The following is a 57,671-nucleotide window of genomic DNA, read 5'->3' as shown; positions in this document are numbered from 1 at the left end:
CTTTTCGACAAATTGTTCTAATTAATAGTGCTGTTTTATGTGTGGAAATACATCTGGATCGGCAAATATGGAATTGTCGAAATATTGGCATGAATATTGCATAGATCATAAGTATATCCAAGTAGAACAAATAATATCAAACTAAACCAAATTAAAAAATTGTCGCTAATGACAAGAGAAAAAGAAATGGAGGTTTGGAAATTCGACAAGACAATAACTCGATAGACTTAATGAAGTAACCAGAACAGAGAGTAAATGTGATTCAGAAAAGGAGAGAAAAAGATTGATTAAAAAACATGTCATTATTAACGGTGTCCCTCAGACATTGATAGTAGATGGTGAAGTTACCCTAGCCAATGTGTTGCGTGGGCAACTGCACATGACCGGAACGAAAATTGGATGCGGAAAAGCTCAATGCGGTGCCTGTTCTGTCATTGTGGATGGAAAAGTCATTCGGTCTTGTGTTACAAAAATGAAAAGAGTAGCTGATGATGCTCAGATTACTACGATTGAAGGCGTAGGTACCAAGAAGAACTTACATCCCGTACAGCTGGCCTGGATGGTCCATGGGGCTGCTCAATGCGGTTTCTGCAGTCCCGGATTTATTGTTTCTGCTAAACAACTCTTAGATGATAATAGCAATCCTACAAGAGAAGACGTCCGCGACTGGTTCCAAAAACACAGAAATGCCTGCCGTTGCACAGGCTACAAACCCCTGGTTGATGCGGTTATGACTGCAGCCAAGTTGATTCGCGGCGAGATGAAGACCGAAGACCTATGGGAAAAACTGCCGCCCAGTGGCTCCATCTGGGGAAGCAATTACATTCGTCCATCCGCTTTGGCCAAGGTTACCGGTACTTGTGACTTTGGCGCAGATTTAGGGGTTAAAATGCCTTGTGGTACTTTGCAGTTAAAACTGGTTCAGGCCAAGGTTTCTCATGCCAATATTATATCTATCGATACCTCTGAAGCTGAAAAAATGCCTGGTGTATATAAAGTTATCACCCATAAAGATGTCAAAGGCAAAAACCGGATTACCGGCTTAATCACCTTCCCGAATAACAAAGGGGATGGTTGGGACAGGCCGATCCTTTGCGACGAAAAAGTGTTCCAATTTGGTGACGCCATCGCCATTGTAGCAGCCGATACCGCTGAGCATGCTCAAGCTGCAGTTGACAAAGTTAAGGTAGAGTTGGAAATTCTCCCTGCCTACATGAGTGCCCCGGCAGCCATGGCAGACGATGCTATCGAGATTCATCCCGGAACTCCTAACGTTTATTGGGAAACCAAGGTGATTAAAGGCGAGGAAACAGCTCCTCTGATGGAAAAAGCAGATATAGTTGTTCAAGACGACTTTTATGTAGGACGCCAGCCCCACCTGCCCATCGAGCCTGACGTTGGTTTTGCCTTTATTGATGAAGAGGACCGCGTAGTGATTCATTCCAAAAGCATCGGCATTCATCTCCATCAGGCTATGATTGCCCCGGGGCTCGGACTGGAACTAGACAAATTGGTTATCGTACAAAATCCCTCTGGCGGAACCTTTGGTTATAAGTTCAGCCCAACCATAGAAGCCTTACTTGGAGTAGCTGCGATAGCTACAGGTAAACCTGTATTCCTGGAGTTTGACTACTATCAACAAATTACTTACACAGGGAAACGTTCACCGTTCTTTATCAATCTTAAATACGGGGCTACTAAAGAAGGTAAACTGGTTGCCATGGAAGCCGATTGGAGCTGCGATCATGGTCCTTATTCCGAGTTTGGCGATCTGGTTACCCTGAGGGGCAGCCAATTCATTGGTGCCGGTTATATGATTCCCAATATTCGCAGCAATGGCCGCACAGTCTGCACAAACCATGCTTGGGGTTCGGCTTTCCGGGGTTACGGATCTCCGCAGAGCCTGTTTGCAACCGAGGTATTGATGGATGAACTGGCGGAAAAACTAGGGATGGATCCCTTTGAGCTGCGTTACAAAAACGTATACAGACCCGGAGATACTACTCCTACCGGCAGTGAGCCTGACGTACACAGTATGGTGGAGATAATGGATAAACTTAAGCCTCTCTATGATGCAGCTAAGAAAAAGGCCGAAGCTGAATCCACTGCCGACAAGAAACGCGGCGCCGGCATCTCTCTCGGCGTCTACGGTGCCGGTCTGGATAACCCCGACGGTTCAGAGGCTTGGGCTGATTATACGGAAACCGGTGTCACAATTTTCAACGGTTGGGAAGATCACGGCCAAGGTGCGGACATGGGGACACTGGCTACTTCCCATGAGGCGTTGCTTCCCTTGGGAATTAAACCTGAACAAATCAAATTGGTCATGAATGACACCTCTAAAGTTCCAGCCAGCGGACCTGCCGGTGGCAGCCGCTCGCAAGTAATGACCGGCAATGCCATCAAAATTGCTTGCGAAGAACTGTTAAAAGCAATTCAAAAACCCGATGGAACTTACCGTACCTATGCAGAACAGGTTGCAGCAGGGTTACCAACCCACTTTGTAGGCAAATATAGCACTCCAGCCGGGTATAATGGTTGTGACCTCGAAACCGGACAAGGAGTCCCTTTCACCACTTATATGTATGCAGCGTTCCTCTCTGAAGTGGAAGTGGATGTCAAGACAGGTAAAACCAAGGTTCTTGGCATGAACGGAATATTTGATGTTGGCACCCTTGCTAATAAGCTAGTCGTTGACGGGCAAATGTTTGGCGGAATGGTACAAGGTATTGGCTTGGCCCTCAGCGAAGATTTCGAAGATCTTAAAAAGCATATCGATCTGGTTAGTTGCGGTCTGCCCTTCATTAAAGACGCACCTGACAAACTTGTCGTCGATTATGTGATGACTCCAAGAGAACATGGTCCCTTCGGAGCTTCTGGTGCTGGTGAAGCACCGCTGACCTCTCCTCATGCTTCCATCATTAATGCAATTACAAATGCCTGCGGGGTAAGGATTACCAAGTTACCAGCCCTGCCAGAAAAAGTACTTGCCGGACTAAAGGCTCAGTAATAATTAGTTTTACCACAGGGGACCAAAAAATGTTTACACAAGTTTAGGTTCCCTGTGGTTACCCACAGAGCAAATATTTATAAAGAAGTTGGTGCTGCTATGGATCAGGTTGAACTGAGAAGGCTAGAAAGTAAGTGCAGCCAAGAAAATCCTCCCGCTTGTACAGCTGGGTGTCCAATCCATGTAGATGTTCGTAAGCTGATGCTGGCCATTCAAAATCAAGACTGGAAAAGCGCCGCATCAATACTACAGCAGAAACAGCCTTTTCCGGGAATCATTAGCAGGATTTGTGACCATCCCTGTGAGGATGTGTGTAAACGTAAAGATGTTGGAGCAACCGTAGCTATTTCTAACTTAGAAAGATTCTGTCTGGAAAACCATGCTCCCAAAATTGCCACTGTCGGAGCTGTTCCCCCTAAAAGCCAGACCGTTGCGGTGGTTGGCAGTGGGTTAAGAGGCCTGACTACAGCCTATGACCTAGCACGAAAAGGGTACATCGTTACTTTGTTTGAAAAATCAGATCGCTTGGGCGGAAACTTGTGGAAACATCCGGAGCAACAACTTCCAGCTCAGGTAATTGCGAACGAACTTTCAGTTTTGAATCGTCCAAATGTGACAATTGAGAGTAATACAGTAATAACCCGACAGGATTTGTCTCAACTAAAAGAACGGTTTGATGCTTTATATATTGGCTTTGCTGCACAATCTGAAGACGCCTTGGAACTGTTGGGTGAGAATAGCACAGTTGACCCGATAAGCTGCACTACGCCAATAGCAGGTGTATTTGCTGGTGGACAGCTTGGCAATAATTCTCCAATCAATGCTGTTGCTGATGGCCGGAGAGGTGCAGTATCTATCGACAGGTACCTGCAAGGAGCCTCTCTAACTGCCTCCCGCGATCGCGAAGGGGCCTTCGAATCGAAACTATTCGTCAACGTGAACAAAATCCCATCCCTGCCTGCTGTACCCATGAGTCATGAATCCGGGGGTTACACTGGCGAAGAAGCTGTCCGGGAAGCCGGTAGGTGCTTAAATTGTCAATGCCTTGAATGTGTAAAAGCCTGCAAATATTTGGAGTCCTATGGTGGTTATCCCAAAAAATATTTGCGGGAAATATACAATAACGAATCTATTGTCATGGGCACACGCCACGCCAACAAGATGATTAATTCCTGCACGCAGTGTGGGTTGTGCGCTGAAGTATGTCCGAATGATCTAGACATGGGACAGGTTTGTCTTGCATCCCGGGAAAGTATGGTTAGGAGAGGGAAAATGCCTCCCTCAGCCCATGATTTTGCCCTGCGGGATATGGCTTTTAGTAACAGCGAACAATTTGCTTTGACTAGACATCAACCAGGGTTCAATTCCAGCAAATACGTTTTCTTTCCAGGCTGTCAATTGAGCGGCTCATCTCCGGAACATGTGGAAAAAGTATATGCCTATTTAACAGAACAGCTTGCCGGAGGAGTAGGGCTGATGTTGCGCTGCTGCGGCGCTCCTGCGCATTGGGGTGGTAATCAGGGACAGTTTCAAACCAGCTTCGAGGAGATGGTTGCGGAATGGGAGAGCTTGGGTAAACCGCAGCTGATCGTAGCCTGTTCTACCTGTCACAGTATGTTTCGAGAAAAATTACCCGGAGTTGTCTCTCTTTGGGAACTAATAAAAGATATGGATTTACCCATTCAAGGGGCCGGTGCTAATTACGGTAAAGTAGCTGTACAGGATCCCTGTACTACCAGATACGAACAAGGAATACATGAAGCAGTTCGCCATATCTTACTCAGGCTAGGTTGTGAAATTGAAGAATTGCCTTATAGTAAAGAACTAACCAAGTGTTGCGGCTTTGGCGGCCTAACAGCCTTCGCCAATCCGGGACTTGCGCAGCAGATCGTTGAAAATAGGATAAAAGAAAGCACAGCGGACTATGTAGCCTACTGTGCCATGTGTAGAGATAGATTTGCTGCTCATGGTAAGCGTACACTACATTTATTAGATCTCATTTTTGCTGATGATCTGCAAAATGCTGCCACCAGACCTGATTCGGGATTTTCTCAACGGCATGAGCATCGGGCAAGACTCAAAAGAACGTTACTGCATAAGTTCTGGCAAACGCCGCAGGAAAGGGAAAGGGGTTATAGGACTATAAAAATAATATGCAATGAAGAAATAAGTAAGCTTATGGAAGAAAGACTAATTTTGATCGAAGATGTTCAGCAGGTAATAGAACATGCGGAAGGCACGGGAAGCAAATTTATCAATCCGGATAACGGCAACTATTTAGCCTATTTTCGCCCGGCCAGAGTGACATATTGGGTTGAATACCAACCTCAAGAGGATGGTTTTGTAGTCTTGAACGCCTATAGCCACCGGATGGAAATTGTTGAGGAAGTGAAGCCATGAATAAGACAGCAAATCTGCCGCCCAAACCTGTATGGAAGTGCGGAAAATGTGGTGGTGAACTAAAGCATGGTACGGTAAAAATAACCTATCTAGGAAATGATCTTAGAGTTGAAGAATTAAAATGCCTTAATTGCGGCTTGGTGTTGATCACTGAAGAGCTGGCTTTAGGCAAAATGTTTGAAGTAGAACAAAGCCTTGAGGATAAGTAGAGGGGGAGCAAGATGGCGGTCGATGCCTTTCGCCTTTTTCAATTGGCCACTCAGGGATTCTGCTGCAGTCAGATAATGTTAATTCTCGGTTTAGATGAACAAGGAAAGGAAAACCCCGACTTAATTAAAGCAATGCAAGGATTATGCGGTGGTATAGGCAGGTCGGGGAAAACCTGTGGTGCACTAACCGGGGGGGCATGTTTAATAGGTTTGAACGCAGGGAAGGGTAGTGCCAGCGAATTCAGCCACGCCAAAATTCACCGTATGATTAATGTCTTACTGGAGTGGTTTGAAGAAACCCATGGGAGTATCGAATGCTCAGGAATTTTAGATCACTCTCTGGATGAGGGCAATGAGTATCCTGTACAATGCGGCAATATTGTTTCAACCACCTTTAGTAAGGTATATGAAATTTTAGCGGTCTATGCCGAAGACCCTGAGTCGATGGACGAGGATTAAAGACTATGAAAAATGATACGTTTAAATTGTATGAGAGTGACCTGCTGAGTCAGACCACAGGGGATACTTTGAGACCGGGCGGGTTTGCTTTAACCGACCTGGGAATCGGAAAATGTGACTTGCTCCCGGGAGCACGGGTCCTGGATGTAGGGTGCGGCAGCGGTGCAACGGTAGAACGTTTAGTTTCTCAGTATCAGCTCCAAGCCATAGGGTTGGATTCTTCAGAGGTATTGCTAGAGAGCGGAAAGAAGAGGAATCCGGACTTAAACCTGATACGAGGGCTGGGGGAAGACCTGCCCTTTCCAGTGAACCACATGGATGGGGTGCTGGCTGAGTGTGCCTTGTCTGTGATGGAGGACCTGGATCAAGTTCTCAACGAAATTTTTAGGGTGCTTAAACCGAGGGGATGGTTGCTCGTAAATGATGTATATGCACGCAATCCTGAGGGTCTCCAAGGGCTTCGGGAGCTCAAGATTGACTCTTGTATCCGAAGAGCGTTACCCAAGGAGCAATTCGTTAATAAGCTTGTCGAACAAGGGTTTAAGATCGTTGATTGGACGGATCATACTAACCTATTGACCCAGCTGACGGTTGATCTAATCATGGCCCATGGCTCAATGACCCAGTTTTGGCTTAAGACCTCTTCATGCTCATGCTCTGGCGCAGACTCGGTTGAGCCCAGCCTGGTTCAGGTTGCGTTAAAGCAGGCGAAGATGGGATATTTTCAACTAATTGCCCAAAAGGATGATCACTGCAGTTAGAGAGGGATAGCATATGGACATAATGGATAAATGTTTGATTACCACGGCCGAGAGTTCGTGTACCGAGAGTTTGTGTCCTGAATGTTTGCAGAGGATTCCAGCGCAAAGAGTGGTTCAGGGAGAAAAGGTTTATATGGTGAAACAATGCCCTGAACACGGGGAGTATCGAACTCTGCTTTGGCGGGGGAACCCTCAATGGGATTTATGGGTCAGACCAACGATTCCAACCCCTCCCAAGGAGTGTTTTACCAAGGTTGAAAAAGGTTGTCCTTTTGATTGCGGCTTATGTGAAGATCATTACAAGACGACTTGTACAGCTTTAATAGAAGTTACCCAGCGTTGTAATTTAAACTGCCGATTTTGTTTTGCTAATGCAGGAACTGAGCTCGACGAACCTTCCTTGGCGGTCATAGAAGGGTGGTACAAAAACGTCCTTGCTGCCAGCGGCCCTGTCAATATTCAGTTATCCGGCGGTGAGCCAACCCTCAGAAATGACTTGCCGGCAATACTGGAGATGGGAAGGACATTGGGTTTTAACTTCATCCAGCTTAACACCAATGGCTTGCGACTGGCGGAAGATCCTGGCTTTGTGGGCCGCTTGAAGGAAGCTGGTCTTAGTTCCGTGTTTTTGCAATTTGACGGTACAGAGGATTCGATTTATCAGGCAATCAGGGGTCGCAGGCTCTTTGAGGTTAAAGCCAAAGCGATAGAGAACTGTGCCCAACATGGGATTGGGGTTGTGTTAGTACCTACCCTGATACCGGGGATAAACACTCATAATATCGGAGGAATCATCAAGTTTGCCCTGGAAAATCTTCCTGCAGTCCGAGGGGTGCACTTTCAACCTGTCAGTTATTTTGGGAGAATTCCTAAAGAACCCCTGGATCAAGACCGGATCACACTCCCCGAAGTCATTCAAGCCATCGAGGAACAGACGGATGGACTCATCAAAGCAGCCAACCTGAAACCTCACAATGGACGCTGTTCTTTTAGCGGCAACTTCACGAGACAACAGGATGGCAGCTTGAAAGCAATTATCAATAATTCGTGCTGTGCCGGACCGGAGCGAGCGGATGAATTAGCCAGAAAAACACGAACCTTTGTGGCCAGGCAGTGGTCAGGAGCAGAAAAGCTAACAATTGAGTCTCCCGTTAATAACTCATGGGATAATCTAATCCAACAGCTAAAAACCTATGCTTTTTCCATCAGCGGTATGGCCTTTCAAGACGTGTGGAATCTGGATATTGACAGATTAAAGAATTGCTGTATTCATGTGGTAAGCCCTGAAGGCAAGTTAATTCCTTTTTGCGCCTATAACCTCACGGATAAGTTTGGGCACTCAATTTATCGAAGGGAGAGATAGGCTTGGGCATTAAAACCACCTCCCTGGAGGGTTGGATAAAGCACAAGATTACCGGAGAAAGTTCAGGCGTCTTAACCCGAAAGTTGATTGAGGACTATCAGTTGGGCAAACTTCAAGAAACATTCAACTTGGTAAGCAGTAAAAGTCGATTTTATCAACGTTTGTACTCTGGAGTAGATTGTAAGCTGTCAAGTTTACAAGACATCTCAAAACTGCCCTTTACTTCAGCCGAAGATTTAAAGGATAATCCTCACGATTTCTTGTGTGTTCCTCAAAATGAGATCGACAGGATTGTCACTTTGCAGAGTTCCGGTACCACGGGTAAACCTAAACGTCTGTTCTTTACTGAGGCGGATCAGGAATTGACTATCGATTTTTTTCACCATGGCATGTTAACCCTGGTAAAGCCCGAGGACAGGGTTTTGATAATGTTACCCGGAGATACACCGGGAAGTGTCGGGGATTTATTGCGTATAGGTTTAGAAAGAGCAGGAGCAACAGGATTTGCTCATGGTCTGGTTACGAATCCAGAGTCCACCCTGGCACAAATTAAACGGGACAATATCAACGTATTAGTAGGGATACCTACTCAAGTATTGAGTTTAGCGAGGTATAAAGACTCCCAGGGCAACGCTCCCTCTTTGAGTTTGAGAAATGTTTTATTAAGTACAGACCATGTACCTTGGGCTATTGTGCAAGAACTCGAAAGGGCATGGGGGTGTAAGGTGTTTAATCACTATGGCATGACTGAGATGGGGTTGGGAGGCGGACTGGAATGTGAGGGCTTCTGTGGTTACCACCTCAGGGAAGCAGATCTCTTTATCGAAATTATCGATCCCAGTTCAGGGCTGCCGGTTGTGGATGGGCAACTGGGCGAGATAGTCTTTAGCACTTTAACCAGGTCAGCTATGCCTTTAATTCGTTATCGTACGGGTGATATTTCTAGGTTTCTGATAGGCCCTTGTACCTGCCACACGGTACTAAAGCGACTGGAACGAATAAAGTCCAGAGAAAAGGTTTATCTGACTTCAGCCGATTTCTTAACCATGGCAGACTTTGATGAGGTTTTGTTTGCCCTTGATAACGTTCTTGATTTTGAGGTGTCCCTAACAGAGAGCCTGCTAGAAAAAGCAAACTACTTACAACTCGATATTCAGCTAAAGGGACCTGTTTCCTTTGAAGCGAAAAGAAATGTTCAACTGGCTTTAGATAAAATCCCTGTACTAAGAGGTGCCAAAGAGAGTGGCAGTTTGAGGGTGCTCTTTTATCTATTCTCAAGCTCTGAAGTGACAGTTAGAAAAAGTACAGCTAAACGACAGATTCAAGACAAGAGAGGGAGTGCCTAAATTGCTGGCTGAACCAGAGAGCAAACCAGGTGAGGATTTCTTAGCAGCGATCATAGTTGCCGCAGGATACTCTTTTCGAATGAAACGCTTTAAACCACTTTTATCCTTGGGGGGAGACACAGTCTTAGAGAAAGCTGTCAATAGTTTTCTGAAAAGCAGGATTAAGGATATCCGAGTGGTGGTTGGGCATCGGGCCAATGAATTGTGTCCGGTTTTAGATAGATTAGGAGTACAGACCATTGTTAACCCCAATTTTTCGGAAGGAATGTTCTCTTCAGTAATTGCGGGCGTTAAAAGTTTATTACCAAAAGTTAAAGGATTTTTCCTATTACCCGTCGATAATCCCATCGTGAACAGGGAGACTTTGGAAAAGCTTCAGAGCACGTTCTTCACAACGGAGTTAGGCATTATCTATCCAACTTATCAGGGAACGAGGGGACATCCCCCCTTAATTTCCAGCCGCTATGTGAACAAGGTAATGTCTTGGGATAAACCGGGGGGAATGAGAGCTTTATTGGAACAGTATGAACATGATGCCATCAATGTTGAGGTTGATGATCCGGGTATTTTGCTCGACATGGATACACCGGAGGATTACAGGCAGATGCTGAAGTACTGTGGTTATACCGATACCCGGGTCCCCACAGAAGAAGAGTGTTATTCAATCTTGAAAAATGCTGATACGCCTGTAAAGGTCTTTAATCATTGCAAGCAGGTAGCTGAGTTAAGCAGTGCCATGGGAAGCCATTTAATAAGGTACGGAAGTAATCTGGACCTCGAATTAATCAGGGCAGCTGCCCTGTTACATGACTTGGCCAAGGGTGAGCCTCACCATGCCCAAGTTGGAGCCAAAATGCTTGTCAATTATCCAAAGGTAGCAGAAATTGTTGCAGAACATACGGATATTTGTCTGAACCCAGGTGACTCCTCCATAACAGAAAAAGAAATCGTCTATTTGGCCGATAAGCTTGTCATAGATGACAGGATTAGTTCACTCCAGGCTAGATTCTCCGGCCCCATAGAGCAGTATAAGAACGATCAAGAGGTAACGGAGAAAATTAGGCAACGTTTGATTAACGCCGAAAGAATTCAGACAAGAATAGAACAAATTATTAAGATACCTTTACATGAAATAAGGAAGGTTGATCTGGGGGGACAAGGCTAATGGAAAAGGAAATGTACCAAGGACTTAAAAAAGCGAGTGACAAAAATTTGGATGTGGCTCTAATTACAATTATAAGTGTGCTGGGGTCAACTCCCCGTAAGCCTGGCGCTAAAATGTTAGTGTTTGCTGACGGAACCACTGTGGGAACCATCGGCGGAGGATGTGGAGAAGCAGAGGGGCGGCGGGAGGCTCTTAATGTTTTAACATCTCACGCTCCGAAAGTTCATTATTTGAATATGACCGCAGACATTGCTCAGGAGGAGGGAATGGTTTGTGGAGGAATCATGGGATTGTTCATTGAATATTTAGGTTCTCAGAGCCCGGCGGAACAGATCAGTCTCATGAAGGATTATCTGTCAGCTGTCAATGAAGCTGCAAATCCTGTTCTTGTAACGGTGATTGAGGCAACTGAAGGGCGATTAGCAGGCAGAAAAATGTTCGTTAAGAATAACGGGGAGGTAACAGGTGATCTGGGTTTAGAAGAACTCACGAGAGTGGGACTGGAGAGCATTAAATTAGGGGGTAAACGGTGTCAGCCGCTCCTAGTTAGTTTAGATTCTGAGTTTGAGCCGTGTGATACCACCGTAAACAAAGCAACATTCCGGTTTTTGGTGGAGACCCCAACTACGGTTGTCCAATTGTTGATTTTAGGAGCAGGCCATATTGCACTTCCCCTCGCCACCATGGCCAAAATCGTTGGCTATGAGGTTACGGTGGTTGATGATCGTCGCTCCTTTGCCAATTCGAATCGTTTTCCTACAGCTGATAGGATCATATGTGATGATTTTGAACGTGCCTTAGATGAAATAACGATTAATCCGCAAACTTTTGTCGTCATTATTACTCGTGGGCATCGTTATGACAAAATGTGTCTGTGCAAAGTAATTAATCAGTCAGCCTCCTATATCGGCATGATCGGCAGCCGAAAGAGGGTTAAAGCCTTGCTCACAGAATTAGAGGAAGAAGGAATTCCCAGTGAAGCCTTGCAAAGGCTGCATTCACCAATCGGTCTAAAGATAGGGGCAGAAACTCCTGAGGAATTAGCCGTAAGCATTCTTAGTGAGCTGATTAAGGTTCAGCGGGAGTCGAATCAGAACGGTAAACTAAAATGAGCATAAAAAAGCATGGTTAGAAAGCTTATTTATTTAGTCAGACACGGGGATATCGGACTAGAAAAAGAGAAACGCTATATTGGACAGTCTGATCTGTCGTTAAGTGCCCTTGGTCGTGAACAAGCCGTCCTATTGAAGAAAATATTTAGCCGAGTACCTATAGATAACATATATTGCAGTGATTTATTAAGAGCCCAACAAACTGCGGAGATCATTGCCTCTGCCCACCCTATTATTCCTACTGCTTGTGCGGAGTTGCGGGAATTGCATATGGGCACTTGGGAGGGAAAATCCTTCTTTGAAATTAAAGCTAAGTATCCTAAAAAATTCAAAGAACGTGGTGAGGATATCGTGAATTACAGTCCTCCCAAGGGAGAAAGCTTTGCTGACTGCCATAAAAGAGTAATACCAGCCTTTGAAAGACTTACCCAATCAAATGAAAGGACAATTTTAATTGTTGGGCATGCAGGGGTAAATAGAGTGATTTTATGCCATATACTAGGGATACCTTTAGAAAATGTCTTTCGACTTGAACAAAATTATGGTTGTGTTAATTTAATCACCAAGGAGGGTTCACAGAACCGATTGAAATATTTTAACTATGATAATAAATCGGGATCTATACAGAATGGATTAAATTGTTCATAAACAATTTAATCCATTCTTAGTTTAAACATCGATTTGTTAATCTGTATTCGACTATCAAAAAGTGTTCCAAAATTTAACTGTGTTCCGAACAAAGTGAGTTAAATTAGAACAGTAAATAGTTTTAATTTAGGATAAAATTAGGACTATTTTTAATAATACTCTTAAATACTCTTAAGAATCAATGCCTAGGTCCCGCCAAAATTAAATATTCAGATTATTGGCATGGGTCTTGCAATACTCTAAAGACAAGCGTAGCAAACGCAAGAAGAAGGAGGCAAACGAATATGTCAATTGTTCATCAAGTTTATGGGTATTTCATGCCTACAGTTAACCTTATGGGTGCTGGAGCAGCACAAGAAACAGGAAAGCAAGCAAAATTACTGGGTGGAAAAAAAGTTCTGCTAGTGACCGATGCCTATCTCGAAAAAATGGGTATGGCTCAGGAAATTGCTGACATAATTGAAAAAGAAGGCGTCAAAGTTATAATTTATGGTGGTGCTGAACCAAATCCAACCGATAAAAACGTACATGATGGGTTTGACATCTATACTAAAGAAGGATGTGACCTGATCGTTTCAGTTGGCGGGGGATCTTCCCATGACTGCGCCAAGGGGATTGGCCTTGTTGCAGGTAATGGCGGAAAGATTAATGACTATGAAGGCGTAGATAAATCTCCGTTGCCTATGGCTCCAATGATTGCGATTAATACCACTGCTGGTACGGCAGCTGAAATGACGAGATTCTGTATTATCACGGATGCGGCACGACATATTAAAATGGCTATCGTTGATTGGCACGTAACTCCTAATGTTTCGATTAATGATCCCTTATTAATGATGAAACAACCTCCTAGTTTGACAGCTGCTACCGGAATGGATGCGCTCACTCATGCGGTTGAGGCATATGTATCTACAGCCGCCACACCACTGACCGATTCGGCCGCCTTAATGGCATTTAAACTAATCCCCAGATATCTGCGTCGTGCTGTAGCAAATGGTGATGATTTTGAGGCTCGCGACAAAATGGCTTATGCCCAATTATTAGCTGGAATGGCCTTCAATAATGCTAGTTTAGGTTATGTTCATGCAATGGCCCATCAATTAGGTGGATTCTATAATTTACCTCATGGGGTATGTAATGCAATTCTTCTTCCCCACGTCTCACGCTTTAATATGATCGGAAATCTCGATCGTTTTGCAGAAATCGCTGAGGCAATGGGAGAAAATATTGATGGACTTTCTGTCAGGGATGCAGCAGAAAAATGCTTAACTGCAATTGCTACATTGTCTGCTGATGTTGGAATTCCTTCCGGGTTGAAAGAACTGAATGTCAAAGAAGAAGACTTTAAACTAATGGCTGGCAATGCCAAATTAGACGCTTGTCAATTCACCAATCCTCGTACTGCGACACTTGAACAAGTAATTCAAATCTATAAAAATGCTCTGTAAATGGCGTTCAGTCTAGAATAAAATAAATATGGATTTATTAACTAAAACAAAAAGCTCGCTGGGGAATTTTCCCAACGAGCTTTTTGTTATTAATCATTTAATATTCTTTTAGAATACTCAACTTTCGCTGAACGATATTCACTGATTATTTTCCAAAGGAACAATGGGGATAGGTGCAGACCGGGCAGTCGAGACAAAGTCCGCCACTTCCAAGTTTGACAATGTCATGGCGTGTCAATCTCTCTCCCGTGAGCAATCTTGGAGCGACTAAATCAAAGGCCGTTGTCTTAGAATACATGACGCATCCAGGTAATCCCATAATGGGGACATCTCCCATATAGGCAAGCAGAAACATAGCACCAGGTAAAACAGGCGCACCATAAGTGATCAGTTCCGCTCCCATCTCTTTAATGGCTGTCGGGGTGACATCATCAGGATCGACAGACATACCGCCGCTAACTAGGATCATTTCTGCTCCCTTAGCGAGTTGATCACGAATGCTGCCTTGTATCAGGGATACATCATCACTGGCATAGGTTTGCTCTAAGACGGTTGAACCCCAATTTTCGACTTTTGAGCGCAGTACTGGACCGAATTTATCCTGAATTCGTCCGTGAAAAACTTCGCTGCCGGTTATCGTAATGCCGACCTTTGCAGGCTTTAGCGGCTTAACTTCCAAAATAGGAGTTGTAAATGTCTGGACGATTTCCTCTGCTTCGAGAATTACCTTCTCATCAATCATTAGAGGAACAACACGGGTTCCCGCGACTTTGGCACCTTTTTTCACAGGGTAATGATTGTGAAGTGTAGAGAGAATGACCCCTTCTATGGTATTCAACGCTAAAATACCGTCCACTGAAGAGTATAGAAGCCCATCGTGGGCAGCCATTAGGGTGATTTTTCCTTCTTTGGGCTCGTCAAGGGTTAATCCGGAACCAGATACTGCGTGGGCTAATCGCTCCGCGGCTTCATTCTCATGTATAAGGCCGGGCTTTTGATCCCAGACGTAAATATGTTCTTTGCCCATACTTAAGAGAACAGGGATATCCTCTTCACTTATAACATGTCCTTTGCGAAATCGAGGGCCTTTAATAACACCTGGGATAATTTGCGTCATGTCATGAATAAGAATGGCACCAACAGAATCACGCACTTTAATTTTTTCCATAGGGGCAGCCTCCAATACATCATAAAGGTAAGTTTGTATGATACATATTTCAGTCAGCTGAAAAGGCCAAAGAGTAAGGCGTGACGTGACACAAATGACCTGTTCTTACTAAATGGTATCGCATTCTCAGCAGGAGGTCAAGTAATGGGTCGGTTCTAATCTCTGGAATTGGTAAAAGGTTCTTATACTATTCCCAACAACTGTGCTAAACTGATATAATAAAAATGCCTTTGAAGTGAAGACGGTTCCAGAGGGAGAGAACTTATGGATAAACAATTGTATCTTGGTCTAAAAAAAGTATTTGAACAAAACTTAGACGCTGTCCTTATTACCGTAACCAGTGTACTGGGGTCTACACCTCGCAAGCCCGGGGCGAAAATGCTAGTTTTTGCGGATGGTATGACAGTTGGTACCATCGGTGGCGGATGTGGAGAAGCCGAGGCGAAACGGGAGGCTCTCAATGTTTTATCAACATACGACTCTAAAACGTATAGTTTGAATATGACTGCAGATATAGCCCAGGAGGAGGGGATGGTCTGCGGGGGAATTATGGAATTATTCATGGAGTATATGGGTACTCATACCCCCGTGGAAAAGGCGGATCTTAATAAGGATTATCTTGCAGTTTTGGAGAGTCATAATAATCCGGTACTTGTAACTGTGATCGAAGCGGCAGAAGAGTCATGGCTGGGAAATAAGCTTGTCATTAAGACTAATGGAGACGTTGCGGGCGATCTAGGTAAAAAGGAACTAAATAATATAGCGTTTGAGAAAGGCAAAATAGGTAGTAGAAAATGTCAGCCATTCTTAATCTGTTTAGATTTTGAGTTCAATCCGTGTGAAAGCTCAACCCCAAAAGCAGCTTACCGCTTACTGGTTGAGCCACCGACAACGGTTGTACAATTGTTGATTTTAGGCGCAGGACATATTGCTGTCCCGCTTGCAACAATGGCTAAAATCTTAGGGTATGAAGTAACTGTCGTCGATGACCGTCCATCCTTTGCCAATGTCAACCGATTTAGCACTGCTAATAAAGTTTTATGCGCTGACTTTGAAAGAGCCTTAGAGACTATTGATATAAATCCTCAAACATTTGTCGTGATTATTACCAGAGGGCATCGTTATGACAAGGTTTGTCTGAAGAAAGTAATTAATTACCCTGCCGCTTATATCGGTATGATTGGCAGTCGAAAACGGGTTAAATCATTACTCGCTGACTTGGAAGAGGAGGGAGTAGCCAAAGAAGCCTTGCAAAAGCTGTATTCTCCTATAGGTCTAAAAATTGGTGCGGAAACTCCGGAAGAAATAGCTGTCAGCATTCTCAGTGAGTTGATTAAAGTTCAAAGGGGAATTGGAGAATAAGCTGCTAAGGGAAAAGCAAATATAAACGATATGTTTTTATCTTTAGTTGAACGAGTTCGCTAAAAAGTTTTATAAAGGATAGGCTGTAACAAACTGAAAAATATTTGTACAGCCTATTCTTTATGGTAATTGGATAATGGGTAATGAACGTTGGATCGGTTCGTGGGATGAGTTCACTAACTTGAGAAATGCGCAAGGAAACGGTCAACCTCTTCTTTATGGCTATTCTTTAGGAGTTCAGAAGGTGGACCTTGGGCCACCACTTCACCATTAAGGAGAATCAAGGCTCTATTTGTTAAATGGGCAATGTCTTTAAAATCATGACTAACTAAGACAGTTGTCGCTTGAGTGGATTTAAAAACCTTAGCTAGGTCGATACGTAGTCCTTCTTTGGTGGGAGCATCCAGGGCTGAGAATGGTTCGTCAAGAAATAAAACATCAGGCTCTATAGCAAAAGCTCTTGCTAGGCTAACACGTTGAGCTTCCCCGCCGGAAAGGGAGCGTGCAGATTGTTTAGAAAGATGGATCACTCCAAACTGTTCCAACCAATAGTCCACCTTTTCTCGAATCCTTTCTTTGGGCAGGCCACGAATTTTGAGTCCCATGGCAACATTGTTAAAAACGCCAGTGTTTAATAAGAGAGATTCCTGAAAGACTATCGCAATTTTACGCCTAATCGTAAGTGGAACCGACTTAGGAACTGCTTGCCCCTGGAAATAGAGCTGTCCAGAAGTTGGAGGTTCCAAAAAGGCTAGAATTTTCAACAAGCTGCTTTTGCCAGAACCATTGGGACCGATTAGCCCAACACATTCTCCTGGCAATAAATGAAAATCAATATTTTTTAAAATAGTTTTATGGTTCTGTATCCAAATTATCTCCTGTGCTTCGAGCACACTAAGGTCCTCCTTGCTGTTTCTGTTGGAGTAGGGTTAAGCCCAAGGTAGCTCCATAGGCTAGTAAACATAAGATAATACTTAGGGCTATAGCGATGTCAAAGTTTCCCTTGGAGACTTCCAAGACCGTTGCTGTCGTTAAAACACGGGTATATCCTTGAATGTTCCCCCCTACTGCCAGAGACGCTCCAATTTCTGAAACAACGGCCCCAAAGCCGGCAATGATGGCTGCAAGTAAGGAATAACGAACTTCTTTTAGAAGTAGCCAAATATACTGGAGGCGTGTGGCCCCAAGTGCTTTAATTTGCAGCCGTAGTTTTGGATTGGTTTGTTGAAGAGCGGCACAGGTTAGGGCGGCGACAATGGGAGAGGCAATGATTGCCTGAGCGATAATTATGGCCGTTGGGGTATATATGATGTTCAAAAAGCCAAACGGACCTGAGCGCCAAAGGAATATTGAAACCCAAAGTCCTACGACCACCGGTGGTAAGCCCATTCCTGTATTCACGACACTTAAGATAAACCGACGGCCTGGAAAGGGTTTAAGAGCTAGGAGTGTACCGAATGGAATACCGATAAGCAGGCTGATAAAAGTTCCGGTACCAGATATTTTCAGGGTGAGGAGCGTGATTTCAATCACCTCAGGATCCTTGGTTAGGAGGAGGTGAAGGGCAGCTGAAATTCCTTGCCAAATCATTTCCATACGTTACATTTCCCTTTCGATGCAAGGATTAAATAATATGTAAGCTCGAAATCTGACTTAGCCCGCAAACCGCGGATTTAAGCAGATCTCGAGCCTTAGGTTTATGGCGGCTAGTTAACGGATAAAGAAAGTACTTATCTTAGATCCTTCAATTATTTACCTGCATCTGCGAAGAAGAGGGCTTGACCATATTTATCTTTGCCAAAGGATCCAATGGTTGATTGAGTATCTGCATTAATCATATAGTCGACAAAGGCTTTAGCACCATCAGCATTGACTTTAGGGAATTTTTCCGGGTTAACTTGCATGACATGATAAATATTTAAGAGAGAAGCGTCGCCCTCGAGGACAATATCAAGTTGTAAATTTTTCTTGGTAGCCAAATAAGTTGCACGATCGGTTAGAGTATACCCTGCTTTTTCCGAGGTGATTGTGAGAGTTTGTCCCATGCCTTGACCAGTGGACTGGTACTTATCTGCCGCTGGTTTGATATTAAGCTTTGTCCATAATCCTTTTTCCATTTTATCGGTTCCGGAATCGTCCCCACGGGTAACGAAGATTGAGGAACTATCAACAATCCGTTTAAAGGCATCTGCGATAGTTTTAGTTTCTTTTACTTTAGCAGGGTCCGCTGCCGGTCCAACGATGATAAAATCGTTATGCATTACAAGTTGATAGTTAATAGCCGATTTATTATCTACCAATTTTTTTTCTGAGGCGGGAGCATGGACTAACAAAACGTCAGCATCTCCTTTTTCCCCCATGGCTAAAGCAGCACCTGTGCCAACAGCAATAGTTTTAACTTTGTAGCCGGTTTTCTTCTCAAAATCGGGAACAAGCACATCAAGTAAACCGCTGTCTTGTGTACTGGTAGTAGTCGCTAAGATAATATCAGGTCTTTCAGGCTTTGGAGTCTCAGCTTGAGGTGCAGGTGTTGTTGGAGTTGGTGTCGTGGTTGTTCCACATCCGACGAGGGTCACCATGATGGCAATCATAAGTAGCACAAAACTAAAATTTAAACGGATTCGCAAGTTCTTTTTCATTTAAATATTTCCTCCCCTAAATAAATAGTTGTTTATATGAATGTAACTTATGCAGAAACGTAAGAGCTTCAGCCTTTAACGAGCCCCATATTCACAAGACCACAAGGGCTACAAATAGGCACAAAAACCGTCCCCCTGTCTTGCAATAGCTACAGCATCCATCGAGCCAGGCGGAACGCGTGTGAACGTGCAATGTCCCCCCATTACTATCAAGCCCCCAACAGCATGTTATATATTCAGAAGGATTTTCCCTGTTAAAGAAGTATCATACCCATTTTGTTGATGAACAGCTTGAATAAATCCTGGTGATTTTAGAATGTTAATCAGTTGTTGCCAGACCGGAGTTCTGGCGGTCTTTCCCAAGCAAACCAGATCATAACGTTCTTGAAATAATGGGATAAAATCGAGGCCCAGGCGTTGGGCGGCTGCTTTTACTCCGACTCCGACATCAGCTTGTCCGTTGGCAACGTGGCAGGCGACGCCAGAATGTGTGTTTTCTTCATTTTCATAGCCCAGTATTCGGCCAGGAGAAATCTTTGCCGCTCGAAGGTAGGCGTCAAGACGAAGGCGGGTTCCTGATCCTTTCTGGCGATTAATAAAGTTTAGACCTTCAACAGTGATATCATCCCAACTTTGGAGATTCAAGGGATTGCCTGGAGCTACAATAAAACCTTGTTCACGTTGAACCAGATTAACAATACATACAGATTCACCGGGGATAACATGTTTGACGAAGGAAATATTATAGTCCTTTGAGACATCGTCCCAGAGATGTATCCCCGAGATATCAGCCTCCTGCCGATAAAGTGCCATAAGTCCATCCATGCTTCCCTTAAAGGAAAGCGAGGATTCTACAGGGAAGGGAGCATGTTTAAGAAACTCAAACAGAAGTTCAACGACCGGATCGTGGCTTCCTATGAAGCGAATCGTTGGCGATACAGGAGGGGGTGCAGATATAGTAGCAGGCGGAGTATTGCCGGCACCATAGGTTCCTCTTAGGTATTGGTCTAAGACGGCAGGGTCAATTCGAAGCTGCCGACCAATGTGGTGCGCTGGTAGCTCTCCCCGTTTTACAAGCTCATAAAGAGTATACTTGGAAACCTTTAGAATTTTAGCTGCTTCAGCAGCCGTTAAGGTTAGGCTCAAATAATTTCACCTCTCTTTATACCTCGTCATTTTAAGTTTAGAATAACTGGTGCTTGCAAGTCAATAGAGATGATAGGATAAAGTGGATTTAATTTGCTTAAGCTGGTTATCCTAAAGTTTAGTTAGCTTCATCAAACGGATTCAGTTAAGGTTTTTGTCAAAATAATATGTGTCTTTAAGTCTGGTTTTAATTGTAAAGAATTTTAACGACACATATTGAAGTGAAGCTGAGTAGAATGATTTGATATGAAATAAAATTTTATTGACAAGACCGTACTTTATGCTAAAATTTAACGTGATGGAAATTTGGGGATGATCTGAAGAAAATGAAGATCGGGCCCAGATCTTTCCTGTTTTTTAGTAGAAAAGGGGGCAAAGATCACAATTGGCAAATTCTCTTGGACGTCATGTGTTGGCTGAAATTTATGGGTGTAGCTTCGACATTTTAAATGATCGTGAGAAGGTCGAAGCACTAATGGTCAACGCAGCTTTGGAAGCTGGTGCCGAGGTTCGTGAGGTTGTATTTCACAAGTTTAGTCCTCAAGGGGTGAGTGGTGTGGTAGTTATTTCTGAATCACACTTAGCCATCCATACGTGGCCAGAACTCGGATACGCGGCGGTAGACGTCTTCACGTGCGGGGACAGTGTCAATCCCTGGGATGCCTGTAACTATCTAACCGACCATTTCGAAGCAGGGCATATGACAGCAACAGAAATGAAGCGTGGTATTGTTGAGGATCCAAAGGAAGCGGTAAATATTTAGGAGGGATATTTATTTTACTCCGGACTAAGTTGAGTACGGATGAAGAAGACAGGTTATTCTTTATTACGGGTACTAGATAGACCTTGTAACTTACGAATATAAAGTTGCAGGGTCTATTTATATTTTAGGAAAAGGTACATATTCTTTCGATAATAATGTCATATTATCAGAGTATATTGCATAAATAGGGCAGGAGATTGAATAAATATATCGAATACATAATAGGTTAATGTCTGAGTGGGAAGGCAAGGAGCGATAAGATGGTTCCGGTAGATTTCAGCTTCCGTGGGGAACTGAACACAGTTCAGGCGCATTTGCGCGAAGAAATTAATTTTAAGCCAGCTGGTTTTGAGGAATTAGTACACCTAGAAATGAATGAGCTGGATCAAACGGTTAATCCCGCTATAGTATTAGCTGTCAGTGGGTCGTGTGCAGATAATAACCGTAAATCAGAAGCGTTGGCTGGTATTATTCAGTTTATATTTATGGCTAATAAGGTTCATAGGCTCATGAAGGATGATGATGATCTTGCTGAAGAGCTGAGACAATTTCCAGTGCTCGTCGGAGACTTGTTATATGGAAAGTTTTTTCTGGAACTTTGTCGAGAGAAGCTATTGATCTTCTTAGAACCCCTAGCTCAAGTGATGGGAACAATGAGCCAAGGGGGTATTTCGCGATGGCTTTCTCGAGATAAGAAGTTAAGCGGGGATGAGTTGCTTCAAATTATTGAATTAGAGAGTGCCTCCTTGGCCGGGACGGCTGCTCGACTCAGTGCTGAACTTGCGGGGGTCTCACTTCCTTTGCAAGAAAAATTGGAGGCTTTCGGCTGGGAAATAGGATTAGCATGGGGAGCTTGGAAGGAAAGCATGGAGGTTACCGTTGTCCAGTCAATTCTACAGCGGGCGAATGATATCTTAGAGGATATTTCGGCGGAATCACAACTTGAACTCTATCCTCTCCGTGAAGTTCATCAATATTTGGCCATGCAATTGAGTGGAGATTTATAAACCTCTTGAGATAGGATCGTAACGAACGGGGTGGAGTATGCATAAACTAAAAGTTTTCTTCGAAATGATTAAATTTGAACATACAATTTTTGCGCTGCCCTTTGCTTACTTAGGGGCCTTTTTGGCAGCGGAAGGTATTCCTTCTGCTATGAAGCTTTTGTGGATAACGCTGGCTATGGTGGGTGCTAGAACAGCCGCAATGTCTTTGAATCGGTTGGTTGATCGGCATATTGATGCGCGTAATCCTCGGACTGCCCAGAGAGCACTGCCCGCAGGCCAGCTTAGAGTGGATGAGGTTTACCTATATGTTGTATTCTCGTTTCTGCTTCTGGGCATTTCTGCGTATCAACTTAATTTACTGGCACTGTACTTGATGCCGATCGCTGTCTTTTTTCTAGTTTTATATTCTTATACTAAACGGTTTACTTGGGCCTGCCATTTAGTATTAGGAATTTCACTGGGCTTAGCGCCGGCAGGAGCTTGGATCGGGATAACCGGTCATTGGGCTCTGGCGCCTGTTCTCTTAGGGTTGGGAGTTATGACCTGGGTGGCAGGTTTTGACGTGGTTTATGCCTGTCAAGATGTGGAGTTTGACCGCAAGGAAGGACTGCACTCTATTCCGGCAGTTTTTGGATTACAGAGAGGGTTAGAGATTTCAGCATTTCTGCATACCATCGCACCGCTGCTTTTTATCGCTGTCGGAGTGGTCATGTCATTGAGCTGGCTCTACTATGCGGGGGTCGCCATCGCTATCGTATTACTTTTTCGTCAGCATCGTCTTGTCTCGGCAGACGATTTCTCAAAGATTGGAGTTGCTTTTTTCGACCTTAACGGTTACTTAAGCATCTTGCTATTTGTTTTCTCCGTTTTGGATATAATCTTATTGAGCTGAAATAAAGGAGGGGTAGGCTATGCCCTCGCTGTACGCGCAAAGCGAACTTTGGGACCTGATCGTCAAGGTTGAAGAGGGTCAACGATTGAACTTTGATGAAGGCTTACGCCTGATCAACAGTCAAGAGATTTTAACACTTGGATATATGGCCAATCTCATACGCGAACGTAAAAATGGCAACCAAACCTATTTCATTGTCAATCGTCCGATTGATTATATGGATATCTGTGCTTCCTTTGAAAAAAATGAAAACCGCTCTAACGCAATGATGGTCTACGGGGAAAAAACCCAAGAGGAATTGATTAAGCGTTTATTAGAACTGCGAACACTTCAAGACCAGACTAAAGAATTTCAAAGCTTTAGCCCAATTCCTTTTTACTCGAAAACTGCGAAATTGGAAGGAACTATGGGTGTCGGAAATACAACAGGGTATGAAGATCTGAAGATGCTAACGATTTCGAGGATTCTGCTAGAAAATTTTGATCATATTAAAGCTTTTTGGTTGATGTTAGGTACCAAATTGGCACAAGTTTCATTGGCTTTTGGAGTAGATGATTTAGACGGTACCGTTATTGAAGACCGAAGTACTTCTACGGCCGGGGAAGGGTCAGAGCACAGTATGAGCAAGCGTGTCTTGATCCAACTCATTCAAAAGGCAGGGAGAGATGCCGTGGAGCGGGATACTCTCTATCGGGTCTGCAAGACCGGCTAAGCTGGGAAGGAGGAGAAGTGCATGCAAACGGAACCCTTAAAAATTATTGAAAAACGTTTGGCTGGTGAACGGTTGTCCATAGCAGATGGAATTGAACTGTTGCAAAATGCGGATCTTCTTTCTTTGGGACAAGGAGCAAATCTCGTCCGAGGTCAGATGCATCCCCAAAAAGTGGTGACATTTGTTATTGACCGAAACATTAACTATACAAATATTTGTTCCTGTCAATGTAAATTTTGTGCTTTCTATTGTAAACAGGGAGATCCTGAAGGATATATTTTGTCACAGGACGAATTACATGCTAAAATTGAACAAACTATTGCAGTCGGGGGAACTCAGCTCTTAATTCAAGGAGGACTGCATCCAGATTTAAATTTAGAGTACTTTGAAAACCTGTTGCGTGATATTAAAGCCCTTTACCCCATTCACATTCACTCATTTAGCCCTCCTGAAATATGGGACCTTGCGAATAAATCTGAATTGCCGATTGAGGAAGTTATCATTCGCCTTCGAAATGCAGGGTTAGATTCCATTCCCGGGGGAGGAGCAGAAATCCTGGATGATCGCGTACGACATCTGATTAGCCCTAATAAGATTGGGTGGCAAAAATGGATGGACGTCATGACCACGGCACACAAGCTGGGGATGAAAACCACTGCGACGATGATGTTTGGACATGTCGAAACCTTTGAAGAACGAATTTTACATATGGTACGTGTTCGGGAAGCCCAGGACCAAACGGGTGGGTTTACTGCGTTTATCCCTTGGAGTTTTGCTCCTTCAAACACTTTATTGGGTGGAGAGAGCAGTACAGGGGTTGAATATCTTAGGACACTGGCAGTAGCACGTTTGATGCTGGATAATGTACCCAATATCCAAGCGTCATGGGTGACTCAAGGTGCTAAGATGGCTCAGGTTGCCTTGAGTTTCGGGGCTAACGATTTTGGCAGCACTATGTTAGAGGAAAATGTGGTTCGAGCTGCTGGCGTGCAGACGCGTGTCCCGTTACAGGAGATTATTCGTTGTATTGAAGATGCCGGTTTCCAAGCTGTGCAACGTAATACACACTATGAATCCCTAAAGGTGTACAGGAAGGAAGTGTAGGAGGATGCGCAGGCGCAAGCGACAGCTTAATGAGGCGAATTTGCCTTTATTGGAACATCTGAAAGCCTTACGTAAAGTGCTGATTATATCTGCCTATGCAATATTATTAGGTACTGTTATCGGCTGGTTTTTCAGTGATCGTGCCTTTGCCTATCTTGCAGATCCGATAATCCAACTACAAGAAATTACGTTCATAACGACAACGCCCTTGGAGCCAATGTTAGTCAAAGTTAAAGTTTCTATGCTCATTGGGGTAGTTCTGGCTCTCCCTTTGGTATTCTGGCAAATTTGGAGTTTCGTCCTGCCAGCTTTAAAGCAAAATGAACGGAAATACTTATATCTTATTTTTCCCAGCTCAGTACTCCTATTTCTCAGCGGAGTTGGGTTATGTTTTTTTGTGGTATTGCCGATTGGGCTTAAGTTCTTGCTTTTTGTAGGTGGTGATGCCGTAACTTCGTATACCCCATTGCTGACGAAGACCTCCTACATTGGTTTTCTTATGACAATGTTTTTAACCTTTGGGTTAGTTTTTCAACTTCCCATTGTCTTGTTAGTTTTAATTAGAATAGGCGTATTAACACCTCAGATGTTAGCTGCCAAAAGACGTTGGGCGATCCTCACGATTGTCATTTTGGCGGTAGTTGTTTCGCCAACTCCAGATTTACTGACCCAACTCCTCATGGCTGGGCCAATGTATCTCCTCTATGAAATGAGCATCTGGCTAGGCTATCTTGTTGCTCGCAGCAGAGAAAAAGAGTTAGCGTTAAAGTAAGGGGGGCAAAAACATGGGTTTAAGTGAGATCCTCTTAATTTTAGTTGTTGTATTGATCCTGTTTGGACCTGAGGACCTACCAGTTATTGCTCGATCAATTGGCAAACTTGTTTTAGAAATTCGCAAAGCAACCAATGAATTAACTAAAGAATTCCAAAGTACAATAAATACACCCAGCAATATTATGAATAAAGCATTTGAACAAACTACTGCGCCACGTGCTTCCGAAAAGGATACAGACGCATCCCAAAGCGGGGCGGAGAATCCTAAATCAGATGAAGAACTTCTGACCTACGAGGATGAAATCCCGAAGGACCCACTGGCGGAACTGCCATTAGATATGGTATCTTATGAAGAAAAGGGTGCGAGCAGGTGAATCGGTTTTGAAACAACTCTGGCTCTTCAATCAGATAAATTCAGATTTACAACGGGTTGAAAAAGAACTGACTAAATTCGTGGAGACGGGTTATCCGATTCTCCAAGATTCTGCTGTCCATTTATTGGCTGCCGGCGGTAAGCGATTACGCCCTGCATTTACGCTCTTAGCCGGTAAATTTTATGGCTATCCGTTGGAAAAAATAATGCCTGTTGCGATGGCTTTAGAACTTATTCATATGTCTTCCCTTGTTCATGATGATGTCGTAGATGCGTCAATGACCAGAAGAGGGCGGGCGACGGTTAAGGCGAAATGGGGCAATATCGTTTCAGTGGAAACGGGTGATTATCTATTGGCAAAATCACTGATGCTCATCTCGAAGATTGATCATCCAGAGGTGGCACGCATTTTAGCAGAAATCAGTGTTGAAATGTGCCAAGGGGAGATTCAGCAGATCAAATGTTCCTTTGACGTTGAGCAAACTCTAAAACAGTACTATTACCGTATTAAACGTAAAACAGCCTTATTGATTTCTGCCTGTTGCAAATTAGGAGCTTTGGTTTCGGGAGCCCCTAAACGACAAGTATGGGCCTTGGGGGCTTACGGTCACTCTCTTGGAATGGCCTTTCAGATTGTCGATGATGTTTTAGATATTACAGCAAAGGCCTCAGAATTCGGGAAACCAATTGGGGGGGATTTGCGTCAAGGGATAATGACCTTACCCATGATCCTTGCCCTAAATTCTTCCCCGGAGTCTTCCCAATTAAAGTCTTTACTCAAGAAAATGGATAAAACGGATGATGAAGTAGGGGAAACTATAGACCTTATTAAATCCACCGGGGCGATTGATCAGTCAATGCAGCTTGTGGATTTATATATTGAGAAGGCTAAAAGACATCTCCAGGAACTGCCTAAGATTCCTACACGTAAAGCGTTGGAAGAGCTGGCTGAATTCATTCGGACCCGCAAGTTTTAGAAGAAACCACAAGCTTATAAGTAAATTGATCAAGCCCTGCAGTTCGTCTGCGGGGCTTGATCAATTTTCAAGTAAGTTTCAAACATAAAATAAGCGAAAAGCCCTGTTAATACGGAGGTTGTCAATTAAAAATGAATGCATTCATTTTTAATTGACAACCTCCGTATCTGCAAATATAATAAAGTGAATTGATTCACTTTTTATCATATTGCAGTGGATGATACTGTATGTATGTGAACATTCACAAACGGGTTAAATCTCTGGGGGGATAAAAATGTTGCAGGAACTAAGCAGGCGCGAGAGAAAGAAAATTCAGACCAAAAAGACGATTGCAGGAATTGCTTTAAAATTATTTTTCAGCAAAGGGCTGAACGAAACTACAGTCGCGGAAATAATGGAGAAAGCAGCTCTTGGAACGGGCACTTTTTATAATTACTTCGAATCTAAGGAAGCTATTTTAAAATACTGCCTTGCTGAAAGAATAGAGAGTGCTAAACAAACTTGTGAAGATATAAAGACATCGTCTCTAAATGCAACCCTAAAATTATCCCAAATGCTGCAAGCCGTAGGAAAAACTCATGAGGAAAACCAGTTACTGATAAGTTTATATATGAAATTTTACCATAATCCCGATAAAGGTGATAAGAAGGCACCCCATGGGGAATGGTTTAAGGAGATTCTATCCACTATCATTATAGAAGGACAAGTCAAAAATGAGTTCAGAAAAGACATTCCACCTGAAATAATCATTGAGATGTTCTCTGGTATTCTTCAGTCCACAATGAGTAGTAAGCTGGAATTTTCCTTTATAGCTAATATCAATTATAAACATTCTTTGCTCTTAGAGGGTGTTATTAAGAGGAACGATGGCGAGGTGTGATAACTTCATATCCATCATTTTTTGGGGTATAATAAAAAACGTATGAAGCATTTGCTTGATTTTCCATAATAATGAAATGGCATAGCTAGAGAAGGGGCGATTTAGTGAAAGAACAACGCGAGGGCATTGTAGAGTATATATGGCGCGTGTTCAGCTCAATGAAATTAGGGCTGATATTATTAGGCTTAGTAGCTCTTGTCTCAGGAGTGGGAACTGTTTTTCCTCAAGTGAACTTGGACCCGGAGACGGCCAAGGAAGTAGGTCAGATCTGGCAAACTCTTGGTTTTACCCAAATTTACAGTACTGTTTGGTTTCGCTTATTAATGGGTTTACTTTGCATCAATTTAATAGTTTGCAGTATCCAACGTTTTCAGGGGATTTATAATCGAACCTTTGCCCTTAAGCCGCCTGTAAGTGTTTCAAACGTGTTTAGTAAGATTAAAGCGAAATTAGCTGGAGAAAGCGAACCTCTCAAGATTTCTGTTCAAGATGTACTAAAGCGAAAGGGATTTAAAGTTACAATCAATTCTGGAGACAATGGTTGGAGTTTTATAGCGATTAAACGGCGACTGGGAAATTGGGGATCACTTATTTCTCATATTTCATTTGTTGTTTTAGTCATCGGGGCGATCTTAGGAACAACCATGGGTTTTAAGGGCTTTATGATGAGCAGTGCAGGATCAACTGTACCTCTAAACTCGATTAGTGTATCCAAGGGAAGGATTAATCAAGATTTTAGTGTCCATATCTATTCAGCCGAGGACCGCTTTTTGGCTAATGGTGAACGAGATAATTGGTATACAGATATGGGGATTATTGAAAACGGAACAGAAGTGCTTCGTAAGACAATCTCTGTAAATCATCCGCTTACATATAGAGGGGTAACATTCTATCAATCAAGTTTTGCTAACGGAGCTAGCCTAACGGTTGACTTGAAGGATCAAAAGCTCCCAATTGTTTTGCAAGACCACGGCGGGAATTACTTTCAAGCACCGGGAACCGAACTCTATCTTATCGCCGCTGCAATTAAGAGCGATCCACAAAAGCCAATTATGCTTTATCAAGTCTATAGAGGGAAAGGTGTTCAACCTGTACAAACGGGGCAAATTAATGCAGGGGAAACTATTGACGTTCAAGGTGAATATAAGTTAACCCTCGAGGGAAATGCTGGTTTTACTGGATTGCAAGTAAAACAAGACCCAGGCGTGATGGTCGTTTGGCTCGGATGCGCCTTGTTGCTGTTAGGACTGTTCTTATCATTTTATTGGCGTTCGATGGTTGTACTGGGAGTTTTCGAATCGGGACAGGGAACAGATGGAGAACTGACAATGGGGACGATGGCCGGTAAAGTTACAGGTGGGGTTCAGCAAGAGTTTGATCGTTTGATTCATGACATTCAAGCAAAATAACTCATCATAAGCCTGACTGTCTAAAGATTAGTACAGAAAAAGGGAGGATAAGCACTGTGGATCAGGGATTGCAAAACCTTGAAACTTCATCATTTTATGTTATGTTAATGGCCTATACCCTTTGTATGTTGTTTTATTGGGCTTGGATAGGCACAAAAAAAGAACTAATGGGCAGATTTGCAACATATCTTACCATTGTTGGCTTAGTCGCTAACACTGCGGCTATCATCTTGCGTATGATTATTGCGGGACGTCCGCCGCTTTCCAATTCCTATGAGTTTTTGTTGTCGTTCGTTTGGGGGATTATATTTGTTTATCTGTTTATAGAGTATCGCTATAAGCTCAGGTCTCTCGGCGCTTTTGTCATGCCCATCGCTTTTTTAATCTTGATGTTTATTATCATGAGCATGGGACCGGAGGAGAGAATTGCCCAGGCGATTCCACCGGCACTTAAAAGTAAGTGGCTAACCTTTCACGTAGTTACAGCCATGTTTTCCTACGGTGCTTTTGCCATATCCTTCGGATTAGGAATCATGTATTTGTTGAAAATAGGGGAAGAGGGCAAAGGGAAAAAATCAAATCCACACGGAATAATTTCACGTTTCCCTGCCTTAGACATAATCGATGAGCTGTCATATAAGGTCATTGGATTTGCCTTTCCATTACTGACTCTTTGCATTATTACAGGTGCGATTTGGGCAAATTATGCTTGGGGTACATATTGGTCATGGGACCCTAAAGAGACGTGGTCGTTAATCACCTGGATTATTTATGCAGCGTACTTACATGCCAGGTTGATGTATGGCTGGAAAGGGAAACGGGCGGCCTGGATGACAATATTTGGATTTGTTGCGGTGTTGTTCACGTTCTTTGGTGTAAATTACTTTTTGCCAGGGTTGCATTCTTACGCGATTAGTCAACCTAATATACTTGTTTAAGATAATTGTACCGTTGATAATTCGAGAATCTATGAGTTTTGGCAGGAAATATGTCCAAATAGAACGAATTTAAATCTAGGAGAAAAGTGGAGAAGGTGACTATTGTTTATGTCGCAGTATTATCCCATATTCATAGACTTAAACGCTCTGCCGATTTTGGTCGTCGGTGGAGGAAATGTAGCATTAAGGAAAGTTCAAACCCTTTTGCACCATGGATCTTTGGTGCGAGTTATCTCTCCTCGTCTTGTTCCTGAGCTACGGGAGCTGATTGATGGAAAATCATGTTTTTGGGTTGAAAAAGAATATTCATCTGACGATATTCAAGATGCCAGGCTTGTTTTTTCATGTACAGAAATCGAGGAAGTCAACGCGCAAGTCTCACAGGATGCTAAAGCCCATTATCGCCTGGTGAATGTAGTTGATGATCCAGAGAAATGCAGTTTTATAGTACCTTCCATTATGGAACAAGGAGATCTGAAGATTGCAGTATCGACTGGAGGAAGTAGCCCTATTGTAGCTCGACAAGTGCGAGCAGAGTTAGAAGATTTATACGGTCATGAAATGGCTGAATATCTAACATTGCTTAAAAGTTGGAGAAATAGAGCCAAGTCTGACTTGCCTCCGGAAAAGCGAAGTATTTTTTGGAATCGCGCTACAGACGGAGAAGTTAGAACGCTTATTAAAGCTCAACGACTGACCGAAGCGAAAGGGGTGTTAGAAAAGTGTTTCCAGTCGCTATCGGATTAAATCACAGGAGCGCTCCTGTTGAAATAAGGGAAAAGATGAGCTTTCACCCTTCTCAAATGCAGAAGGCCCTCAAAGAATTAAAAAACTGTCAAGCAATTCAGGGGGTTGTAATACTCAGCACTTGTAATCGTACTGAAGTTTACGCAGCTACAACGGATGTAGAAACAGGGATTCGCTCCATCAAGGACTTTTTTGCCAGTCATCATGGAATTGAAGAAAATATCCTGGAGCAATATTTGTACGCTCATACCTTGTATGATGCCGTCCGCCACTTGTTTCGGGTAGTATCTGGGTTGGATTCGATGGTTCGAGGGGAAACACAAATCCTTGGACAGGTCAGTCAGGCCTATCAACAAGCAAATGAGGCAGAAGCCACTAATAAAGTGATCAATGTGTTTTTTCAAACTGCTTTAGCGGTAGGCAAGCGCGTACGCACAGATACATTGATTGATCAACATCCGGTTTCCATAAGTTATACAGCCGTTGAGCTTGCCAAACAACAATTTGGAGAGCTTGAAGGTAAAGGGATTCTTATTATGGGAGCCGGAGAAATGAGTACTCTGACAGCCAAACATTTGGTTTCAGCAGGAGCCACCACTGTTTTAGTGTCCAATCGGTCTTATGAAAAAGCCGTTGTATTAGCAAAGGAGTGCAGCGGTCGGGCGGTACGGCTTGATGATGTAGATCAGTATCTTGAAGAAGTGGATATAGTGATATCCGCAACTGCCTCGAAACATTTTGTGTTGCTTCCTGAGCGCATGCAGGAAATTATGAAAAATCGTAAGAATCGCCCCATGTTGCTCATTGATATTGCGGTGCCTCGAGATATACACCCGGAAGTAGGGGAAATTCCTCATATTACTTTATTTGATATTGATGATTTGCGAGGAGTTATCGATCATCATCATCAAGAACGTGAAATCGCTGCAATCAAGGCAGAAAAGATTATCGACGAAGAAATGGAATTATTTCTGAACTGGCACAATTCATTGTTTGTTGTACCGACGATTTTAGCCTTACAGGAAAAAGGTGAACAGATCAGAGATATGCAAGTAGAGCGCGCTCTGGGGCATTTGACAGGGTTAACTCCAAAACAGGAAAAGGTAATACGTTCTATGGCTAATTCCATCGTCAATCATCTCTTGCATCTGCCGATTATTAACCTTAAAGAGTATGCCAATACAAGCCAAGGTCATCTCTATACAGAAATATTACAGAATTTATTTGATTTAGATGTTAAAGAAGAGGGCAAACGCCCAAATCTGATGTTGAAAAAGAGTCATAAGCAAGGGTATCATAGGAGGGCTGAATGAAGAACATCCGCATTGGAACTCGGGATAGTCAATTAGCAATGTGGCAAGCCGAGTGGGTACAAAGTCAATTAACCGAGCTTTATCCTCATCTTAACTTTGAGCTTGTCTCCATGAAAACCAAAGGGGATAAGATATTGGATGTTCCCCTTTCTAAAATTGGGGACAAGGGATTGTTTACTAAAGAGTTGGAACAGGGTCTGCTGAACGATGAACTTGATATGGCAGTTCACAGTCTTAAGGATATGCCGACATTATTACCCCCAGGATTAATCATCAGTGCTTTTTGTGAACGGGAAGAACCTAGGGACGTTTTTTTGAGCCGAAACGGGGTCCCAATTGAGGATTTGCCCGAGGGCGCTATTATCGGCACAAGTAGTTTGCGTCGTAAATCACAGCTCAAGCATTATCGTCCGGATCTTAATTTTATGGATCTGAGAGGTAATCTGCAAACCCGATGGAGGAAATTGCAAGAGTCTGACATGGCAGGTATTGTCCTTGCTGCAGCGGGGGTGAAACGGTTAGGATGGGAAGAGCGAATCACTCAAATCTTACCCGAAGATATGATGCTTTCAGCAGTCGGGCAAGGGTCCATAGCTGTGGAAATCGACGAGAAGCGTTCAGATATTGCGGAATTGCTATCTGGTCTAAACCATATTGCCACTGAAAAAGCGGTAAAGTCAGAGCGGGCATTAATGCGTAAGCTTGAAGGCGGTTGCCAAGTCCCCATTGGGGCTTTAGGACAAGTGGTTAAGGGAGAAATTATTCTTCGGGGAATGGTGGCAAGCCTGGATGGAACTCGCTTGATTAAGGCGGAAGCCAAAGGGACCGATCCCGAATCAGTGGGCATCGAAGTCGCCAATCGGCTGATAGAACAAGGGGCTAACTCGATATTAGCGGAAATTCGATAGGGAAATTGCGTGCCCCAGTGCTTGATCTTACGATGCAGAGCAAAACTAACCACTCAAACTCCTCTTCTTTGGGGAGCGGGGTACCCGCCAAATGCGCCGTCCTTGGGCATTGGCGGCATCGTACGTCATTAATTAAAAATGTTTTCGATTTAGTATATAATTAAGCTTTGGTAAGCTGATTGAATAGGAGTGTTTGGTTTGAGTAAGGGATATGTATATTTGGTGGGTGCTGGTCCCGGAGACCCTAAGTTGATAACCATTAAAGGGTCAGAATGTATTGCCAAAGCAGATGTTTTAGTCTATGATCGGTTAGCTTCGCGGCGCCTTTTGACATTAGCCCGCCCTGATTGTGAACTCATCTATGTGGGGAAATCTCCGGATCGCCATACACTTAAACAAGATGAAATTAACCAAGTTCTTGTGGATAAAGGTCTGGAAGGAAAAGTCGTAACCCGCCTAAAAGGAGGGGATCCTTTTGTCTTTGGTCGGGGGGGCGAGGAAGCCGAAGCTTTACTTAACGCAGGGATTCAGTTTGAAGTGGTACCTGGCATCACCTCCGCTATTGCAGTTCCGGCATATGCAGGTATACCCGTAACCCATAGAGATCTGACGTCTTCTTTCGCAGTTATCACAGGACACGAAGATCCTACGAAAAATGAAACGAGCATTCATTGGGACCACCTTGCCCTATCCCATGGAACCCTTGTGTTCCTCATGGGCATGGAAAATCTCCCCTTAATTGCTCAAAAACTAATGGAGAATGGGAAGAAGCCAACGACTCCAGTCGGAATCATTCAATGGGGTACCAGACCAGAACAACGGACCCTCGTAGGGCAACTGGATACTATTGCCGAAGAGGTTAAAAAGCAGGAATTTACGAATCCCTCTATTATTATCGTCGGCGAAGTCGTCTCTCTGCGAGAGAAACTCCATTGGTTCGAAAAGAAACCCTTATTTGGGAAAAGGATCGTGGTCACTCGGGCGCGACATCAGGCCAGTGCGTTATCACAGGAAATCGAAGCTTTAGGCGGCGAGGCCTGGGAATTTCCGACGATTGACATTGTCCCACCCACTGACAATTCGCATATAATCAAAGCTCTGAATAATCTTGGACAGTTCAAATGGCTTATTTTTACTAGCGTCAACGGAGTCGAGGCGTTTTTTGAAGAGCTTAAGAATCAAGAACGAGATGTTCGTGATTTGATCGGCTTAGAGATAGTTGCTATAGGTCCGGCTACGCAAGCTGCTATTGAGAAAAGAGGGCTTCGGGCGGCCTATGTTCCGGAAGAGTACCGCGCCGAAAAGATTGTTGAAGGTCTTACCGGCCGTGTTTCAGCTGGTCAAAAGGTGCTACTGGCTCGGGCGGAAGAGGCGCGAGATATTTTGCCAGAATCGCTCAAGGCTATGGGCTTGGAAGTCTGGGATGTGCCAGTATATAAGACAGTACTCGGAGGAGCAAATCGAGAAGAATTGCAACGTATGCTTCGTGAAAAAGAGATTCATGTGGTCACATTTACAAGCTCTTCGACAGTGCGAAATTTTGTAGAACTTTTGGAAGGAGAAATCTCTTTACTAAAAGGTGTCTCTCTCTTTTCCATCGGGCCTATTACCAGTGGAACTGCTCGAAAGCTTGGTCTGACGATCTATAAAGAGGCTAACGAATATACAATTCAGGGATTAGTCGAAGCCTTATTGGAGGGGTGAAAGTATGATTAGTGTCACAAAGCTCTTATTTGATACGGAATACTTCGGAGACTCTCTGCGTTATAATAAAAACTCGCATGGTGCTCGAAATGGAACAACCACTCTTTCTGGGCCTGTGGTCGTTTGGAATTCGACCAAGACCTGTAACTTGAAATGTGCGCATTGTTATATGGAGTCTGATGCTCAAAAATATGAGGGAGAAATGACCACAGAAGAAGCTAAGCGCTTTATCGATGACCTGGCTGAATTCAAATCTCCCGTTCTGCTTTTTTCTGGAGGAGAGCCGCTGATTCGCCCCGATTTTTTCGAATTGGCAGAGTATGCTATTTCCAAAGGGCTTAGGGCCACACTTTCAACAAATGGCACTTTGATTACGCCTGAAGTGGCAAGCCGCATAAAAGAGATTGGGATCTCCTATGTCGGAATCTCACTCGATGGGCTTGCAGATGTGAACGACAAATTCAGAGGTAAAGAAGGAGCCTTTAAAGCGGCAATGCAAGGAATTCAAAATTGCGTCGCTGTAGACCAACGTGTAGGACTTCGTTTTACAATCAATCATCATAATATTAAAGAACTAGACAAGATCTTTGATTTCATCGAAGAAGAGAATATTGATCGCGTTTGCTTTTACCACCTGGTCTATTCGGGCCGAGGAAACCAAATGATTGCAGAAGATGTGACGCCGGAAGAGTCCCGTCAAGCGATGGACACGATTATTCGCAGAACTCGAGATTTCGAAGAACGCGGCTTGAAAAAGGAAATCCTAACGGTTGATAATCATTGCGATGGAGTATATATGTACATCCAAGCGTTAAAAGAGGATCCCGCAAGAGCTCAAAGAATTAAAGATCTAATTGGCCTTAACGGGGGAAACCGTTCGGGTATAGCTTTTGGAGAAGTTGATCCACTAGGATATATGCATCCGGATCAGTTCACCCAGCACATCTCGTTTGGAAATGTTCGCGAACGCAAAATCGCAGAGATCTGGACAGATGTGACCCATCCCATCATGGCTGGACTCAAAGACCGCAAAGCCTTGCTCAAAGGACGATGCGCAGCTTGTCAATACTTAGACATGTGTAACGGTAATTTCCGGACACGGGCGGAAGCTGTTACCGGTGATTTCTGGGAGTCCGATCCGGCATGCTATTTGACGGATGAAGAGATCGGGATAAAGTAATGATGATTTGACATGAAATTAAATTAATAGAAATGAAATTGAATGATATAAAAATGAAATTGCACGTTCACCAAAGCTTCAGGGAAGTGGTTCTTTGTGGTTGGCTTGATGGTTCTCTTTGCAATTTCATTTCATTCATTGGCTACGAAGGGGTAAACGACGAGGGTTAAGACGAGAGGGGGTCTATTAAAGATGGAATTGAAAAGGCGTCCCCGCCGTTTGCGGGCTAACGAGACTATCCGCAGTATGGTACGGGAAAACCATATCAGAATTGAAAACTTAATTTACCCAATGTTTGTGATGCCGGGAGTAAAGAAAAAGGTGGAGATTTCCTCCATGCCTGGAGTATTTAATTATTCACTCGATGAATTTATCCTTGCACTTCATGAAGTTGTAGAACTGGGAGTACCTGCTGTCTTGTTATTCGGGATTCCGGAGAGCAAGGACAGTGTGGGGTCAGGGGCTTACCATGAGCATGGAATTGTACAGCAAGCTGCACGATTAGCTAAACAACACTACCCAAATCTCTATATTATTACGGACGTATGTTTGTGTGAATATACGGATCATGGACACTGTGGCCTGATTGAAAATGGACAAGTATTAAATGACCCGACGCTTGACTTACTTGCCAAGACGGCACTTTCTCAGGTCCGTGCAGGCGCGGATATGGTTGCCCCTTCCGATATGATGGATGGGCGAGTCGCAGCTATTAGGGACTTGTTAGATAAAGAAGGTTTTTCTCATATTCCGATTATGGCCTATTCGGCTAAGTTCGCCTCCGGATTTTATGGACCTTTCCGAGAGGCAGCGGGATCGACCCCTCAGTTTGGAGATCGCAGAACCTATCAAATGGATTCAGCCAATGGCAATGAAGCTATGCTGGAGACGGATTTGGATATAGAAGAGGGAGCCGACATGATCATTGTAAAGCCGGCTTTGTCTTATGGAGATATTATATATCGAACTAAAGAGAAATACGGTGTGCCACTTGCGGCTTATAATGTCAGCGGAGAATACGCCATGGTCAAGGCTGCTGCTGCCAATGGGTGGATTGATGAGAAGCGCATTGTCTTAGAGGCCCTTCTGAGTATGAAGCGTGCCGGAGCAGATTTGCTGATCACTTATCACGCTTTAGATGTGGCCCGTTGGCTTAGAGAGGAGCGTTAAGCATGATTGTTTCTTGGAATACGACAAATGATTGCAATATGTTTTGTGATCATTGCTATCGTGATGCAGGTTGTAAAGCAGAAGATGAACTCAGCACATCTGAGGCAAGGACTTTGCTGGAGCAAATTGCTAAAGCGGGGTTCAAGATTATGATTTTTAGTGGGGGAGAGCCTTTATTAAGACCGGATATTGTTGAACTGGTGGCCTATGCCACCTCACTTGGATTGCGACCTGTTTTCGGAACGAATGGAACTCTAATTACCTTAGAGTTAGCGCGTCAACTTAAAGAGGCCGGTGCCATGGGAATGGGTATATCACTAGACTCTCTTGACAAAGCAAAACATGATAAATTCCGAAAATTTCCGGACGCCTGGGACGGGGCAGTGCGCGGGATGAAAAATTGCCGCGAAGTCGGACTCCCATTCCAGATTCATACCACAGTTATGGATTGGAATGCACACGAGGTGGAAGCCATCACGGATTTTGCTGTAGAAATGGGCGCAGTAGCTCACCATTTCTTTTTCCTCGTACCGACAGGGAGAGCTGTGTCCATCGAGGAAGAGTCCTTAAGGGCTGAGGCCTACGAAGATATCTTAACTCGAATTATGAAAAAACAGCAGACCGTCGATATCGAATTAAAACCTACATGTGCCCCTCAGTTTATGAGAATTGCCAAACAAATGGGGATTGATATGCGCTTTAGCCGCGGTTGTTTAGCGGGTACGGCTTATTGCATCATTGGACCAAAGGGCCAAGTCCAACCCTGTGCTTATTTAAATATTCCGCTAGGGGATGTCAGAGAGACTCCCTTTGATGAAATTTGGCGTAATAACGAAGTATTGCAGACCTTGCGTACCCTTGATTATAAAGGCGGCTGTGGATCATGTCAGTATAAACGTGCTTGTGGCGGTTGCCGTGCACGTGCTGCCTATTATAACGAAGGGGATTACATGGCCGAGGAGCCGTGGTGCTTATACCACGGAAGGAAGGGGGTTTAGTATGGATGCAACCGATCGCTCCTTACTGAATGCCATCCAAAATGATTTTCCGATAGCCGAATATCCCTATCGAATCTTAGGGGAAGCAGTTGGAATAGATGAAACTGACGCCTTTATCCGAATTCAACAACTTAGACAGGATGGGATTATTCGTCGCTTAGGCGGGGTTTTTGATTCTCGCCGTTTAGGGTATTACAGTACATTATGTGCCGGTAAGATCCCTGAAGAGAAAATCCCTGTTTTGGCTGAACTCCTTGACGGAATTTCCGGGGTGACACACAATTATATTCGTGATCACGCCTATAATGTTTGGTTTACTCTAATAGCTCGCTCACACTCTGTCGCAGAAAGCATCCTTCAAAACATCCATGAAGTGATGGGATTAACCGACATCTTTACCCTTCCGGCCTCCCGCGTTTTTAAAATCAATGTGAATTTCGATTTTGATCAGTCTATTGACGATATGGAACGCGAAGAAGGCCAGAATACTTCTGGGGATGATGTATTGCGCGGAGCGCATAAGGAGGAAGTCCCTCCTTATGAATTAACGAATGATGAGATTGTCCTAATTCGAGTAATTCAGGGTAATCTGCCGGATTCCCCAACTCCATTTACAGTCCTGGCCGAAAGTATCCATTGGCCTACTGACAAGGTTATTTCTGTTGCAAATCGTTTGTTAGAAGTAAAAATTCTGCGGCGTTTTGGTGCAGTTCTTCGTCATCAAAAAGCAGGCTTCGTAGCCAATGCCATGGGGGTTTGGCAGGTTGATCAAGAAGAGGCGGATAAGGTCGGGCAAATCATGGCACGCTTTAAGGAAGTTAGCCATTGTTACCAGCGGCCAACTCTTCCTGATTGGCCCTATAACATCTTTACCATGATACATGGTCGCTCTGCGGAGGATTGTGAAGACATTATGAAGAGAATTTCGCTGGCAACTGGGGTAAAGACATATTCTATGCTCTTTAGTGTTGCTGAATTAAAAAAGAGCAGTATGCAATATTTTCTAGAAGAAGAGGCTGATTAGAAAGGGGCTGCAAAATATTGGGTTTTGTAGATGAAAAAAGCCGACAAGCGTTTGCCAGGGCCCAGGTTGTTATTCCCGGAGGAGTAAATTCGCCGGTTAGGGCCTTCAAATCCGTAGGTCGTGACCCTGTATTTATAGATCGGGGACAGGGAGCCCATATCTGGGATATTGACGGTAATCAATATCTTGATTTTGTCGGTTCTTGGGGCCCATTGATTGTTGGACATGCTCATCCGGATGTTGTGGCTGCGATTAAGCGAGTAGCCGAGCGCGGAACGAGTTACGGTGCACCTACCGAAGTCGAAACTGTATTAGCAGAGGAAGTCTTGAAAGCTTATCCTTCTATGGAGATGATACGCATGGTCAATTCCGGAACGGAAGCGACCATGAGTGCCTTACGTCTGGCTCGAGGGGTGACTGGCAGGGCCAAAATCGTTAAATTTGAGGGTTGCTATCATGGTCATGCTGACCAACTTCTGATTAAGGCCGGGAGTGGGGCTCTTACCTTTGGTGTTCCAACCTCTCCAGGAGTTCCGGCCCAAACGGCAGCCACCACAATCTCTGCTCAGTTTAATGATCTTGAAGGGTTAAGAGAAATCTTTAAACGCGAAGGGGAAGAGATTGCTTGTGTAATCTTAGAACCAGTTGCAGGAAACATGGGTGTAGTTTTACCTGAGGGAGAGTTTTTACAAGGGGTTCGACGTCTAACAGAAGAGTATGGTGCTTTACTTATCTTTGATGAAGTAATGACTGGTTTCAGAGTAAGTTATGGAGGGGCCCAGGCCCATTATGGGATAGATCCGGATTTGACCTGTCTGGGCAAAGTCATTGGCGGGGGACTTCCGGTTGGCGCTTATGGTGGAAAGCGTCAATACATGGCCCAGATATCCCCTAGCGGACCAATTTATCAAGCGGGTACTTTGTCGGGTAATCCCTTGGCGATGAACGCCGGTTTAGCAACGTTAAAATTACTTCAACAACCAGGTACATATCAAAATTTACAAGCCAAGACGACTCGGCTTGCTGAAGGTTTAAAACAGCTTGCGCAAGAAGCCGGACTTCCTATTTGGACCAATGCCGTTGGTGCCATGTTTTCCGCGTTTTTTACAAATATACCGGTCAAAGATTATGCCAGCGCCTGTACATCAGATGTAGAACGGTTTGCTAAGTTCTTCAGGGGAATGTTAGAGCGTGGCATTTACTTAGCTCCCAGTCAATTTGAAGCAGTCTTTTTATCAATGGCACATACAGACTCAGACATAGACCAAACCTTAGAGCAAGCTCGGATCGTCCTTAAAACTCTCTCGTAAGAAGTCCTGAAAGAGAACAGAGGGGTAAACTGGGTTATTTATGGTAACCTTATCAGAGAGGTGTCTTCTGCATGAAATCTAAAAGGGTCGTGAGAACTCTTATTACGTTAGGCCTAATAGCAGCCTTGATAGCTGTGCTCTATGCGTCACAAAATAGCGATCCATCGAATCCACATTCATCGGTGCCGGAAGAAACTTGGATTCATGGCCCCAAAGGACACGGGTATGCTGTCATGAATAACCAGCAACCTTGGAAACAGTGCTATGAATGTCATGAAAAGAAAGGTTTGGGCGGCGAAGTTTATTGTCAGAGTTGTCATGATCAATCAGGTGTAAACGTACTGATACCCCAAAAACCTTCGCAGTAGTTGTTAGGATTTACTGATCCAACCAATATTTATTCACTGTCTGTTACTTAGGGCTTGCTAACCAACCCTTTTTTCTCTTAGGCAACCAGAATATTACGATTTTCCGCCTTAATATCCAACCCAGACTTTGGGCAATCCGACAAGGGTGGATTGGCGCTATAGCCCTCACGCTTGTATGGGGCTCGGCATATCCTATAGCGGGATCTGAAAAGACATTCCATAAAGGGATTGGCAGCCGGTATGAGGAGGGAAATTTCCAACAGGACGCCTGAGCAAATCCCCTCCGAGGTTAACTTTGTCAAGGAACAAAGCAGCAAAATGCTGCTTAGAACGCCGTTGGGATCGGAGGTTGTTTGACGGAAACCAAAGAGCTGGTACCCCATGGGGAATGGCTCAAATGGCTGATTGAATCAGTGAGTTACTCCCCCCGTCGGGGAAGAGAGGCCAAATGGTGCATCGATGCACCATTTGATTTTAACTCCATGTACACGGTTTTTGACGCCAAAGGCAGTTTTTTCATGCACATATTAAGAAACTACCTGTAAACCCTTGCAAAGTCTTGACTTTTCGATAAATTAGCAAGCCCTACTTACGAATAAAACGCTGAAAAAGATGATCTTTTATCAGCGTTTTTGCGATTTCCGATATTCTCGATTCTCTTGGAAGTGGTTTAAGACTAAACATATCATGCTGAAAACTAAGGCTAAAAGAAATGCAATTATTGGGCAGTGAGTAGCTTCGCGAAACCTTAGAGATGATCTTTCAAGTCTTGATAGAAGTTTGCCTTGGCTGTCTCGTAGTAGGGAGTAACCCATAAAAATGCTATCCCTAAAGTTATTACGCCCAATAGAAACCAGCCTAGGTAACTTAACCAAAACTTAAACAGTTCAGATTTAAAGCCAACCATCATGAGTTTACTTTGGTTTAATGCCTCAAAGGCACTTAGCTGAGGGTTATCTATCATAATATAGTAGGCCATGGAATATCGTAAAGCAGCAATAATTCCCGGAATGATAAGAAGAAGACTCCACAAAATAATGAAAATTGTCATGAGGAGATCCAGAACAAAGGCTTTTAGGAAAAACTTAAACCCTCCAAACATATCCTCAATGATCGGTCCTTCTTGCCTTACTAACTTGAGAAAATAGCCTGATACCCCGAGTGTTATTGGTCCGATCAAAATGAAGCTTAATAAATCAGCTAAGCGCGTCAAGGTGCTTGTATAAGGAACACTAATGAGTTCTCCATTAAGCCAAATAAATTGAACGGAATGTATCGCATTTACATTTCCTTCTGTAAAAGCAATTGTGAGTAGCCAGGCAATAAAACTCACAATTCCGGCTTGAAGCCATCTGTCCTTTAACTGTTCCCTCGCCCTAAGCTTCAGATCATAGCTTTCTTGAGGCATGTTTAGTCTCCTTTCATCTTGCCTGATTGATAGGCAGAGCTTTAAGCAGATATTATTAGAATTTCATTCAAAAATGGTCTATTATTATATAAGGCTCACTATACAAACCTTTTATTAAGTATGCGAGGTCTGCTCAATCGGTTACGCAACTAAATCTTTGAGGACCAAGATTAACTGCAGGACAAAGGCAAAAGTCAATCTGAACAAGTTTTAGTATAAATAAGTGTTCAGGCAATGAGTAAAGATACAGATAATAGCTAAGATAAGAGTAGAGACAAAAGACAGGGGGACAGTTATTTTGATTCGAACCTTCGGATTTAAGAAGGACTCAGACGCTTCTTTTAACTTCAATTTAGATAGTTTAAGTGAAAATGACTTTCAATGGTATTGGGTTGATTTTGATAATCCGAGTGAACCTGAAATAGACTGGTTACGCAAGTACTTTAATTTTCATCCTTTGTCTATTGAGGACAGTATTTACTCATTAAACAAACCAAAATTAGACTATTATGAGGGATACAGCTTTTTTATTCTTAATGCTTTAAAAAGTGATACTCTTGGCCCAACGGAAATATCCTTATTTGTTGACCAAAATTATATTATATCCTTCCACACAGAAAGCTTGACAGAAATAGATGAAGCTTGGGAACGAGTGACTGGAGAACGAAGCAATTGGGAAAAAGGGCCCTCATTCGCAGTATATCAAATTCTTGATAAAATAGTAGATCAGTATTTCCCGGCTGTTTATGAGATAGAGGATAAATTAGATAGAATAGACTCAAATCTGGATAATAAATCCAGCCATAAATTATTAGATGATGTATTTCAAATAAGAGGAGATTTACTGAAATTACGAAGAATCGTAACTTCGATGAGAGACTTGTTGTATAGAATATTAAATTCTGAGCGACTCCCCAGCTTCAAAGAGCATAAACTGTATTTTTCAGATATTCATGATCACTTATTAAAACTAACGGATATGATTGAATCAAACCGAGAAATAACTTCTGACCTGCGTGACAGTTATTTGTCGATGAACTCAAATTGGATGAATAAAAATATGATGGTATTGACGGTGATAACCACCATTTTTATTCCGTTAAACTTTGTAGCCGGAATTTACGGCATGAACTTTGAAAATATGCCGGAATTGAATTGGAAATACGGTTATTTCATAGTTTTAGGAGTAATGATCGGTATCGGTATATCTATGTTCCTGTGGTTTAAACGCAAAGGATGGTTTAATACATAATAGTGTCTTTATAAAATATTGTGAAAAATTATTATATTAATCCCATTATAGGTTAAAAATGGTATAATTGAAACTATGTAATCTTAAAGTAATGAGGGGGTAAGAATATGATTAAAGTTATTGCTAAGCTAACGATTAAAGAGGACAAGATTGAAGAATTAAAGAGCATCATTCCTGAATTGGTTGCAGAAACCAGAAAGGAAGATGGATGTCTTAGTTATCAGTTGTTTCAGGATGTTAAAAATAAAAAGATGCTAAGTTTTGTTGAAGACTGGGAAAGCAATGAAGCGTTGCAAAGACATATGAACTCAAAACATTTTCAGGAAGCAATGCCTAAGATAGCTGAACTTCAAGAAAAGGAAATGGAACTTAGCGTATGTACATTAGTTATTTAAACAAAACCATATAGTCATAGTCACGCTGCAAACATTAGCCGGGGAAAAACTCTTAGTTTCCCGGCTTAAACTATTACTAAGACTTTTGTACTTGTAAATTTGAATCTGTGAAATAATAAAGGTAGAATCAGACATAAGGAAGGTGAATACCATGAAATTTAAAGAGTTTGCTTATATACGGCCAGATTTAAGAGAGGTAGAGACCAAGTTTTCTGACCTTTTAATTAAGTTCGATCAGGCTGAAGATTTTCAGCAACAGGACGTTGTGATGGTAGCGCTTAATAAGCTAAGAAGCGAATTTGAGTCAATGGAGCAACTTGTACATATACGGCATACCATTGATACTACGGACCCTTTTTACGAGGAGGAGCAGGCCTTTTTTGACGAAGGAACACCGATTTATCAGGGCTTGATCTCCCGATATTATCGGTCCTTGGTCAAATCTAAATTTAGAAAGGCCTTAGAAGAAAAATGGGGAAAACAGCTTTTTGTCAAAGCCGATCTAACAATCAAAACCTTTGAACCAGAAATCATTGAAGATTTGCAACAGGAAAACAAACTATCTAGTGAATATACCAAACTCATTGCTTCGGCGAAGATAATGTTTGAAGGGGAAGAAAGAAATTTGCCGGGGTTGGTTCCTTTTCAGCTATCAACTGATCGAGCTACGAGGAAACGTGCCAATGAGGCTAAATATGCTTTCTTTAAGGCTAATGAAGTAAAGCTGGATGAAATCTATGACGGCTTGGTTAAAATCAGGACACGGATGGCCCAAAAGCTAGGTTTTGCAAATTATATTGAACTTGGGTATGCCAGGATGCTTAGGTCAGACTACACACCAGAAATGGTGGCAGACTTCCGTAAGCAGGTTAAAGAGTCTATTGTCCCAGTGGGCAGCAAGTTGCGAGAACGACAAAGAAAACGGCTGGGGTTAGATACTCTGCCATATTACGATGAGAAATTCAGTTTTCAAACAGGTAATGCTACTCCTCAAGGGGATCCTGAATGGATAGTGAGTAACGGTCGACGTATGTATAATGAATTGTCAAAAGAGACCAGTGAATTTTTTGAGTTTATGGTGGAAAATGAACTGATGGATTTGGTAAGTAAAAGGGGCAAGGCGGGGGGAGGCTATTGCACTTATATTAGTCAATATCAGGTTCCCTATATCTTCTCGAATTTTAATGGTACATCAGGGGATATTGATGTTTTGACCCATGAAGCAGGACATGCCTTTCAAGTTTATTGCAACAGAAATTTTCAAATTCCCGAATATCATTGGCCAACATACGAAGCATGCGAGATCCACTCGATGAGCATGGAATTTTTCACGTGGCCTTGGATGGAACTTTTCTTCAAAGGGGATACGGATAAATATAAGTTTAGCCATTTGAGTGATGCTTTACTGTTTATCCCTTATGGGGTCAGTGTGGATGAATTTCAGCATTTTGTCTACGATCACCCAGAGGCCTCTCCACAGGATCGAAAAGCTGTCTGGAGAGAGATTGAAAGAAAATACCTGCCGCATAGAGATTATGAAGACAATGACTATCTGGAAAGGGGCAGTTACTGGCATCAGCAGGGACATATTTTTGGTGATCCGTTTTATTACATAGATTATACCTTAGCTCAAATATGTGCCTTCCAGTTCTGGAAAAGGTCCCGTGAAAATAGAGAATGCGCTTGGACAGATTACCTGAGGCTTTGTCAGGCCGGGGGCAGTCAATCCTTTTTGGAACTCGTTAAGTTAGCGAATTTGGTTTCACCGTTTCAAGATGGTTGCATCTCCTCTGTGGTAAAGGTCATTGAAAACTGGCTTAATGGAGTAGAGGATTCAAAGCTCTAATCAGTAACTAAGGAGTGCGTGAAAACTCAGTTCTAAATTCCAAGCGGTTACAACAAAAAGGCGTCCCCTTTCCACTATCAAAGTGGAGTGAGGACGCTTGTGCTGTCTTGTATGTACTAACGTGGTAATATCCAGGTTACACCTGTTTCTTGGATGGCAACCTTTTCTATTTGGCCGGATGCCGCTTGACGGAAACGGGTAATGGGTTCATCCATGGGCTCTCTGGATAGGTTAAAAGCTCCCCAATGCATGGGGATAATCCATTTCGCCGACATTTCCTCGGCCATTTTCCAGGCCTGTTCAGGAGTAGCATGTTTAGCTTCAAAGGACTTTGGCGAGTAGGCTCCAATACCCATTATAGCTATGTCAATCGGTACCCCACTCAGTTGTTGTTGAATGAGTTCAGTGTAGCCTGTGTCCGCTCCGAAAAATATATTAATACCATTTTTAGATAAGAGGAGACTATTCGCTTCCATACCTTTTTTCCAAGGTATCCGGGCTCCCCAGTGTTTACCCTCGATAGCCTTAACTGCGACTCCAGCTAAAGACTTACTGTCTTGCCAATGCATTTCTTCGATGGATTTAAACTTCATCCCCTTCCACAAGGGTGAGGTATTTTTCGCGGTAACAACAGAGGTATTTGGTGATTGAAACTTCCGTAAGGTTGGATAATCGAAATGGTCTGTATGAGCGTGGGATACAAGTAATAAATCAATAGCACCCACTTCGTCGCTGCTCAGGGCGGAAGCTATATAACGGCTGGGCCCTATTGTCAGATCACCAAGGGGTGTAATACCAATATTTGAGTTTAAGGCAGGATCAATAAGGATTCTTGTACCAAAGAAGTTGATTAAAAAGCTGGCGTGACCAAGCCAAGCTACCGTGACTTCATCATTTAACCATTTACTGGGAGCGGGAATATAGTTGGGCTTTATTAATTTTTGTCCGGACTTTTCCCCACTTCGCTCGCCTAAGACATTAGTAATAGCGAAATAACCTCCTGTCAATCCTAGCGTGCCTAATATGCCCAGGTTGATAAATTCACGACGCGTGTATGGTGTCGGGGGTTGGTGACGTGACTCCGGGTCAAATAAAATACCTTGTTTCAAGAGTATCACTCCTGCATGCAAATGTGACTATAAACTCATAAGTCCGTATTTCTGGGAGATAATTCTTTGCGCGGTGTCAAAGGATATTACAAATTCTCAAGGAATAAACGGACTACATCTGCTCCACCAACGATTGTCCCTATTGAGCCTCCCAAATTTGCCATAGTGACTATAATTAGAATCCTCGTCACCTTATTATTCCAGAAACCTTTAAGACTAAAAACATCCTCAGAAAGATTTTCAAAGTCTCCTACACTGGGTCGACGAATATAAGCTTGTACAATGCCGGCAAACCATCCGGCTGCGATTAGTGGATGTAAGGTAGTTATTGGAGCGACTACAAAGGCTGTAAGAATAGTAAGTGGATGACCAAAAGCAAGGGCAGTTCCCAGTGCGGCAAAAGATCCAGTCCATAGTACCCAACTTATTGTTTGCTGAACTCCAGCAGATGGATTTGCAATGAAAGTATAAATAATAACCGCCATAATAAGAAGTGGAATCGACCAACCAATAACTTTAAGAACCTTTGATTTAGCAGGAACTTGAGATAAAAGCGCTAAATCGTGCTCTTTTTTCAGTTCTTCTTTGATACCGGGAACGTGTGCCGCCCCTAAAACAGCAAGAATCTTATTACCCGGAGCTTCTTTAATTTTCTGAGATAAATACTGATCTCGCTCATCAATAAGAGGAAGCTTTAATTTAGGGAAGCTTACTGTAAACTCATTAAGTATAGAATTAAGCATATCTTGAGATTTCATCTTTTCAAGATCCTCTTCTGAAATGTCTTCGTCATCGAATATACTAAAGAAAATCCCCGTTAGAAGCTTAGCTTTTCCCCAAAACCCTACCCCTTGCCAAATACGAGCAAAGGTTATTTGAATATTTCTATCAGCTAGTACAAGGGTAGCACCTATTTCTTTGGCCGATTCAGCCCCTTGAATCATTTCTTGTCCTGCATTAATACCAAATTGTTTTGCTATACGCTTTTGAAAGGAGGATATTACAAGATTAATCAAAAGTAATGTGGCTTTCTTTTCTTTAATAATCTTAAAGATATCCGTCTCTTTCCACTTGTTACCCTCAATAATCGTTTGATATCTAGGTTCATCCAACTCAATACATACAGAGTCCGGCTTTTCGAATTCAATAACTTGCTTCACTAGTTCGGCGCTTTGTTTAGATACATGCGCAGTGCCAATAAGTATAAATTCTTTACCTTCTAAATTTATTCTAGTAATGTTTTCATTTTCTTCAAACATAGACTACCTTCCTTTATGTCATTATTTTCTAACCATTTTCTCATTTTTCATCACATATTTCATTGTACTCTAAATTACCTGTTTTCTACAAATCAGTTCCGGATGGATTGACCCCAAAGAGCAAAGTATTTGGCCATATTTACTTCGTATTGAGCATATCAATTTCTGATTTAAGCTGTTTTGTATATTTCAAGACGGTAACGAGTCTATTTATATAAGGATGCTATGAGGTTGAGCAGTATAAGCTAACGTATACCTTTAAAAAGCGAAGGAAGAGATGGCTTAGCCATCTCTTCCTTCGCTTTTTAAAGGTCGTTCCATTTCAGTGTTATTAAGAAATTACTGAACAACTTCGTAGGATTTGTCAGCACTCCATCCTTTGCTAAAACCAGCCATACCGAATCCAAAATTCAGACTCTTTGTGGGGATGCCATAGATATTAAGCAAGGAGTCGGTCTGTCCAGCTGTTTGGCCGGTATAACAATAGACAACGACAGTTTTCCCTTTGCTGTTGTCTTTGATCGAATCAAGGTTTTTAGCGATGTCTGGACCGTAGGGAATATTCACAGCGCCTTTAATGTGACCTTTGGCAAAATCTTCTGCTTTGCGAACATCAACAATGTAGTATTTGTCAGCCTCTTTAACTAGGGCCTCTTTCATAACCGGGAGATCAATCTTATAGGAGTCTTTTGGCATTTCATAAAAATACTTCTGGACTGCCTCATCAATTGCTTTACTTTTACTAGCAACTGCAGGAACCGTTGGCATGGCAGTCGGTTCTGTTACAGTCGGATACTTCTGTCCTAACCAACCTCTGTTCTCAAAGCCTGGAGTACCACTGCCACCCATACCTGAGTTTAAGGAGAGGGTCTTAATTCCGGCAACGTTGAGAAGAGAATCTGTTTGACCAGCGGTCTGTCCGGTATAGCAAGCAACGATTAAGGTTTTGTCTTTGGCGATGGCACGAATATTGTCGAGGTTTTTGGCGATATCTGGGCCGTAGGGTACGTTAATGGCTCCCTTGATATGCCCTTGAGCATATGCATCTGCTTTGCGAACATCCAATACTACGTATTTATCTGGGTTTTTGTCGAGCTCATCCTTTAAATCTTTCTCAGCAATCTTATAGGAATTCTTCACAGTGGAGCCCATGTCATTGAAATAAGTTTCAACGGCCCCTTTAATTGCCTTTACTGAGTCCTCTGCAGGAGCAGATGCGGTTGCTGCTGGTGGATTGGTAGGGGTAGTGGCAGCTGGCTGTGTTTGACCACAACCAGTAACGAGAAGACCGGTAATAACAAAGAGGGATAAGATGGGTGATAGTTTTCTTTTTAACATTTAAAAACATCCTTTCAAATTTAAATTATATTCTAAGCATTATTAGAATATGTGATTTTAAATTAAATATTCGACGCAAATGTGAAAAAACCTTTTATCACAATTAATTTAAGTATATAAATATTTATTATAAGTCTATAATATTAATTAATAGGAGTGTTATTTCCTTTAAATGCAAAGGTTTAATATATAAAATAAACTTTAACCTTATAAATATTTATTATAAGCCTATAATATTTAATGATATAGGATTTAAGTGATAATTTGAAGGATAAACTTGCTGTTTAGCGAATAGATATAGCAATGGTCTCTTAGCGATGATTAAGAATCATCCTAATTAGACTTGTGAATTAATTATTAAGAGGAGGGCGAAAACTTTGAAAGCTAAGTCGGTGTCAATGCAATCCATAGGTTTGACCGTTATCTATTTATTGTTATTAGGTTTTGGCATGACTTTTTTAGTCGGCTGCGGTAATAGCTCGTCAACGACGGGTACCGTCGACAAGGGGCAAGATCCGCCGAAGACTAATGTTAACCAGAATGCCAACCAACCGGTCCAAGGCGTTCCCGCCGAAATACCGTCAACAGCCAACATATCCGTCGATGATTTGGAGGCTGTCCTAGAGGATAATAAAGAGTTGCAGTTAATTGACGTTCGTGAAGCCAGAGAATTTGCTACAGGGCATATTAAGATGGCTTTTAACAGACCTTTGGGTAATCTGGAGAATAGCCTTGCTCAAATTAGTAAGGACAAAGAGATTGTATTGATCGATCTTAATGGTAGTCGTGCCCAATCAGCTTGGCATGTGCTGGTAGAGAAAGGCTACGACCAAAGCAAAGTTAAAGTCTTAACTGGGGGCATGTTGCAGTGGAGAGGGATCGTCAGTTCAGCCGGTAGCAACAGCGGTGCTGACACTAACAATAGCAGTGAAACAAATACTAGTGGTGGTAATGCTGCAGAGCCGAAGCCTGAGGTTCAGGAAATGGTAGGCGGTTGTTAGTCAAGTTGAAGTTGGGAAATCAAGTCTGGCATGATTTTGTGAGGGATGGAGGGAAAACTATGAAACGAAGAAATTTCTTAAAGGGCGTACTTTATGGAACTGGCGCTACCATGGCGATCGCGGGTGGGTTTGGTACCTTTAATAAACTGGGCTCAGTCAAGGCTGAGGCCATAGGTGAAGATCTTGAAACAACGGTTTTTTCTTCCTGTGAAATGTGTAGAAACCAGTGCCCCATTGCCGTTAAAGTCAAAGACGGGAAAGTTGTCAAGATTGATGGTCATCCGGATGATGCAGCTTTCGGTGGCGTAATCTGTGCTAGAGGAAATGCAGGTCCGTCACTGCTATATGACCCCCAACGGATTAAGAAACCGATGATTCGTACGGGTGAACGAGGGGAAGGGAAATTTAAAGAAGTAAGTTGGGACGAAGCATACACCTATATATCTGATAAATTATATAACGTTAAGGATCAATACGGCGGGGAAGCGATCGCCTTGGCCAGTCGTAAAGGACCCCATGATTGGTTTTTCCGGTCGATTGGCAAAGCTATGGGTTCCCCGAATGTGTTTTCACATGAGGCGACTTGCCCGATGACTCGATCCGTGGCCTTAGACACTACCTTTGGGAATGAAGCAATTGCTGCTGATTATGCCAATACAAAGTATCTTATCTCGATTGGTCGAAACTGGTTTGAAGGAATTCACGTTGCTCAGACCAGAGCTGTTTCCAAAGCACTTAGTAATGGGGCTAAACTGGTAGTACTCGATCCGCGTTTTAGTATTACTGCCTCGAAAGGAGAATGGCTTCCTATCAAAGCCACCACTGATTTGGCCTTTGTGATGGCTATGGCCAATATCATGATTGATGAAAATCTCTATGATAAAAACTTTATCTCCCAATATACAGAGGGTTTTGAGAAATGGGCTGAAGAAGTAAAGGATAAAACTCCTGAATGGGCAGAGAAAGAAACTGGAATTTCGAAAGAAAAAATCATCCGGATAACCAGAGAGTTTGCGGCTGCCAAACCTCAAGCTATCTTAGACTTTGGCTGGCGAACAGCTTATACACCCAATGACTATCAACTGCGTCGGGCAATTCTGATCGTTAATATGATGATTGGAAACTTAGAAGTTCCAGGTGGATATTATCGAACCAAACCCGCAAATTTCTTGAAAGATTTCCCTGATCAAGCCGTTTACGCTAAAGGGTTAGGGAATATTACACAACCGAGTTTCCCTAAGGCTTCCCAAGGACGAATTGATGGCACAGGCGTCAAAGGCACACCCGGTCAAATCATTCCTGCCTATGATGGGGCCGTGGGGAAAATTGTAGAGAGCATCTTAACTGAAGAGCCCTACCCTATCCGGGCATGGCTTGTTCATCGATTTAATCCCTATATATCCCTCACTGAAAGTCCAAGGGTTTTGGAGGCGTTCAAAAAGCTAGACCTTTTGGTAACTTGTGATGTTTATATGACTGACACCGCTTATTTTTCGGATGTGGTATTGCCGGAATGCACTTATTTAGAACGCTCTGAACCAATTTTTGATATGTCGGGATTAACGCCCAAATACGTAATAAGACAAGCTGCGGTACCACTGGTTTATTCGGATACAAAACCATACTGGCAGATTTATAAAGAGCTTGGCGAAAAAATGGGTATTGGTGATTATTTCGAATTTAAGGATATGGAAGACTATATGAGTCAACAACTCCGTCCTACTGGTATAACCTTAGACAAAATGAAGGAAATGGGGGTTTGGACTCCTCCTGGGATGAACGCGTTCTATGTTCGAGCAAGCGATGCTAATGCATCCTTGGATAACGTTTTGTCCAACCATAGCAAAAAGATAGAAATCTTCTCTGTAGATGTTGAAGAAGCAACAAAACAAGGTGTTCCGAAATATATCAGTCATCCTCAACCAGAAGAGGGTAAATTCCGTTTTGTCCAGGGTAAAGTAGCGGTACACACGAATGCCGGAACGGCGAATGTCCCGATCCTGAATGAGTTAATGCCGACAAACACGTTGTGGATGAATCCTGTAAGCTGTACAAAACTCGGCTTGAAAGATGAAGATGAGATTGTTATAGCCTCTGGTCTATATGAGCATAAGGGTAAAATAAAAATGACTGAAGGAATTCGGCCGGATACCGTTTTCTGTTATCACGGTTTTGGTCGAGTTTCACCGGAGCTTAGAAGAGCTTTTGGCAAGGGGATTAATGGTAATCACTTAATCCCTAATGAAATTGGGGAAGTTGGCAACACCGTTACATCCACCACGTTCGTAACGGTTCGGAAAGCCTAATGGACAAAAGCATGATTGCCGAACTGTATTTGTCGTTTGCAGCAGTTTTTCATCGACCAAATCCAGACGTTTCGGATCATTTAGAAGAGTTGGTTGATCTTTGGTCTGAAGTAATTCCAGAAATAGACGAAGCGGTTCAAAAATTAGCAACCTTTTGCAGGGAATTTCCACCAGGGGAGCAGCGGCTCAATGCTTTATGGGAACACTATATTCCACTTTTCGAAACGGGTGAAGTTGAAGCCTCCCCTTATGCCTCGGTTTATAGCGGGGAAAAAGGTTTAGTGTTAGGTAAAGAGGCTTTTAATGTTCAACAATTCTACGCAAATTGTGGGTACGTTATGGGAGAAAAAAGTGGAGAACTTCCTGACCATTTAGCGGTGGAATTAGAGTTCTGTGCCTTGCTGGCCCGAAATGGACAGTCTGAAGCCTTGATGGAGTTTCAAAAAAAGCATTTAACCCCTTTTTTAAAAAGCATTTTACCAAGGATTAAGAATTCTGATCGTCCAGTTTACTCTGATATTGCCACAATTCTTGAAATTAGACAGCTAAATTTACAGAAAGAGGGTGATTTTGTTGGCTAAAAAGTATACTATGATCATTAATCTGGCGAAATGTATTGGCTGTCAGGCGTGCACAGTCGCTTGTAAGTTCCAAAATAATGTACCAGATGGAAAGTTTAGAACAAAGACTCCGGCAAATGAGCTGAAGGGAACCTATCCAAATGTTTCGATATATTTTGTAAAAGAAGCCTGTCAAATGTGCCAAAAAGCACCTTGTGTCAGTGTTTGTCCAACAAAAGCTTCTTACTACAATGAAGACGGAGTGGTCTTAGTCGATGAGGACAAGTGTGTTGGTTGCCTGTATTGCATGACTGCCTGTCCCTATGATGCTCGTTTTCTCAACAAGGAAACCGGTGCGGTAGACAAATGCACCTTTTGTTACGAATTAAAGGTTTCTAAAGGGGAAAAACCTGCTTGTGTTTCAACCTGTGTCGGAGGTGCTCTCATCTTCGGCGACCTTAATGACCCGCTTAGTCAAGCTTCTCAGTTCTTGGCAAAGCATAAAGGAGAAGTTCGCAAACCTGAGTTAGGCACTCACCCAGGTGTTTATTACATTTATGAAGGGGTGGTGAAATAACATGGATGTTATTTGGGGTGTTAGTGTCAATGAAGTTGCTTGGGGTGGATTGATTGCGATTTATTTATTCCTGGCAGGGATTGCCGGCGGAGCATTCTTAACTGCTTCATTAACGGATCTTTTCAGCAAACGATATCCTAAAGTAATTCGGTCAGGGGCTTACACTGCTGTAGTCAGTATCATTATCGGTTTGGGGTTATTAGTTGTTGACTTAGGTCGACCGTTAAGCTTTTGGAAACTCCTTCTGAATGTGAATATGGGATCTGTCATGTCGATCGGTGTTTTTATTGTCTCGGGTTTTACAGCTTTATCAGTTGTTTATGGGTATCTTATATGGTCGAGCGCAGCATCGCAAAAACAATTTAATATGACTTCCGCGAATACTGAAGTAACTCAAACTTCTGTAGTGCAGGGTCTTCAAGCCTTTCGTAAACCGGTGGCTGGCTTGGGAGTTTTGTTTTCTATTGGGACTGCGACCTACACGGGTTTCTTATTATCCGCTGTTACAACCAATAACTTCTGGTACACACCATTTCTTGGGATTGAGGCAATTCCATTCTTGCCGATTCTATTTTTGGTGTCTGCTTCTTCAACTGGTTTAGCAGCAACTTTGATAGGTGCTTTTAACGGCGGGGATCTAACAGCCTATAAAAAAGTTGACATGGTTCTCATCATCCTTGAAATGGTTTTACTCTTCATTCTTTATCTATCGGTTGAACCAATATTCTTTAGTGGAAGCATGGCTACCCTGTTCTGGTTAGGTGTCGTTACGGTAGGATTAATAGTTCCCTTACTTTTATCATTTTATGGAATTACTAAACACAAAAATGTGATTTTACCAGTTTGCGGAATGGTTGTCCTTGGGGGATTAAGTTTGCGATATTTTGTTGTGTATACTGGGCAGTTGTTTTAACTGATATTGTCAGGTTATATAAAATCTCAATAGTTTTATTCTTACTTATACGGGCTTAGAGCTCGTTTTCTTTTAAGCATTAAGGCATGATTCTACTAAAAGTAAAGTATTAGTATTAAACTATCCACTATGGGTTTTACGCAGTAGAATCATGCTATCACTTCAAAAGTCGAAAAATAGATTAATAGCATATAATAGAATTGGAAAGATTAGTCTAAACAAATTATCCTTGCTAAAGTTTAAAGAGAAATGTACGAAGATCGTTATTAAAGAGGGTGGACCAGTTGACAATTGATCAGTCACTCTATACTAGGCGGCAAGTATTAGGTCTGGGACGAAAGACTCTGCTAGTCCTAGGGGTAGGTTGTCTTTACCCTGTCAGTCGCTTTCTAAGAGCTAAAGAAAATTCACTGGCCGTGGCCCGTATCGCCAGCAGTGAGATGCCCTTGAATATAAGTTGGCAACGACTGGGCCAAACCCGCTTTTGGTTGCGGCAAGGAAATGATGGAGTGGAAGCGATGTGGGCTAGTTGCACTCATTTGGGGTGTGAGGTGAGCTACGACTCTGTACAGGATCAGTGGATTTGTCCCTGCCACGGCAGCCGCTTCGACAAGGATGGGCAGCCTGTATTAGGTCCGGCGGTGATTCCTTTAGTTCGGGCGGAAGTGAAGGAGAAAGACGGTTTTTATCTGCTGCACCAACCAGCAGTATAGGACATTAGACGGCTGTCAAATAATATCTTCACTGCTAATACCGCTGATCTTAACTGGTAGGCAAAGTGATTAGCAGGGTAGGCAATTCTGATTAAGCCGGATGGGGAGAATAAGATGGGAAAGCAAGGAAACTATTCCTTTACGGGACATATTCGCCCCCGCCAAATAAGAGCGGGTGCTCTACGGTTAAGAGCCACATTCTGTTTGGGTGGATTTTCTTTTTTGGCCTTTATAGTATTGACTATTACGGGTGTGTTACTCTTGTTCTATTACCAGCCCGGAGATAGGGCCTTTGCTTCTCTGAGTGAAATTAATTCGGTGCTGCCTTACGGGGGATTCCTTCGATCCCTGCATTTCTGGGCAGGCCAGCTGATGGTGATCAGTGTTTTTCTGCATATGGTACGGGTTGTATGGTCAAGGGCTTACCGACCTTTACGCGAGCTTAATTGGATTACAGGGGTAGTGCTTTTTGGCTTGACAGTAATCTTAGATTATTCCGGTTACCTGCTTCGAGGGGGGCAAGAAAGCGGGGCCGCGGCAACTGTTGGTCAAGCTTTGTTTACATCGTTACCAGGGGGAAAAGCTTTGGCAACTGTTTTTTTTGGACAACCATCCCCCCTCAATGGTAGTACCTTAAATATGTTCGTTTGGCACGTTTTCATTTTAGCAGGTGCCGTTGGTTTTCTGCAGATGTTTCATTTTTGGAGGATCCGGCGAGGCGGGGGGGTTCGACCTTTATAAGATGGGCTCTGTAGGTGGAGACTAGATTAGGGTAAAGAAAACTTATAAAAGCGGACATGCTCTGACGTGAGGAGAGAATACATGGACCTAATAGAAAGTGAAAGGCCGCAAGTGCCTGTGGAGGTTGAGCAGAGCGGAAGTCAGGAAAAATTACCGTTGATTGAATTACAGGTGAGGGAGTATATTGGTACTTTTCTTTGGTTGGGCCTTTTATTTGCATTAACTGCTGGATTAAAAGTGCCTTTGGATAGCTCACCGAAGGCCGCGGCGATAAGTATATCCAAAGCTCCCTGGGTATTTGGCGCAATCCAGTGGCTTTTACAAAGGTGGCCAGCGTGGCTCAGTGGGTGGGTTCTACCGCTTCTGTCAATGTCAGTATTATTAACCCTTCCTTGGTGGGGACGAAAAGTGGGAAAGACATGGGCCTGGATAATTTTCCTGATCCTAAGCTTGGTTTGGGTAGGATTAACTTTCGTATACTGGTCAGAAAGTATAAACTGACTGTACCAGTCAGAAATGATAACTTTCTGGAAGCATAAGTGCAACTAAGGCTACCGCCGACGCCTGAAGCTGCAAGAAAGCTAACACGTGCGAAGACGGTGTCTTCGGGCGCTAGCCAAGTTTTCTATATATACGTTTATGGGGTGAAGGAGGATTTTCCGGCATGACCAAGCGATCACGATTAATAATACTGCTGGGGTTAGCCATCATTTTTTGCCTCACAATGGTTTTCTTGGCGGTCGATTCGTTTAGCTCATCTCCTTGGCAGGATTGGCAAAGGAAGTATTTCCAAGCGCAGATTGAAGAGCTTCAAGGAACTATGTCCACTGTTCAAGGAGAAGAGCAAGTAAAAAAACTGGCACAGGAAATTAAAGTGTGGCAGGATAAGAAGCCAGCTCTGCAGGAGATACGCCTATCAAATGGTCGCATTGAACGTTGTACTACTTGTCATTTGGGAATCGAAGAAATTTCTGTTTCTCACCCCAGTGATAGTATTGGCTGTACAGTTTGTCACGGAGGGAATGCCCTGTCTGTGGATGAGCAGACTGCTCATGAGGGGATGTATGGGGGGGGGCATCCTGGTCAGTTAGAGGTGACTCGCATAAGTTGCGGAGGGAACTCGGAAGTAGGGCAATGTCATAGTGGAAATCGGCAAGAGTCTGACAATCAAGTAGATTTGCTGACCACTGCCTTGATGGCCAGCAAAGGAGGAGAACTTTCCATGACCAGATATATGCACGGGCTGGATATTCCGCCACGGGTGCTGCTGAAACCTGGAGAGACCGCGGCGGATTTCCCAGCGCCTTTTAACCAGCGTGGGGAAGAGCCGAAATTCCAGCAGAACTGTTTAGCAGTTTGTCACCTGACCGGGGGAGAACTACCGGGGCAAGAAGTTCAGGCCAACGGGTGCGAGAGCTGTCATGTATTAAGCAATCCACAACACACCTATGAGGGAAAGGATGTCA

Annotated in this window: 55 protein-coding genes (1 of these 55 cut by a window edge); 46 read left to right on the top strand and 9 right to left on the bottom strand. The window is 43.1% G+C overall.

The features are described from left to right. Window positions 1-283: 283 nt before the first annotated feature. From BUB11_RS10160 to BUB11_RS10110, 11 genes are all read left to right on the top strand, one after another. Complete coding sequence (locus BUB11_RS10160; RefSeq protein WP_073029641.1) at window positions 284-3,010, top strand: molybdopterin-dependent aldehyde oxidoreductase; 2,727 nt, start codon at window positions 284-286, stop codon at window positions 3,008-3,010. A 54-nt stretch (window positions 3,011-3,064) separates the two neighbouring features. After that, window positions 3,065-5,410 (top strand): pyridine nucleotide-disulfide oxidoreductase/dicluster-binding protein, encoded by a 2,346-nt coding sequence (locus tag BUB11_RS10155; RefSeq protein WP_073029640.1) that lies wholly within the window; start codon window positions 3,065-3,067, stop codon window positions 5,408-5,410. Next, on the top strand, window positions 5,407-5,619 hold the full coding sequence (locus tag BUB11_RS10150; protein ID WP_073029639.1) for a DVU_1557 family redox protein: 213 nt from the start codon (window positions 5,407-5,409) through the stop codon (window positions 5,617-5,619). Before BUB11_RS10155 ends, BUB11_RS10150 begins: the two co-directional genes overlap by 4 nt. A gap of 12 nt (window positions 5,620-5,631) precedes the next feature. Further along, window positions 5,632-6,078 (top strand): DVU_1555 family C-GCAxxG-C-C protein, encoded by a 447-nt coding sequence (locus tag BUB11_RS10145; RefSeq protein WP_073029638.1) that lies wholly within the window; start codon window positions 5,632-5,634, stop codon window positions 6,076-6,078. Between the two features lie 5 nt (window positions 6,079-6,083). After that, window positions 6,084-6,839 carry a DVU_1556 family methyltransferase gene (gene trsM / locus BUB11_RS10140; protein WP_073029637.1) on the top strand — a complete coding sequence of 252 codons (756 nt, stop codon included), beginning with the start codon at window positions 6,084-6,086 and terminating at the stop codon, window positions 6,837-6,839. A gap of 13 nt (window positions 6,840-6,852) precedes the next feature. Then, the gene (trsS, locus tag BUB11_RS10135; protein ID WP_073029636.1) at window positions 6,853-8,202 is read left to right on the top strand and encodes a radical SAM (seleno)protein TrsS; all 1,350 of its coding nucleotides are present in this window, start codon (window positions 6,853-6,855) and stop codon (window positions 8,200-8,202) included. 2 nt (window positions 8,203-8,204) lie between these two features. Continuing rightward, window positions 8,205-9,548, top strand: a complete 1,344-nt coding sequence (locus BUB11_RS10130; protein ID WP_073029635.1) for a DVU_1553 family AMP-dependent CoA ligase — start codon at window positions 8,205-8,207, stop codon at window positions 9,546-9,548. Window position 9,549: 1 nt separating this feature from the next. Further along, complete coding sequence (locus tag BUB11_RS10125) at window positions 9,550-10,713, top strand: DVU_1551 family NTP transferase (protein WP_084110234.1); 1,164 nt, start codon at window positions 9,550-9,552, stop codon at window positions 10,711-10,713. Then, window positions 10,713-11,825: an XdhC family protein gene (locus BUB11_RS10120; RefSeq protein WP_073029633.1), complete on the top strand. Its 1,113-nt coding sequence runs from the start codon at window positions 10,713-10,715 to the stop codon at window positions 11,823-11,825. Before BUB11_RS10125 ends, BUB11_RS10120 begins: the two co-directional genes overlap by 1 nt. A 12-nt stretch (window positions 11,826-11,837) precedes the next feature. Next, on the top strand, window positions 11,838-12,473 hold the full coding sequence (gene cobC / locus BUB11_RS10115; protein WP_073029632.1) for an alpha-ribazole phosphatase: 636 nt from the start codon (window positions 11,838-11,840) through the stop codon (window positions 12,471-12,473). 284 nt (window positions 12,474-12,757) lie between these two features. Further along, window positions 12,758-13,921, top strand: a complete 1,164-nt coding sequence (locus BUB11_RS10110) for an iron-containing alcohol dehydrogenase (RefSeq protein ID WP_073029631.1) — start codon at window positions 12,758-12,760, stop codon at window positions 13,919-13,921. Between the two features lie 145 nt (window positions 13,922-14,066). Here the strand turns inward: BUB11_RS10110 and BUB11_RS10105 are convergent, their stop codons facing one another. Continuing rightward, on the bottom strand, window positions 14,067-15,089 hold the full coding sequence (locus BUB11_RS10105) for a molybdopterin-binding protein (protein WP_073029630.1): 1,023 nt from the start codon (window positions 15,087-15,089) through the stop codon (window positions 14,067-14,069). A gap of 264 nt (window positions 15,090-15,353) precedes the next feature. Here BUB11_RS10105 and BUB11_RS10100 point away from each other — a divergent pair, with 264 nt between their 5' ends. Then, entirely contained in the window at window positions 15,354-16,451 is a 1,098-nt protein-coding gene (locus BUB11_RS10100) for an XdhC family protein (RefSeq protein WP_073029629.1), read from the top strand. Window positions 16,452-16,627: 176 nt separating this feature from the next. Here BUB11_RS10100 and BUB11_RS10095 read toward each other — a convergent pair whose 3' ends face one another. The 4 genes from BUB11_RS10095 to BUB11_RS10080 form a co-directional block, all read right to left on the bottom strand. Continuing rightward, complete coding sequence (locus BUB11_RS10095) at window positions 16,628-17,344, bottom strand: energy-coupling factor ABC transporter ATP-binding protein (RefSeq protein WP_073029628.1); 717 nt, start codon at window positions 17,342-17,344, stop codon at window positions 16,628-16,630. A gap of 1 nt (window position 17,345) precedes the next feature. Then, window positions 17,346-18,047: an ABC transporter permease gene (locus tag BUB11_RS10090; protein WP_073029627.1), complete on the bottom strand. Its 702-nt coding sequence runs from the start codon at window positions 18,045-18,047 to the stop codon at window positions 17,346-17,348. A gap of 152 nt (window positions 18,048-18,199) precedes the next feature. Continuing rightward, on the bottom strand, window positions 18,200-19,090 hold the full coding sequence (locus BUB11_RS10085; RefSeq protein WP_073029626.1) for an ABC transporter substrate-binding protein: 891 nt from the start codon (window positions 19,088-19,090) through the stop codon (window positions 18,200-18,202). Window positions 19,091-19,318: 228 nt separating this feature from the next. Next, a complete protein-coding gene (locus BUB11_RS10080) occupies window positions 19,319-20,236 on the bottom strand; it encodes a helix-turn-helix transcriptional regulator (RefSeq protein ID WP_073029625.1) in 918 nt (305 codons plus the stop codon). A 385-nt stretch (window positions 20,237-20,621) separates the two neighbouring features. Between BUB11_RS10080 and speD the strand changes: the two genes are divergently transcribed. From speD to BUB11_RS29075, 22 genes are all read left to right on the top strand, one after another. Further along, window positions 20,622-20,999: an adenosylmethionine decarboxylase gene (gene speD / locus BUB11_RS10075; RefSeq protein WP_073029624.1), complete on the top strand. Its 378-nt coding sequence runs from the start codon at window positions 20,622-20,624 to the stop codon at window positions 20,997-20,999. Between the two features lie 260 nt (window positions 21,000-21,259). After that, window positions 21,260-22,006 carry a polyprenyl synthetase family protein gene (locus BUB11_RS10070; RefSeq protein WP_084110233.1) on the top strand — a complete coding sequence of 249 codons (747 nt, stop codon included), beginning with the start codon at window positions 21,260-21,262 and terminating at the stop codon, window positions 22,004-22,006. Between the two features lie 37 nt (window positions 22,007-22,043). Then, complete coding sequence (locus tag BUB11_RS10065; protein ID WP_073029623.1) at window positions 22,044-22,898, top strand: UbiA-like polyprenyltransferase; 855 nt, start codon at window positions 22,044-22,046, stop codon at window positions 22,896-22,898. Window positions 22,899-22,917: 19 nt separating this feature from the next. Next, the gene (locus tag BUB11_RS10060; protein ID WP_073029622.1) at window positions 22,918-23,610 is read left to right on the top strand and encodes an FO synthase; all 693 of its coding nucleotides are present in this window, start codon (window positions 22,918-22,920) and stop codon (window positions 23,608-23,610) included. Between the two features lie 21 nt (window positions 23,611-23,631). Beyond that, entirely contained in the window at window positions 23,632-24,714 is a 1,083-nt protein-coding gene (gene mqnC, locus BUB11_RS10055; protein WP_073029621.1) for a cyclic dehypoxanthinyl futalosine synthase, read from the top strand. 4 nt (window positions 24,715-24,718) lie between these two features. Continuing rightward, complete coding sequence (tatC, locus tag BUB11_RS10050; RefSeq protein ID WP_073029620.1) at window positions 24,719-25,486, top strand: twin-arginine translocase subunit TatC; 768 nt, start codon at window positions 24,719-24,721, stop codon at window positions 25,484-25,486. A gap of 13 nt (window positions 25,487-25,499) precedes the next feature. Continuing rightward, window positions 25,500-25,862, top strand: coding sequence for a Sec-independent protein translocase subunit TatA/TatB (locus BUB11_RS10045; protein ID WP_073029619.1), 363 nt, complete (start codon window positions 25,500-25,502; stop codon window positions 25,860-25,862). 7 nt (window positions 25,863-25,869) lie between these two features. Continuing rightward, a complete protein-coding gene (locus tag BUB11_RS10040) occupies window positions 25,870-26,838 on the top strand; it encodes a polyprenyl synthetase family protein (RefSeq protein ID WP_073029618.1) in 969 nt (322 codons plus the stop codon). Window positions 26,839-27,112: 274 nt separating this feature from the next. Then, window positions 27,113-27,718: a TetR/AcrR family transcriptional regulator gene (locus tag BUB11_RS10035; RefSeq protein ID WP_073029617.1), complete on the top strand. Its 606-nt coding sequence runs from the start codon at window positions 27,113-27,115 to the stop codon at window positions 27,716-27,718. 104 nt (window positions 27,719-27,822) lie between these two features. Beyond that, on the top strand, window positions 27,823-29,127 hold the full coding sequence (locus BUB11_RS10030; protein ID WP_143187597.1) for a cytochrome c biogenesis ResB family protein: 1,305 nt from the start codon (window positions 27,823-27,825) through the stop codon (window positions 29,125-29,127). Between the two features lie 56 nt (window positions 29,128-29,183). Further along, window positions 29,184-30,065: a c-type cytochrome biogenesis protein CcsB gene (ccsB, locus tag BUB11_RS10025; protein ID WP_143187596.1), complete on the top strand. Its 882-nt coding sequence runs from the start codon at window positions 29,184-29,186 to the stop codon at window positions 30,063-30,065. A gap of 108 nt (window positions 30,066-30,173) precedes the next feature. Then, entirely contained in the window at window positions 30,174-30,812 is a 639-nt protein-coding gene (locus BUB11_RS10020; RefSeq protein ID WP_073029616.1) for a precorrin-2 dehydrogenase/sirohydrochlorin ferrochelatase family protein, read from the top strand. Continuing rightward, window positions 30,788-32,125: a glutamyl-tRNA reductase gene (hemA, locus tag BUB11_RS10015; RefSeq protein WP_073029615.1), complete on the top strand. Its 1,338-nt coding sequence runs from the start codon at window positions 30,788-30,790 to the stop codon at window positions 32,123-32,125. The genes BUB11_RS10020 and hemA overlap by 25 nt, the downstream gene beginning before the upstream one ends. Continuing rightward, entirely contained in the window at window positions 32,122-33,033 is a 912-nt protein-coding gene (gene hemC / locus BUB11_RS10010) for a hydroxymethylbilane synthase (protein ID WP_073029614.1), read from the top strand. Before hemA ends, hemC begins: the two co-directional genes overlap by 4 nt. Window positions 33,034-33,231: 198 nt before the next feature. Continuing rightward, window positions 33,232-34,737: a uroporphyrinogen-III C-methyltransferase gene (cobA, locus tag BUB11_RS10005; RefSeq protein WP_073029613.1), complete on the top strand. Its 1,506-nt coding sequence runs from the start codon at window positions 33,232-33,234 to the stop codon at window positions 34,735-34,737. 4 nt (window positions 34,738-34,741) lie between these two features. Then, entirely contained in the window at window positions 34,742-35,917 is a 1,176-nt protein-coding gene (nirJ1, locus tag BUB11_RS10000; RefSeq protein ID WP_073029612.1) for a putative heme d1 biosynthesis radical SAM protein NirJ1, read from the top strand. A 192-nt stretch (window positions 35,918-36,109) separates the two neighbouring features. Next, window positions 36,110-37,087 carry a porphobilinogen synthase gene (hemB, locus tag BUB11_RS09995; protein WP_073029611.1) on the top strand — a complete coding sequence of 326 codons (978 nt, stop codon included), beginning with the start codon at window positions 36,110-36,112 and terminating at the stop codon, window positions 37,085-37,087. A gap of 2 nt (window positions 37,088-37,089) precedes the next feature. Beyond that, entirely contained in the window at window positions 37,090-38,085 is a 996-nt protein-coding gene (nirJ2, locus tag BUB11_RS09990) for a putative heme d1 biosynthesis radical SAM protein NirJ2 (protein WP_073029610.1), read from the top strand. 1 nt (window position 38,086) lies between these two features. Continuing rightward, a complete protein-coding gene (gene ahbB, locus BUB11_RS09985; RefSeq protein ID WP_073029609.1) occupies window positions 38,087-39,109 on the top strand; it encodes a siroheme decarboxylase subunit beta in 1,023 nt (340 codons plus the stop codon). 17 nt (window positions 39,110-39,126) lie between these two features. Beyond that, on the top strand, window positions 39,127-40,419 hold the full coding sequence (gene hemL, locus BUB11_RS09980; RefSeq protein ID WP_073029608.1) for a glutamate-1-semialdehyde 2,1-aminomutase: 1,293 nt from the start codon (window positions 39,127-39,129) through the stop codon (window positions 40,417-40,419). A gap of 71 nt (window positions 40,420-40,490) precedes the next feature. Continuing rightward, window positions 40,491-40,787: a hypothetical protein gene (locus BUB11_RS09975; RefSeq protein WP_073029607.1), complete on the top strand. Its 297-nt coding sequence runs from the start codon at window positions 40,491-40,493 to the stop codon at window positions 40,785-40,787. 353 nt (window positions 40,788-41,140) lie between these two features. Then, complete coding sequence (locus BUB11_RS29075; protein WP_242947511.1) at window positions 41,141-41,332, top strand: DUF3102 domain-containing protein; 192 nt, start codon at window positions 41,141-41,143, stop codon at window positions 41,330-41,332. A gap of 203 nt (window positions 41,333-41,535) precedes the next feature. On the opposite strand, the gene BUB11_RS09965 is transcribed toward BUB11_RS29075, so the two are convergent. Beyond that, entirely contained in the window at window positions 41,536-42,195 is a 660-nt protein-coding gene (locus BUB11_RS09965; protein ID WP_073029606.1) for a DUF975 family protein, read from the bottom strand. 298 nt (window positions 42,196-42,493) lie between these two features. Between BUB11_RS09965 and corA the strand changes: the two genes are divergently transcribed. The 3 genes from corA to BUB11_RS09950 all read left to right on the top strand — a co-directional run bounded on the left by corA (window position 42,494) and on the right by BUB11_RS09950 (window position 45,688). Next, a complete protein-coding gene (gene corA, locus BUB11_RS09960; protein ID WP_073029605.1) occupies window positions 42,494-43,447 on the top strand; it encodes a magnesium/cobalt transporter CorA in 954 nt (317 codons plus the stop codon). Between the two features lie 107 nt (window positions 43,448-43,554). Next, window positions 43,555-43,842 carry a putative quinol monooxygenase gene (locus tag BUB11_RS09955; RefSeq protein ID WP_073029604.1) on the top strand — a complete coding sequence of 96 codons (288 nt, stop codon included), beginning with the start codon at window positions 43,555-43,557 and terminating at the stop codon, window positions 43,840-43,842. Between the two features lie 151 nt (window positions 43,843-43,993). Beyond that, window positions 43,994-45,688 carry a M3 family oligoendopeptidase gene (locus BUB11_RS09950; protein WP_073029603.1) on the top strand — a complete coding sequence of 565 codons (1,695 nt, stop codon included), beginning with the start codon at window positions 43,994-43,996 and terminating at the stop codon, window positions 45,686-45,688. Window positions 45,689-45,804: 116 nt separating this feature from the next. Here the strand turns inward: BUB11_RS09950 and BUB11_RS09945 are convergent, their stop codons facing one another. The 3 genes from BUB11_RS09945 to BUB11_RS09935 form a co-directional block, all read right to left on the bottom strand. Further along, window positions 45,805-46,797 carry an MBL fold metallo-hydrolase gene (locus BUB11_RS09945; protein WP_242947510.1) on the bottom strand — a complete coding sequence of 331 codons (993 nt, stop codon included), beginning with the start codon at window positions 46,795-46,797 and terminating at the stop codon, window positions 45,805-45,807. Between the two features lie 86 nt (window positions 46,798-46,883). Next, entirely contained in the window at window positions 46,884-48,056 is a 1,173-nt protein-coding gene (locus BUB11_RS09940; RefSeq protein WP_073029602.1) for a TraB/GumN family protein, read from the bottom strand. A 339-nt stretch (window positions 48,057-48,395) separates the two neighbouring features. Next, window positions 48,396-49,394 (bottom strand): rhodanese-like domain-containing protein, encoded by a 999-nt coding sequence (locus tag BUB11_RS09935; RefSeq protein WP_073029601.1) that lies wholly within the window; start codon window positions 49,392-49,394, stop codon window positions 48,396-48,398. Window positions 49,395-49,771: 377 nt separating this feature from the next. Here BUB11_RS09935 and BUB11_RS09930 point away from each other — a divergent pair, with 377 nt between their 5' ends. From BUB11_RS09930 to BUB11_RS09890, 9 genes are all read left to right on the top strand, one after another. Continuing rightward, window positions 49,772-50,395, top strand: a complete 624-nt coding sequence (locus tag BUB11_RS09930; RefSeq protein WP_073029600.1) for a rhodanese-like domain-containing protein — start codon at window positions 49,772-49,774, stop codon at window positions 50,393-50,395. A 59-nt stretch (window positions 50,396-50,454) separates the two neighbouring features. Then, window positions 50,455-52,701, top strand: a complete 2,247-nt coding sequence (gene phsA, locus BUB11_RS09925) for a thiosulfate reductase PhsA (protein ID WP_073029747.1) — start codon at window positions 50,455-50,457, stop codon at window positions 52,699-52,701. Further along, complete coding sequence (locus BUB11_RS09920) at window positions 52,701-53,282, top strand: TorD/DmsD family molecular chaperone (protein WP_073029599.1); 582 nt, start codon at window positions 52,701-52,703, stop codon at window positions 53,280-53,282. The genes phsA and BUB11_RS09920 overlap by 1 nt, the downstream gene beginning before the upstream one ends. Next, window positions 53,275-53,838 (top strand): 4Fe-4S dicluster domain-containing protein, encoded by a 564-nt coding sequence (locus BUB11_RS09915; protein WP_084110232.1) that lies wholly within the window; start codon window positions 53,275-53,277, stop codon window positions 53,836-53,838. The genes BUB11_RS09920 and BUB11_RS09915 overlap by 8 nt, the downstream gene beginning before the upstream one ends. Window position 53,839: 1 nt before the next feature. Then, window positions 53,840-54,751, top strand: a complete 912-nt coding sequence (gene nrfD / locus BUB11_RS09910) for an NrfD/PsrC family molybdoenzyme membrane anchor subunit (RefSeq protein ID WP_073029598.1) — start codon at window positions 53,840-53,842, stop codon at window positions 54,749-54,751. A 284-nt stretch (window positions 54,752-55,035) separates the two neighbouring features. After that, window positions 55,036-55,464 (top strand): Rieske (2Fe-2S) protein, encoded by a 429-nt coding sequence (locus tag BUB11_RS27790; RefSeq protein ID WP_073029597.1) that lies wholly within the window; start codon window positions 55,036-55,038, stop codon window positions 55,462-55,464. A 114-nt stretch (window positions 55,465-55,578) separates the two neighbouring features. After that, the gene (locus tag BUB11_RS09900; protein ID WP_073029596.1) at window positions 55,579-56,205 is read left to right on the top strand and encodes a cytochrome b N-terminal domain-containing protein; all 627 of its coding nucleotides are present in this window, start codon (window positions 55,579-55,581) and stop codon (window positions 56,203-56,205) included. Window positions 56,206-56,516: 311 nt separating this feature from the next. Next, window positions 56,517-56,744, top strand: coding sequence for a hypothetical protein (locus BUB11_RS28020; protein ID WP_207650036.1), 228 nt, complete (start codon window positions 56,517-56,519; stop codon window positions 56,742-56,744). Window positions 56,745-56,869: 125 nt separating this feature from the next. Next, window positions 56,870-57,671 carry the 5' portion of a hypothetical protein gene (locus tag BUB11_RS09890; protein ID WP_073029594.1) on the top strand. Its footprint extends 662 nt past the window's final position, so 802 of the gene's 1,464 nt are visible here — the first part of the coding sequence; it begins with the start codon at window positions 56,870-56,872; the stop codon falls past the right edge of the window.

It is taken from the genome of Desulfosporosinus lacus DSM 15449 (assembly GCF_900129935.1).
Classification (GTDB): domain Bacteria; phylum Bacillota; class Desulfitobacteriia; order Desulfitobacteriales; family Desulfitobacteriaceae; genus Desulfosporosinus; species Desulfosporosinus lacus.
This window is presented reverse-complemented; position numbering and strand designations above follow the sequence as displayed.

Bases quoted from the DNA above. Each gene is read 5' to 3' on its own strand.
- nrfD (WP_073029598.1), top strand. From the start codon at position 53,840: ATGGATGTTATTTGGGGTGTTAGTGTCAATGAAGTTGCTTGGGGTGGA.
- BUB11_RS10085 (WP_073029626.1), bottom strand. From the start codon at position 19,090: ATGAAAAAGAACTTGCGAATCCGTTTAAATTTTAGTTTTGTGCTACTT.
- BUB11_RS10100 (WP_073029629.1), top strand. From the start codon at position 15,354: ATGGATAAACAATTGTATCTTGGTCTAAAAAAAGTATTTGAACAAAAC.
- ahbB (WP_073029609.1), top strand. From the start codon at position 38,087: ATGGATGCAACCGATCGCTCCTTACTGAATGCCATCCAAAATGATTTT.
- BUB11_RS09965 (WP_073029606.1), bottom strand. From the start codon at position 42,195: ATGCCTCAAGAAAGCTATGATCTGAAGCTTAGGGCGAGGGAACAGTTA.
- BUB11_RS10070 (WP_084110233.1), top strand. From the start codon at position 21,260: ATGGTTCCGGTAGATTTCAGCTTCCGTGGGGAACTGAACACAGTTCAG.
- BUB11_RS09920 (WP_073029599.1), top strand. From the start codon at position 52,701: ATGGACAAAAGCATGATTGCCGAACTGTATTTGTCGTTTGCAGCAGTT.
- trsS (WP_073029636.1), top strand. From the start codon at position 6,853: ATGGACATAATGGATAAATGTTTGATTACCACGGCCGAGAGTTCGTGT.
- nirJ1 (WP_073029612.1), top strand. From the start codon at position 34,742: ATGATTAGTGTCACAAAGCTCTTATTTGATACGGAATACTTCGGAGAC.
- trsM (WP_073029637.1), top strand. From the start codon at position 6,084: ATGAAAAATGATACGTTTAAATTGTATGAGAGTGACCTGCTGAGTCAG.
- BUB11_RS10120 (WP_073029633.1), top strand. From the start codon at position 10,713: ATGGAAAAGGAAATGTACCAAGGACTTAAAAAAGCGAGTGACAAAAAT.
- BUB11_RS10035 (WP_073029617.1), top strand. From the start codon at position 27,113: ATGTTGCAGGAACTAAGCAGGCGCGAGAGAAAGAAAATTCAGACCAAA.
- BUB11_RS09900 (WP_073029596.1), top strand. From the start codon at position 55,579: ATGGGAAAGCAAGGAAACTATTCCTTTACGGGACATATTCGCCCCCGC.
- BUB11_RS10145 (WP_073029638.1), top strand. From the start codon at position 5,632: ATGGCGGTCGATGCCTTTCGCCTTTTTCAATTGGCCACTCAGGGATTC.
- BUB11_RS10060 (WP_073029622.1), top strand. From the start codon at position 22,918: ATGCCCTCGCTGTACGCGCAAAGCGAACTTTGGGACCTGATCGTCAAG.
- BUB11_RS09940 (WP_073029602.1), bottom strand. From the start codon at position 48,056: ATGTTTGAAGAAAATGAAAACATTACTAGAATAAATTTAGAAGGTAAA.
- BUB11_RS09935 (WP_073029601.1), bottom strand. From the start codon at position 49,394: ATGTTAAAAAGAAAACTATCACCCATCTTATCCCTCTTTGTTATTACC.
- hemC (WP_073029614.1), top strand. From the start codon at position 32,122: ATGAAGAACATCCGCATTGGAACTCGGGATAGTCAATTAGCAATGTGG.
- BUB11_RS09955 (WP_073029604.1), top strand. From the start codon at position 43,555: ATGATTAAAGTTATTGCTAAGCTAACGATTAAAGAGGACAAGATTGAA.
- BUB11_RS10110 (WP_073029631.1), top strand. From the start codon at position 12,758: ATGTCAATTGTTCATCAAGTTTATGGGTATTTCATGCCTACAGTTAAC.
- BUB11_RS10150 (WP_073029639.1), top strand. From the start codon at position 5,407: ATGAATAAGACAGCAAATCTGCCGCCCAAACCTGTATGGAAGTGCGGA.
- phsA (WP_073029747.1), top strand. From the start codon at position 50,455: ATGAAACGAAGAAATTTCTTAAAGGGCGTACTTTATGGAACTGGCGCT.
- nirJ2 (WP_073029610.1), top strand. From the start codon at position 37,090: ATGATTGTTTCTTGGAATACGACAAATGATTGCAATATGTTTTGTGAT.
- tatC (WP_073029620.1), top strand. From the start codon at position 24,719: ATGCGCAGGCGCAAGCGACAGCTTAATGAGGCGAATTTGCCTTTATTG.
- BUB11_RS10065 (WP_073029623.1), top strand. From the start codon at position 22,044: ATGCATAAACTAAAAGTTTTCTTCGAAATGATTAAATTTGAACATACA.
- BUB11_RS10020 (WP_073029616.1), top strand. From the start codon at position 30,174: ATGTCGCAGTATTATCCCATATTCATAGACTTAAACGCTCTGCCGATT.
- cobC (WP_073029632.1), top strand. From the start codon at position 11,838: ATGGTTAGAAAGCTTATTTATTTAGTCAGACACGGGGATATCGGACTA.
- BUB11_RS10090 (WP_073029627.1), bottom strand. From the start codon at position 18,047: ATGGAAATGATTTGGCAAGGAATTTCAGCTGCCCTTCACCTCCTCCTA.
- hemB (WP_073029611.1), top strand. From the start codon at position 36,110: ATGGAATTGAAAAGGCGTCCCCGCCGTTTGCGGGCTAACGAGACTATC.
- BUB11_RS09975 (WP_073029607.1), top strand. From the start codon at position 40,491: ATGAAATCTAAAAGGGTCGTGAGAACTCTTATTACGTTAGGCCTAATA.
- BUB11_RS10105 (WP_073029630.1), bottom strand. From the start codon at position 15,089: ATGGAAAAAATTAAAGTGCGTGATTCTGTTGGTGCCATTCTTATTCAT.
- BUB11_RS09950 (WP_073029603.1), top strand. From the start codon at position 43,994: ATGAAATTTAAAGAGTTTGCTTATATACGGCCAGATTTAAGAGAGGTA.
- mqnC (WP_073029621.1), top strand. From the start codon at position 23,632: ATGCAAACGGAACCCTTAAAAATTATTGAAAAACGTTTGGCTGGTGAA.
- BUB11_RS10045 (WP_073029619.1), top strand. From the start codon at position 25,500: ATGGGTTTAAGTGAGATCCTCTTAATTTTAGTTGTTGTATTGATCCTG.